The following is a 57671-nucleotide window of genomic DNA, read 5'->3' on the forward strand; positions in this document are numbered from 1 at the left end:
GATCTTGCTGGGGTCGGTGACCCAACTACCGTCGTTGACCGCGCAGTTCTGGGTCACCTGGATGGCGAGGTAGACGTACTCCTCGGCGATGTTGCAGCCGTTGGCCGGGTCGGTGAGGGTGTCGCCACCGTCGCCGCCGAAGTCGGAGCCCATCACCGTGTCGTTGCTGCGCAGGATGGACTGGCCGTTGTCCTGCAGACCGCCGGTGACGGAGACGCCGCCGTAGGTCAGGTCCTTGCCGACGCCCACCGAGTAGTACTGGAGGGTGTCGATGGTGCCGTCGTTGAGGGAGGTCCAGTCGGTGGCGTGCCCGGAGGAGTCCTGGGCGCCGTCGAGCGGGCGCTTGTAGACGCCGCCGTCGTTGCCGACGTAGACGAAGGTCTTGCCGTGGTAGCTGCCGATCGCGACGCCGTGCTGGTCGGAGTGGGTGGTCGGGCTGCAGTCGCCCGTCTGCTTGGTGGGGTCGATGCTCCAGCAGGGGAAGCCGAAGTTCCAGTACGGGCCGACCGTGGACCAGTTGGTGCCGCCGTCCTTGGTCTCGTAGACCTCTTCGAGGCCGGCGTAGACGTGTTCCGCGTTCGCCGGGTCGACGGTCAGGAACTGGTTGTACCAGGCCTGGACGCCCGGCATGTAGCCGCTGGAGGTCAGTGCCGAGCCGTCGGCGGCCAGGCCCTTGTAGTCGGCGATCTTCGTCCAGGGTCCGGTGGGAGAACCGGACTTGGAGACGTAGATGCCCTCCAGGCCGCTGTCCGGGTTGGTGTTCAGCTGCTCCGGGGACTGGTCGATGGCGTAGTAGCGCGAGCCGTCGGCGGAGCGGGCGAAGGTGACGTTGCCGACGTTGTCCGCGTCAGCGGGAAGGTCGCCCAGGCCGCTGGTGATCCGCGTCCAGACGCCGTTCACCTTCGTGTAGAAGCCGTTGTAGTCGTCACCGCTGCGCCAGCCCACCGCGAGGACGACCTTGCTCGGGTCCTTCGGGTCGATCGCGATGTCGTTGGCGATGTTCTTGTACGCGGCCGAGGCGTCGTTCGCGAGTGAACCGCCCGGCAGATAGGCGGGGTTGGGGGCGAACTCCAGCTTCCATGCGCCGCTCAGCGTCTTCGTGGAATGGCTCCAGACGCCCTCGCTGGTCGCCGCCCACACCTTGCCGCCGCCGAAGCGCAGCTCGTGGATGGTGGTGGACTCCAGCTCGTCGCCGCCGACGCGGCTGCGGGAGGAGAACGTGCCGTGGCGGGGGTTCGACAGGACGTAGACGCCGCTGCCGAGGTAGGCGTCCGCGTTGGTCGTCGCCTCGCCGGTGCCCAACCACAGCCGCCCGGCGCCGTCCAGCGCGAGCGCGCCGGTGGACTGGGCGGGCAGCTTGTCGCTGATGGGCTGCCAGTGCCCGCCCCCGGACCGGGAGCGCCACACGCCGCCGCCCGCGCTGCCCGCGTACACGTACCCGTCGTCGTCGGCGGCCATCGCGGCCATCCGGCCGGTCACGTTGCCCGAGCCGCCACTGGAGTTGGAGTCGTAGTCGCGGTAGCGCGGGTCGTCGGAGTTGTACGGCAGGTTCGTGACGTTGCGCCAACTGCCGCCAGTGCTCGGCAAGTTGGTCAGGCTCGTCCAGGCGGCGCCGTACGCGCCAGGGGCGACGATGCCGGGTGAGGTGCGGGCCTCGGCGTACTGGTCCGCGCCCTCGGCTATCTCGTCGGCCTCGTTGCCGTCGTCACCGCCGTCGTCCTCGGCCTTCACCTTGGGACTGACGGCGCCCACCGACTGCCCTCGTTCGGCGGCCAGTTGAGCGAGAGTGCGGGCCCCGAAGGGGGTGCCGCCCGGGCCGGGCGCGGCGCCGGCGGGTATCACCACGAGCGCGGCGGATGCGGTGATGGCACAGATGGTGAACCAACGTCTCTTGCGGGTAGGTGCTGACACCAGGTCCTCCCGAGCGGGCACGGATACAACCGACGGGGACGACCCGATCACCGAAGGCAGGACGCGTCCGACATTTGGACAGTCCTTGACCAGAACCTGTCACTACATATGGCCGGAAGCCGACCGGTCCATCGCCCTTTCATCGGGAACTCCGGGTCAGAGAGCCGCGGTTCGCGCGCGGGCAATGGCCGGCAGTACACCGGCGAGGACCAGCCCGATACCGCCGGAGATCAGCAGCGGGAGGTGGCCGTCGTCGCCCCAGGCGAGCCCGGCCCACACGCCCGCGAGCAGCACGGCCGCCCCGGTGGCGCCCTGGTAGAGCCCCTGCGCGGTGCCCTGCTGGTGGTCGGGGACGAGGGTGGAGATCCAGGCTTTGCCGACGCCGTCCGTGCAGGCTGCGAAACCGCCGTAGAGCGGAAGCACCACGAATACCAGCCAGGGGCTGTGGATCAGGCCGAGGCCCAGGTAGCCGATCGCGAAGAAGGCCAGGCCGGCGGCGAAGACCAGTGAGCGCGGCAACCGGTCGGACAGCGCCCCTGCGGGGTAGGACAGGGCGGCGTAGACGAGGTTGTAGACCGCGTACGCGCCCACCACCCCGGCTGTCGAGAGGCCCAGGTCGTGGGCGCGCAACAGGAGTAGCGCGTCAGGGAAGTTGACGAGGTTGAAGGCGAGGAGCACCCCGAGAACCCGCCAGTAGGGGCGGGGCAGGGATCGCCAGGGTGTACGGGCGACCCGCGTCGAGGAGCGCCCTGCCCCTTCGGCTCGGGGGTCGCGGACGGCGGCGACCAGCGCGACCGACGCGACGGCGGGGATCACGGCGATCCAGAACAGCGGGCGCAACCGGTGGTCGAGCGCCTCGTACAGGACCAGCCCGACGAGCGGGCCGACCACCGCGCCGGCGGTGTCGGCGGCCCGGTGCAGCCCGAACACCTTGCCGCGCTGCCCGCTCGGAACGCCCTCGACGAGCAGGGCGTCACGAGGCGCCCCGCGCATGCCCTTGCCGAGCCGGTCGGTGACCCGGGCGAGGAGTACCAGCGGCCAGCCGGTCGCGAGCGCGATCAGCAGTTTGCCCACCGCGGCCAGCCCGTAGCCCGCGCCGATCAGCGGACGACGGGCGAACCGGTCGGCCAGGCGTCCGGCGGCCACCTTGGTGAGGGAGGCGGCTCCCTCGGCCGCTCCCTCGATCGCGCCGACCACGGCGGGCGGGGCGCCGAGCACCACGGTCAGGAAGATCGGCAGGATCGGATAGAGGAGTTCACTGGCCGCGTCCTGGAGAAAGGAAACCCCGCACAGCACCTTGACGTTGCGGGTCAGCCACGCGGGACGCTTCCGGTCCGGGGGGGCTTCCGTGCCTGGCTCTGTCACAGGTGCAGTATCCCCGTGGTGGTGGTCCCGGTGTGTGCGCACACCGCGGACGAGACGTGGGCGACGGGCGGGATGCCGGTGCCGGGCGTGGCGATCAGTGCGGACACGGCCCCCGAGCAGGGGGTGGGGCATGCGTGCCGGGGCTGCATGGACTGCGGGTTCAGCGGATGCAGGCCGGTGTGCTCAGTGCTCGTGCGGCTCGTCCCGGTGGACCGGGCCGTGCGGGTCCTCGCAGTGCGCCGTGGCGTCGGCGTGCTCGCCCGGGAGCGTCACCTGCAGCACGTTCTCGGGGGCGTGGTCGGCCTGAAGGGTGGTGTGGGTGATGCCGTAGTCGTGCTGGAGGAGTTTCTCCAGATCGCGGCGAACGGCGTGGCAGTCGCCGCCGGCCTCGACCAGGACGTGGGCCGAGAGGGCGGTCTGCCCGGAGGTGATCTGCCAGACGTGCAGGTCATGGACCTCCACGACGGCCTGCTGGGCCACGAGCTTGTCGCCCAGCGCGTCCGGGTCGATGTCCGCGGGCGCCGCCTCCAGGAAGATGCGGCCCGACTCACGGATGAGCCCGTAGCCCGCCTTGAACATGAGGGCGACGACGACCAGCGTGGCGATGGGGTCGGCTCGGGCGAAGCCCGTGGTGACGACGACCAGCGCGGCGATGGCGGTGCCGATGAAGGCGAACAGGTCGTTGAGGATGTGCTGATAGGCGCCCTCGACGTTCAGCGAGGTGCGGTTGGCCTTGGAGATGCACCAGGCCGCCACCACGTTCACCACGATGCCGACGAGCGCGGTGGCCAGCATCAGCCCGCCCTTGACCTCCGGCGGGTCGGCCAGCCGGCGGATCGCCTCGTACGCCAGCCACGCACCGAGCAGCAGCAGGGTCAGCCCGTTGGCCTGGGCGGAGAGGATCTCGGCACGCTTGAGGCCGTAGGTGAAACCGCCGCGGGCCGGGCGTGCGGCCAGTCGCATCGCGATCAGGGCGAGCACGATCGAGGCGGCGTCGGTGAGCATGTGCGCCGCGTCCGAGATCAGGGCCAGTGAACTCGCGATGATGCCGACGACGACCTCGACAGCCATGAACGCGGTGATGAGCGTGAGAGCGATGCCCAGCCAGCGCCCGTCGGCGTCCGCCGTCACGCCGTGGGAGTGCCCGGCGTGGCCTCCCGAGCCGTGCTCGTGTCCCGCGTCGTGATCATGATCGTGGTCGCTCATGGTGTGCGCCTTCCCCCTCGCGACGGATGTCCCGACCGAAGTGAAGCCCATCCCGGTGCGAATCGGCAAAGGCTGCACCGGTGACCGTTGTCATGTCCGTTAGGTGGGCCTGACATGGGGAAACGCGACTCGGACACGGGTCGGCGAAACCAGGGACGATCAAGACCACGCTCCCACGGCCCCACCCGAGCGGGTTCCCGTCAGCAGAGCGCGGACCTGACATCGGCTCAGCAGATGTGAACCCGGAGGCCGAGCGAGCCGCCGACGAAGACACTGCTGCCGAACTGGGCGGGATGCCCGTCACAGCTCAGTCCCCAACCCCTACCAGCCCGCTCTCGTAGGCGAAGATCACCGCGTGGATACGGTCCCGGAGGCCGAGTTTGGTCAGGATCCGGCCGAGGTGGGTCTTGACGGTCGTCTCCCCGACGAAAAGGCGGCCCGCGATCTCGCCGTTGGCCAGTCCCCGGGCCACCAGCGCGAGGACGTCCCGTTCCCGCTCGGTGAGAACCGCAAGGCGGTTGCGCTGGGCGGGTGCGGACGCGGGGGCATGCAGGACGAAGCGCTCGACCAGGCGTCGGGTCAACGACGGGGCAACCATGACCTCGCCCCTCAGCACCGCGCGGACGGTCACCAGGATCTCCTCGGCGGGGGCGTCCTTGACGAGGAAGCCGTTCGCGCCGGCACGCAGGGCCGCGTAGGCGTACTCATCGAGGTCGAAGGTGGTGACGACGAGTATGCGGGGCCCGTCGGGCTGCGCGCAGAGGTGTTCGGTCGCTGCGAGTCCGTCCAGACCGGGCATGCGTACGTCCATCAGGACGAGGTCCGGCTTCAGGGCGGCCACCCCCGCGATCGCCGCGGCGCCGTCGGCGGCCTCGCCCACCACGGTGAGATCGGGCTGGCTGTCGACGACCATCCGCAGCCCCATCCGGATCAGCTCCTGATCGTCACAGATCAGCACCCGGGACGATGACACGGCGCGCTTCGAGGGCGGGGTCGGGTCGCTCATGGGGTCGTCCTGGTGGGCTCGGGCCTGCCAGGGCGCAGGGTTGCGGCGACCCGGTAGCCGCCGTCGGGCGTGGGTCCGGCGTCAACGTGCCCGCCGTACAGGGCGGTACGCTCACGCATGCCGGTGAGTCCGCGACCGGACGGGAGCAGCGGGGCAGGACGCCCGGGCGCCGGTCCGGCTTCCGTCCCGGCCGAGTTCTCCACCCTGACGCTGATCAGCCGCCCGGGCCCCTGCCTTCCGGTGTCGACCCATACATGGACCGTGGCGTCCGGCGGGGCGTGCTTGACGACGTTGGTGAGTGCCTCCTGCACGATGCGGTACGTCTGCACCATGAGATCCGCCGGAAGGCCGACGCGCTCTCCGCGAAGGTCCAGCAGGGCGCGCCTGCCGCTCGTGTTGAGGCGTTCGACCAGCCGCCGCACATCGGACGCGAGGTGTTCGGTGGCCGCACCGGAGCCGGAGTCGCCGATCGAGGCGTCCGCGTCGGGGGTACGCAGCACCCCCAGCAAACGGCGAAGTTCGCTCAGTGCCTCACGGCCGGTCGCGCTGATGACGCCGAGCGTGCGATCGACGACGGCGGGGTCGACCTGCCGCATCAGCCTGCCGCCCTCGGCGTTCAGCACCATCACGCTCACGCTGTGCGCGAGGACGTCGTGGATCTCCCGGGCGATGCGTGCCCGCTCCTCGGCGACGGCGACCCGGGCCAGAGCGACGCGTTCCGACTCGGCGAGCACGGCCCGCCGCTCGAACTCGGCCATGTAGGCGCGCTGGGCACGGACGTACTCACCGAACACCCAGGCCCCGGCCAGCAGGAGCCCCACCGCGAGCGGCGTGAGCCAGACCCCCCGGGCACCCGGGCCCTCGTAGTCCCGCTGCCACGCGGGAATCCACAGCAGCACACAGCCCGCGGCACACACCACCGTCGCCGCGGCAGCCATACGCAGGCCACGCACCGTGAGGGTGGCCAGGACCGCAGCCAGCGCGACGGCGCCGCGTCCCGGTTCCTGTCCCCACACCTGCCCGAGGAACTGCGCCCAGAAAGCCGCCGTCACCAGGGCCGCGACGAGCACCGGCCGACGGCGGCGCCACAACAGGGGCAGCACCAGGGCTACGTACACACCCGCCTGCACCCAGACGGGCCGCCACCCCGACTGCGGGCGGATCACCGGCGGCACGGCAACCAGCACGACCAGCAGCAGGTCCGACAGCCACGGATATCCGCGCCGCAGGCGGGACAAGGTCTCGATCAGCTGTTGCACCGCCTCACGCTACGGCCGGAGTCCGCTCGCCTGCATCGTCCTGGCGGGCGTCACGGGGTCCTCCCCCGGTCGTACACGTACTGGCCGGGGATGCGACGTGCGGCTACCCGGTGCGCTTCCAGCATGGCCGCCATGTCGATCACCACCGAGTTCCTCAGACGCCCCCTCATGACCGGTGCCGTAACGGCCAGTTCACGACGGCTGGCGTACGCCATGACCGAAGGCATCGGCCTGGAGGAGGCCCGGCTCGTGATCGAACTCGGCCCGGGAACCGGGGTGTTCACCGACGCGATCCTCGCCCGGCTCGCACCCGACGCACGACTCGTCGCGATCGAGCTCAACCCCGTGCTCGCGGCACGGTTGTCGGCCACCCGGCGCGACACCCGCCTGACCGTAATACAGGGTCCGGCCGCCGAGCTGACCACAACGATCGGCGGACCCGCCGACGCGGTGGTCTCCGGACTGCCCTGGACCGTCATGCCGCGGGAACAGCACGGGCACATCCTGGACGCCGTGACCGAAGTCCTCACACCCGGCGGCCGGTTCACCACCTTCGCCTATCTCCACGCGGCCTGGACACCGCCCGCCCGTCACCTCACCGCCGAACTCGCCCGCCGCTTCGACCGGTTGGAACGCTCGACCGTGGTGTGGGCGAACCTCCCGCCCGCTTTCGTCCACCGGGCCACCCAGAAGGAATGACCGCAAGGGCGAGTGCCGCGACAGCGAAGACCCAGGCCCTGACCAGACCCGTACGCTCCAGGCACCCGGAAGCAGAACACGGAGTAGAGAGTCAGCCGGGACACGGCCGAAGCGGATGGCAGGACTCCTACCCGGCCGATCACTGCCGGTCGGCGCGCCGGGGTTGTCGGTCTTCGTTCGGGTCAAGGGCTCCTCGGCGGTCCTCAACGATGAAGCAGGCCCGTTGGTGGAGCTCGTCGAACGTGATGACTTCAATGTGTCCTGGACAGATCGTCTGTACTGCTCGAAGGAGGTGATCTTCCCTGCTTTCGCCGCGCCGCCGTCGCTGAACTCGCTCAGGCTTCCGATCACCAGCACCTGTCGCGGGCGATGGCGGCGACCGCTGCCGCGTCGGGCCCGGTGCGCTGGGTCGCGGCGGCCCCGTCTGTCGCGAAGAGAGCGCCCATGACCATCCCGCCGCACGTCGTCAGCGCCACCGCGGCACGCCACGGGGATCTCTTTCTGAACATCGACCACTCCTATGTGTTCGGTCCGGGTTCGTCGCCGCCGGGAGGCGGAACGAGAAGAGCCCTGGCCGATCACGGACTGATGCGCCGGTGCGGCCGTGTCCCGTCCCCGCGAGCGCCAGCGGCTGTCGCGAGAGCGACCCGGCCGGCGCGATCCCGCTGCCCGGGGTCGCGCCGGTGGTCACTCCGTATGCCCCGGGAAGTGGCCGTCGGCGGCCCGCGACTCACCGTCCGGGCGCCTCGAAGCTCACCCCCTGCCGCTCCTTCAGCCAGGCCACGCTCTCCGCCACCAGGTCGAAGATGTCGGCCCCTTCGGCGATCCCGTCCGCCTCGATGATGTGCACCCGGATCGAGTCCCGGCCGGCGTCGAGTGCGTCCGCCAGGGCCACCGCGCCCTGCCCGGCGGCGACTTGGGGTTCGCCGCGGACCGCCGGGCCGTCCTTGACGTGGACGAGTTCGACGCGTTCGCCGAGCCTGGCGACCACGTCGGCGGGGACCTGGCCGGCGGTCTGTGCCCAGTAGAGGTCGACCTCGGCGACGATCGACGGGTCGAGGGCGTCCCACAGCACGTCGTAGCCGTAGTGGCCGTCGTCGAGCGGGGTCCACTCCCAGTAGTGGTTGTGGTAGCCGACCCGCAGGCCGTGGACCGCCGCGGCCTTGGCCAGGGCGTTGAACCGGTCGGCGTACCGGCGCACTCCGTCGGCCGAGACCAGGGCGTCGCGGGTGAATCCGGGGAGTGCCTCGGGGGTGGACGCGATGGCGATGGGCACGCCGGCCTCGGCCATCTCCTCGAAGAACCAGCCGGGGTCCTCCGCGTCGGGCAGCCGGGCGTGGGTGGAGGAGACGGTGAGGCCGGCGGCGTCGATGTCGGCCTTCAGGGAGCGTGCCTCGGCCAGGCGCGCGGCACGGGTGAGTTCGTTGCGGCCGAGGCGGAAGGGTTCCACCGCGGTCACCCCTAGGTCGGCGATCCTGGCCAGCGTGGCGGGACGATCCTCAAGGACGTTCATCAACGTGTAGAGCTGCAAGCCGATGGCCGGCATGCCAAGGTCCAATCTGTCGGGGCGAGTTGGTCACTTCACCGTCACTTCACCGCGCCTGCGGTGAACCCGGTGATGAGGAAGCGCTGGAGGAGGAGGAAGCCGGCGACCACGGGGACGGACACGACCAGGGAGGCGGCCATGACCTGGTTCCAGTAGACGTTCGCCTCGGTGGAGTAGGCCTGCAGGCCCACGGCCAGGGTGCGGGTCTGTTCGGTGGTGAGGACCGAGGCGAAGAGCACTTCACCCCAGGCGGTCATGAAGGCGTAGATGCACACGGCGACGATTCCGGGTGTCGCGGCGGGCACGATGATCTGCAGCAGGGTGCGCAGCGGGCCGGCGCCGTCCACCTTCGCCGCCTCGTCGAGGTCGCGCGGCACCGTGTCGAAGTAGCCGACCAGCATCCACACCGCGAACGGCAGGGAGAAGGTCAGGTAGGTGACGATGAGCCCGGTGCGGGTGCCCACCAGGTCGGTGCCGAGGTTCTGGTCGGCGTAGACGAACAGCAGGTACAGCGGCAGCAGGAAGAGGATGCCGGGGAACATCTGGGTGGCGAGCACCGCCCCCTTGAAGCTCGCGCTGCCGGGGAACGTCCAGCGGCTCAACGCGTACGAGGCGAAGATCGCCACCAGCACCGACAGCACCGTGGCGGACACGGCCACGACGAGCGAGGTGACGAAGTACTGGGCGAGCGGCACGGTGTGCCAGATGTCGATGAAGGACTGGAACGTCGGCGACGACGGGAACCAGGTGAACTCGCCCTGCACGTCGGGGAGCGTCTTCAGCGACGAGGCCAGCATGACGTACAGCGGGGCCGCGACGAACACCGACAGCAGGGTCAACGTGACGTACCGGAAGGCCCGGTAGCCCGGGGTGTCATGATTCATGGCCCGTCCTCCGGGTGAGAGCGAGATAGCAGGCGCTGACCAGGGTCAGGAACAGCAGGAGCAGCACGCTCATGGCCGAGCCGAGGCCGAAGTTCCAGGTGGCGAACGAGCTTTGGTAGATGTGCACGGAGATCAGGTCCCCGGCCGGCGGCGCCGAGCCGCCGAACAGGATGTACGGGGTGCTGAAGTCGTTGAAGGTGTGCAGGAACATCACCAGGACCAGCACCTTGTTGACCGAGGACAGCAGCGGCAGGGTGATCATCTGCAACTGCCGCCAAGGGCCCGCTCCGTCGATGCTCGACGCCTCGTAGACCTCGCCCGGTATCGCCTGCATACCGGCCATGAGGATCAGGAAGGCGAAGGGCCACATCCGCCAGATCGCGACGACGCACTCGGCCCAGAAGGCGTTGTGGCCGATCAGCCAGAACGGGTTGGAGTCGATCAGCCCGAGCTGCCCGAGCAGGTGGTTGAGCATGCCGTTGTCGCGCTGGAAGATGAAACGCCAGGTGATGACCGCCGTGTACGCGGGCAGTGCGTACGGCACGAGGAACAGCGTCCGCAGCAACCCCCGGCCGCGGAAGGCGCGTTGCAGCGCGAGCGCCGCCGCCATACCGACCAGCCAGGCCCCGGTCAGGACCACGGCCGTGAAGCCGAGGGTGACGAAGAAGGACTGGGCCAGTGCCTTGCCGGTGGGGCCGTCGAAGTCCAGGACGATCCTGAAGTTCCCGAGGCCGGTGAAGGGCGCGTCCCACCAGTGGCTGATCTGGTACTGCGTCACGCGCAGGCCGCTCATCGCCACGCCGAGCACGATGGGCACGAAGTGGATGAGCAGTTCGAGGGCCAGGGCGGGGAGCAGGAAGGCGTACGGGATCCAGCGGCGACCGCGCCCCCGGAAGCGGCTGCCTCGTACGGACCGCTTCGGTGTGTCCGGGGCCTCGGGGCTCTCTCGTGTCCCGGAGGGAGTGATGACTGCCATGGTCCTGCTCCTAGCTGCCCGCTTCGAGCTTCTGGTCAGCTGCGGTCATCTCGCTCTTGATCTTGGCCTTGCCGGGCTGCTTTCCGGTCGCGGTCTGCGCGGCGAAGGAGCTCATCGCCTGGCCGACCAGGGTCTCGAACTGGGATTCCTCGGCGATCTGCGGGAGCGGTACGGCCCGGGAGTTGAGAGTTTCGCGGGCCACGGCCAGCGTCGGGGTGTCGAACGCCGGGTCCTTCGCATCGGTGACCGAGGGCAGCGTCCCGTAGGTCTTGTTGAGGATCACCTGTTCCTTGGCGCTGGTCAGGAACTTCACGAACTGGGTCGAGCCGTCGAGGTTCCCGGTGTTCTTGAAGACCGCGACGTTGATGCCGCCGACGAACGAGCCGATGTCCTTGCCACCCGCGACCACCGGGTCCTGGGCCGGTACCGGGACGACGCCGTAGTCGGCCGTCGTCAGCTTGTACTGGCCCAGGGTCTTGCCGGTCGACGACTGGGCGAGGATCATCCCGGCCTTGCCGGACGCGAAGTTCTGCAGGAGGGCGACCTTGTCGGTCATCTCGGCGTCGGACGGGTTGACGATGCCGTCCTTGCCGATCCAGGACAGCCATTGGTCGATCCCGTCGACCATGCCCGTGTCGTCGAACTTCGGTTTGTGGCCGCTGAAGACCTTGGCTCCGTGCTGGGTGCCGAGAATGAACGCGAAGTGCGCGGCGAACGAGGACGAGGCGCCCTGGAGGCCAAGACCCCACTGGTCTGTCTTGCCGTCGTTGTTGGTGTCCTTGGTGAGCTTGTGTCCGTCGGCGACGAACTCGCTCCAGGTCTTCGGCGGCGAGGTGATGTTCGCAGCCTTGAACAGCTTCTTGTTGTAGAAGAGTTCGTACGAACTGGTGTAGAGCGGCAGGCTCGCCGGGTCCTGGCCGACGGCGCCGGTGGACTTCAACGCCGTTGGCAGGAAACGGGATTCGCCCCCGACCTTGGCCAGCATCTCCTTGTTCCAGCCGACGAAGGCCCCGGTCGCCTGGAGTGACGCGGACCAGGTGTTGCCGATGTTCAGTACGTCGGGGCCCTTGCCGCTGGTCGTCGCCGCGAGGATGCGGTTGAGCAGGTCGGCGGAGGGGATGACCTCCAACTTGACCTTCACGCCGGTCTGTTGGGTGAACTTGTCGATCTCCGGCTGGAGGACCTTCTTGTCCGCGTCCAGGCTGGTGCTCTGGTTGGTCGCCCAGTAGGTGATGGTCTTGTCACCGGAGGCGGAACCGGAGCCGCCGCCGCACGCTGTGACACCGGCGCCTGCCAGCATCGCCGCAGCCGCGAGCGCGACTGCACGGGTTCTGCGCTGCATGGGGTTTTCCTCTCAAGGACGTGCGAGATCGATGGGGATGGTGCACGGGATCGGTGCCGGCGTGCGGGGCCGGAGGGGTTCAGGCGGAGGGGTTCAGGCGGAGACGGACTGCGGGAGGGCCGCGGGCGCGGGCCGCTCGGCGCGGCTGGTGATGGCCCGGGCTCCGGCGGCGAACGTCGACTCCTCGACGGCTTCCAGCACTTCGAGCACGTGCAGCGCGAACTCGCCCGGGACACGCAGTGGTTGACCGTGCAGGGACTCGACGAGGTCGTTCACGCCGTGGCCGCGGAAGGGACCGGCTTCCGGGGCGCGGGTGGGAGCGATGACCGGCGGGAGTTCGGACCAGTCCGTGTCCGTACGGCGCTTGATGAGGACGGGAGCGTCATGGCGGTTCGGGTCGGGGATGTTCAGGGTGCCCCCGGTGCCGTAGACCTCGATGTGGGGCAGGGTCATGTCCCAGATGTCGAAGCTGTAGAGGGTGGAGACGATCGCGCCGGAGGTCGTGCGGAGGATGGCGGCGACGGTCGTGGGGACGGTGACCTCGACCTCGTCGACGACGCGGTCCGGGGTGGTCACGGTGATCCGGGGGCTCGGGATCGTGCTCGTGCCGACGACTTCGGCGACGGGTCCGAGCAGGTTGACCAGGGCGGCCACGTGGTAGGGGCCCCAGTCGAGGGTCGGGCCGCCGCCGGGCTGGAAGAAGAAGCCGGGGTTGGGGTGCTTGGCCTCGACCTTGGACGAGCGGACGAAGGACGTGGCGGCGAAGGGCGTGCCGATCAGGCCGCCGTCGACGGCGGCGCGTGCCGTCTGGCCCGCCGTGCCGAGGAACGTGTCGGGGGCTCCGGCCAGGACGCGTCCGGCCGCCTCGGCCTGTGCCAGGTTCTCGCGGGCCAGGGTGACCGTCGCGGCGAGGGGCTTCTCGCTGTAGACGTGCTTGCCTGCGGCGAGCGCGTCCCGGGTCACCTCCCAATGGGCCACGGGAGGCGTGATGTTGACGACGACGTCGACGTCCGGGTCCGCGTAGAGCTCGGCGGGCGTGCCGTACGCGGGGATGCCGTGGAGCTCGGCCTTGGCGCGGGCCCTGCCGACGTCGATGTCGGCGATCCTGATGATCGGCAGGTCGCCGTACCAGTTGAGGCCCCGGGCGTAGGCGTCGAAGACCATGCCTGCGCCGACAACGCCGATGCGTGCACGAGGGGTTGATCCATTCACCGTGTCTCCCAGGTCGCGGTCGAGCGGAGCGAGTCCGCCGGTGGATGAGACCGGACGTGCGAGACACGATGGAAGCTAGTGGCGACGGTGAGAGGCGGTAAAGGCCGCCGGTCCGCTGGACGGACCGCCCGGCTCAGGAGGTGTCGCGCGGCCCCAGGAAGCGCCCGATCCCGGCCGGTGAGAGCAGGTGCTCGATGCCCAGCACCATCGCCCCGACCATCGCCGCGTCCCGCCCCAACTCGCTGCGGGTGATGGACAGTTCGCGGGTGGCGAGCGGCAGGGCCTGCCGGTACACCACGCCCCGTACCGCGGAGAGCAGGTCGTCGCTGGCCTCGACGATCTCGCCGCCGACCACGACGTGCCGCGGGTTCAGCATGTGGATGCACAGGGCGATCACCTCGCCCAGCGTGACCCCGGCGGCGCGCACCGCGTGCAGCGCGTCCGGCAGCCCGTCGCGCAGCCGTGCCAGGAAGTCCCGCATCGCGGCACCGTCCTCCGCCACGTCGAGGGGCGGTTCACCGGTCGCCACCAGGCGCCGCGCGAGCGCCGCGGTGGACGCCACCGCCTCGACACAGCCCGCCTTTCCGCACCGGCACACCACCTCCTCGGCGCCCGGGACACGAATGTGCCCGATGTCTCCGGCCGCGCCGTCGGCGCCCCGGTGCAGCGTCCCGTCGGCGAGCACGAAGCCTGCGCCGATGCCGGCGCCGACGGTCACGAACAGCACGGGCAACTGCTCGGGCGGCACCGTCCGCGCCTCGCCGAGCGCCATGAGGTTGACGTCGTTGTCCACCAGGACGGGGCAGCCGAGCGCACCCCCGAGCCGCTCGGCCACCGGGAAGCCGTCCCAGCCCGGCATGATCGGCGGGCGGACGGCCATGCCGCGTGCCACGTCCACCGGACCTGGCAGTCCGACGACCAGGACACGGGGCCGGTCCGCCGGGACCTTCGCCTGTTCGAGCAGGTCGGCGAACTGGTCCACCAGAAGGTTCACGGTGCGCTCCGGGCCCTCGGCGAGCGGCCAGGGGACGGTCGTGTCGGCGAGCACCCGCTGGGTCAGGTCGGTCACCAGGCAGCGCGTCGAGAAGGTGGTGAGGTCGGCGATGAGCACGACGCCCGCGTCCCCCGCGAGGCTGAGCCGCAGTGCCGGCCGGCCTCTTCCCCCGCCGCCGGCGTCCTCCCCGTGCAACAGGCCCGCGTCCACCAGATCCTGTACGTGCGTGTGGATCGAGGACCGCGAAAGCCCGGTGAGCCGGGACAGGTCCAGACGGTGGGACGCCTCACCGGCCGCGATCAGCCGGGCTATCTGGCTGCGCACCGCGTCGGGATGACGGCGCGAGCCGCTGCCCGGTGCGCCCAGTCGTGCTGCCACGTTCACTCCCCCTGGAAAGGCCGACGACACCAACGGACGATTAATATTCCAGAAACGACAATATTCAAAGGGCTTTCCTGACAGAAGTATGCCTCTTACTGTTGGCCCTGGATGAGACCGGAACAGCGAGCTCCCGTACGGCACATGCCGAAAGGATCTTGCATGGCCGCCCCGACTGGGCACACCACACGCGTCGCCGAAACCCCCGTACGACGTCCGCGTATCCCGCGCCCACGGATTGCCGTCCTCGGCGCGGGCATGATCGCGGGAGTCCATGTCCGCAGCGCCCGCGCGGCCGGTGCCGACGTGGTCGGCGTCCTGGCCTCCTCACCCGAGCGGAGCCGGGCGGTCGCACACGACTGGCAGCTCGACGTCGGCTACCCGGACGTCGACGCGGTCCTGAGCGACGACCGCGTCGACGTGGTCCACATCTGCACGCCCAACCACCTCCACGTCACCCAGGCGCGCGACGCGCTGCTCGCGGGCAAGCACGTCATCTGCGAGAAGCCGATCGCCACCTCGGCGGCCGACGCCCGGCTGCTCGCCGACACCGCCGCGGCCTCGGGCCTGATCGCCACCGTGCCGTTCGTCTACCGCTATCACCCCATGGTCCGCGAGCTGCGGACCCGGGTCGCGGCCGGCGACTTCGGTCCCTGGCAGCTGCTGCACGGCTCGTATCTCCAGGACTGGTTGCTCCCGCCGGAGAGCACCAGCTGGCGGGTGGACCCGGTGGCCGGCGGCCCGTCGAGGGCCTTCGCCGACATCGGCTCGCACTGGTTCGACCTGGTGGAGTGGGTGGCCGGGGTCCGGATCTCCGAGGTACTGGCCGAGACCGCCACGACGGTGGCCGAACGGCTCGACGCCGGGGGTCCCACGTTCTCCGGTGCGCCGCTCGCCGGTTCGGCGCGGGTCCCGGTCACCACGGAGGACGCGGTCGGCGTACTCGGGCGGACGACGGACGGGGTCCTGGTGTCCGCGACCGTCTCCCAGGTCTCGGCCGGCCGGAAGAACCGGCTGTGGTTCGAACTCGACGGCGCGGACGCCAGCGCCGTCTTCGACCAGGAACTGCCCGAGTCCCTGTGGCTCGGCTACGGCAACCGCACCGAGACCCTGGTCCGCGATCCGACCTCCAACACCCGAGAGGCGGCCCGCCTCTCGCTCGTACCGGCCGGACACGCCCAGGGCTATCTGGAGTGCTTCGAGAACTTCGTCAAGGACACCTATGCGGCTCTGCGCGGCGAGGCTCCGGAGGGCCTGCCCACCGTGCTCGACGGTGTACGGTCCGCGAACCTGGTGGACGCGGTCCTGGCTTCGGCGGACCGGCGCGTGTGGACCACGGTGCCTGGGTGACCGGAGCACGCGGACCATGGTTTCCGGCCGACCGACGCTCGCGCCTCCCCTCCGTCTCTCCCCCCGGCCGACCGACGCTTGTGCCTCCCCTCCCCCGGCCGACCGGCGCCGGTGACTCCTTTCCCCGGCCGCCCTCCCTTCCCTCTCAACCCCTCTCACCGAAGGACCCGCGCCATGAAGCTCGGATTCCTGACCGCCTGCCTCTCCTCCCTGTCTCTTGACGAGATCGCCCACTGGGCCACGGCCGAGGGCTACCAGACCCTCGAAGTCGCGGTGTGGCCGAACACCGGTGGCCGCGACTTCGAGGCCTCCCATCTCCCGGTGGCGACCTTCTCGCAGGCCGACGAGGACGCGACCCGCGAACTGCTGCGCCGCACCGGCCTGGAGATCAGCTCGCTGGCCTACTACGAGAACAACCTGCACCCCGACCCCGCGACCCGTGAGGCGATCAGAACCCATCTCCGGCACGTGATCGACGTGGCGGCACGGCTGGGTGTGGAGTCGGTCGGCACGTTCATCGGACGCGATCCGGGGCTCTCCGTCGTGGAGAACCTGCGCGAGGGCGAGAAGATCCTCCCCGAGCTGGTCGGCTACGCGGCGGACCGCGGCGTCAAGATCGTGATCGAGAACTGTGTGATGGAGGGCTGGCACCCCGACGGATATCCGGGCAACCTCGCCTACTCCCCCGAACTGTGGGAGTGGATGTTCGGGCTCGGCTTCTACCTCAACTGGGACCCCTCGCACCTCACTTGGATCGGCGTCGACCCCCTCACGACGATCGAGCCGTACATCGACCGGATCATCCACACCCAGGCCAAGGACGTCGAGCTCTTCCCCGCCAAGCGCGACCGGTTCGGCTTCTTCGGGACTGTGCACAAGGGCGACGACCCCTGGGAGATGGGCTGGTGGCGCTACCGGGTGCCCGGTCTGGGCGAGGTGGACTGGCGCCGTGTGGTCGACCGCTTCCACGAACTCGGCTACACCGGCACCGTCTCCGTGGAACACGAAGACCCCGTCTGGTCTGGAACCGAGGACAAGGTGAAGCAGGGCCTGCGCATCGCCCATCGGACACTGCGACCGCTCGTCGGTGAGCAGGCGACCGGCCATCGTGAAGGCCACGAAGAGCGCTGAAGCGGCGGGTGGCTCACGGGTGACCGTGAACCACCCGCCGCCGGACGGAGAGCCGTCCCTCAGCTGCCGTTCCGGCACCTGGTGATCGAGCTGCACCCCCGGGAGTAGCTGTTCGCGGTGGGCGAGTTCAGGGTCGTGTCGTAGTTCCAGTCGGCGCCGCGGTCGGTGGCCGGGTCGTAGGTGATGCGGGTCTGGGCGTGGTGCGGGTTGGCCACGAACTGGTCGTACTGGAACGTGATCGTGGACGGCACGAGCAGGCCGCGGTTGTAGCGGGCGGTCATCGTGTAGATGCGGGCGCCGGTGATCGCCCAGTTCGGGATGTGCCGGACGTACGCCCACTCGTTCTGCGTGCGGTAGTGGTTGTAGAGGTCCGTGTTGCTGCGGATCTGGTCGGGGACGTACAGCGCGTTGCGCGCGTATGCCGGGTCGATCGTGTAGACGAACGTGCGGGCGGTGATCGTGCCGCGCAGGCAGCGTTCCATGAGGAACGGGCCGATCCCCGGAAGGATCGCGTAGGCGACGAGCCGGCCCGTGGAGCACTGGTTGTTCAGGGCGATGGAGGCCAGGTTGTTCACGCCCTGGCTGCGCGCGAAGTCGTCGGCGACGCCCTGCGTGCCCGAGGTCGAGATGTACTCGCTGTTCAGGGAGCGGTCACCCTGGACGTGGGACACGATGTCGGAGTTGGTGCCCCGGGACCAGAAGCCGGTGTTGAAGATGCCCTGGTTGTCGTCGGCGATCGGGGGCCGGGAGTCCCCGCGGTACAGGGTGGCCGGCATGGCCGCCTCCGCCACGATGTCCCGGTTGTGCAGGGTGGGACAGCTCGACCCGGAGGAGGACGCCCCCGAGGACGGGCCGCCCGGGCACGGGTAGGTCTGTGCCTGCGCGGTGGCCAGGGGGCCGAAGAGGGTGGCGATCAACGCCAGCACGGCGGCGGTCACGGTGGACGCGATCACGTGCTTGGCGCGACGGGGTCCGCGGGTCGGCGCGGCGGCGGTATGCGGATGCGTTCCCCTTGTGGGGGGCTCCGTGACATCTGGGTTGCGCATGGCTCTGATCTCCAGGTTCCGGGTGCTCGCTCAGCACTTGCGCACCCCAGACTGCGCACCCGGGAGTTGATTCGACATCCCCTTCTGTCAGGAAAATCAACTCTTATGGTCCAATTTCGCACCCCCCGACACCTTGGTCGGGGGTACCTGGACCCGCGTCACATCAGCGGCAGGCGGTTCGCGCTGAGGGCCAGGACCACCAGGGCCGCGTCCTCGGGGCGCCTGGGGTCGCGGCCGGTGAGTTCGGCGAAGCGGTTGAGCCGTTGCTGGATGGTGTTGCGGTGGCAGTACAGGGCGGCGGCCGTGTCGGCGACGGAGCCGCTGCCCGACAGGTGCGTCTGGACGGTCTCCAGGAGCCGGTCCACCTCCGCCGGAGGAGCTCCCGCGTGCAGGCCGCCGAACACATCGGCCGCCAGATCCCGGCCGAGGTCCCCGGCCCGATGGACCAGCACGTCGAGCCAGCTGTCCTCCAGGCGATGCGGTTCGGTGGCGTCGGGCGGGAGCACACGGGCTGTGGCGATCGCCAGCGTCACCGCACGGGGCACCTCGGTCAGCCCGGTCACCTCCGAGGAGACACCGCACGGCGTCCCCTGAAGCTGTGCCAGCACCGCGTCCCGGGTCAGCCGGGGGCTCAACTGGACGACCAGGACCATGTCCGAGGCGACCGCCTGCTGTTGCAGCGGGGCACCGAGACCGCGCAGTGCGTTGGCGACTCCGCGCAGGGAGGCTTCACCGCCGCCGGGAGTGACCGCGCACAGGAAGTGTCCGGACACCTGGAACCCGAGCGCCCGCGCCGCGTCCTGCACCACGGTGGGGTTGCGGCCGTCGCTGTCCAGGAGCCGACTGAACCACAGCCGCCGCTCGTCCTCCGTCCGCCGCCCCATCTCCAGCACGGTGCGCTGATAGGCGGTCATGATGCCGGTGACGTGGTGCTCGACCGCCTCCCACACGTAGTAGGCGGAGTTGACCAACTGTGCCCTGCCCTCGTCACCCGCGCGCCGGACCAGCGCGGCCCACACGACCCGGAAGTCCACGCGGGCGGCCTGCAACAGCGCGTCCAGCGGAACGCCCTGCCGCGCCCGCTGTTCGCCGACCCGCTCGGAGACACCGGCGATGTGTTCCGGCACCGGAAGCCGCGCCACGGTGCGCAGCAGCACCTCGAACGCCTGCCAGGCACTGTCGCGGAAGTCCTGCGGAGAGACCAGCTCCGAGTAGGAGGCGCGCAGCGGCCCCACGTACTCGGCCCATTCGTCGACCAGGCTGTCGATCTCCTCCAGGCACTGGCGTGCCAGCGCGACGACATGTGGGTCCGGCGGGGGCAGCGCCGAGGGCGAGGGCGGAGTGTGCATGTGCTCCATCCTGGCCTGCTCCTCCCCGCCCGGCAGCAACGCGCTCATCCCCGCACGCGGATGACCTTCCGGTTGACGAACTCGCTCATCCCGTACGCACCCAGTTCCCGCCCCACACCGGAGAGTTTGACCCCGCCGAAGGGGAGGTCCTCCTGGGTGCCGGAAGGGCCGTTGATCGAGACCATGCCGACGTCGAGCGCGTCGGCGACCGCCTTCGCCGCGTCGAGGTCGCGGCCGAACACGACACTGCCCAGGCCGTACGGCGTGTCGTTGGCGAGGCGGATCGCCGTCTCCGTGTCGGGGACCCGGTGGACGACCGCGACCGGGCCGAAGATCTCCTCCCGGTACGCGCGCATGCCGGGGGTGACGCCGGTGAGGACGGTCGGTTCGACGAAGGCACCCTCGCGGGCGGGCCGCTTGCCTCCGGTCACCGCCGTCGCGCCCTTCGCCACCGCGTCGTCCACCTGCGCGATCACGGTCCGGGCGGCCTCCTCGGAAGACAAGGGCCCGAAGGGGACGCCGTCCTCGGTGGGATCCCCGACGGTCAGGTCCCGCACCGCGTCGGTGAAGGCGTCCAGGAAACGGTCATAGACGGAGTCGACGACGATGAACCGCTTCGACGCGGTGCATGCCTGTCCGGCGTTGCCCATCCGGCCCTCGACGGCCGCGCCGACCGCGACCTCCAGATCGGCGTCGGGCAGGACGACGAAGGGGTCGGAGCCGCCGAGTTCGAGGACGTACTTCTTGAGGTGACGGCCCGCGACCTCGCCCACCGCGCGTCCGGCGCGCTCCGAGCCCGTGAGCGAGACGCCCTGGACCCGCGGGTCCGCGATGACACGGGCGACCTGCTCGTTGGTGGCGTACACGTTGACGTACGCACCGGCTGGCAGTCCGGCCGCCCGCATCATGTCCTCGATCGCCTGCGCCGACTCGGGGCAGTTCGGGGCGTGCTTGAGGATGATCGTGTTGCCGAGGACGAGGTTGGGCGCCGCGAAGCGGGCCACCTGGTAGTACGGGTAGTTCCACGGCATGACGCCGAGGAGCACGCCGAGCGGTTCGGACCGTACGACCACGTCGTCGCCGCCGCGGATGTCGAGCCGCTGATCGGCCGCGAAGTCCGGGCCGTGCTCCGCGTAGTACGCGAAGATCGCGGCCGACAGGTCCACCTCACCCCGTGCCTCGCGGGTGGTCTTGCCCATCTCGCGCGTGATGATCGCGGCCAGTTCCTCGCGCCGCTTCTCGAACTCCCGGGACACGGCGAGGACGAGTTCGGCGCGCTCCTTGACCGGGCGTCGCCGCCAGTCGGCGAACTCCGCTGCCGCCGCCTCGACCACGCGGTCGACCGTGGCGTCGTCGGCCGTCGAATACCGCCGCACGAGCCTGTTCGTGGCCGGGTCGACGATCTTGTATTCCGTCATGTGTCTTCCGTCTTCCTTCCTTCGCGAAGCCGAGGTGGATCAGCCGAGGTGGAGAAGCGTCCGCAGGTCCTCGCCCGCCCGGATCCGCGCGAGGAGTCCCGGCTCGGCCGCGTCCGACAACTCCGCCTGCCGTACTACGGCGGCCAGCGCGGCCGGCGGCAGGGCGATCACGCCGTTGGCGTCGCCGAGGACGATGTCGCCCGGTGCGACACGGACACCGCCGATGTGCACGGGAACCTGGTGCCGCCCTCCTTCGCCGTCCAGCCGCTTGGTGGTCAGGCAGCTGGTGCCGCGGGCGTGAACCGGCAGGCCGGAGTGCCGATCCGTGAGCGCGTCCACGTCGGTCACCACGCCGTCGACGAGGATGCCCGCGGCGCCTCGCGCTCGCGCCGCCGCGACCGTGACGGCGCCGATCGGCGCGTGGGTGCGGTCGCCGCGCATGTCGACGACCAGCACCTCACCGGGGCGCAGTGCGACGAGCGCGCGGTTCACGGCCGTGGCGTCCGGAACGTCGAGGGCGAGTGTGGCGGCCGTACCGGCCATCCGGCGCGGCTGCCCGAGCCGTCGTACGGCCGGGTCGACGAAGCCGTCTTCGAGCAGGTGGCCGAGGGTGGGGAGGTCGACATGCGTGAGGCGCTCCAGCAACTCCGCTTGCCCGAGGGCTACTTGCCCTGTCGCCGTGACGCTCACCGCTCCCCCTCCGTCCGGACCACCGCGACGCAGTCGATCTCCAGGGTCACGCCCCACAGCCCCACGCACACCGTCGTCCGCGCCGCCCGGCGCTCGGCGAAGTACGTCTCGTAGACCTTGTTGTAGGGCGCGAGTTGGTCCGGTGAGCTGAGGTAGGTGTTGACCTTGACGACGTGGTCGAGGTCCGAGCCTGCCGCGTGGAGGACTGCTTCGAGGTTGCGCAGGGTCGCGTGGACGTCGTCCTCGAAGGTGCCGGTCGACGTTCCCGGAGCATCGGGTATCTGGCCGGTGGTGAAGACGAAGCCGCCTGCGGACGTCGCCTGGACATAGGGGCCTACGGCGGCGGGGACGCCCGGCGGCGATTCGATCCGCCTGATCCCGTCGACGCTCGTACGGCTGCTCATGCGACGGCCCCGATCGGGCGGCCGGCGGAGCTGGACGCCAGGCCCGGCTCGTCGATGTCCCCGAACCGGGTCTCGGCGAGCAGGAACAGGGCCAGCAGGGACAGGGTCGCCGCGCCTAGGACGTACCAGGCGATCGAGGAGCTGTTCCCGGTGGCCGTCAGCAGCCACGCGGTGATGGCGGGCGTCGCCGCGGACCCGAGCAGGCCCGACAGCATGTAGGCGACCGAGAGGCCGGAGTACCGCACATGGGTGCCGAAGAGTTCGGCGAGGAAGGTCGCGATGGGGCCGTAGTTGGCGGAGAAGGCGAGCATCATCAGCGCGTAGGCGACGAAGACCAGCGGTGCCGAACCGGTGTCCAGCAGCCAGAAGAACGGGAAGGCAAGGACGGCCTCCGCCGCGATGCCGGCGTAGATGACGGGCTTGCGGCCGACCCGGTCGGACAGCCGGCCGAAGTACGGGATGGCCACGAAGGCGACGGCGCAGGACACCATGACCGCCCACAGCATCAGGTTCTTGGAGTGTCCGAGGTCGTTGGTGCCGTAGCTCACGCCGGAGGCCACCATCAGGGTGAAGGTCGATCCCGTGGACAGGGTGGCGACACCGCCGAGCAGCACCTGGCGCCAGTACCGGCGCATCAGGGCGACGAACGGGATCTTCGCCTTGGCTCCCTCGTCGCGGACGGCCTTGAAGGACGGCGTCTCCTCGATGTGGAGCCGGATGTACACGCCGATGCCGACAAGGAGCGCCGAGGCGAGGAAGGGGATACGCCAGCCCCACGAGTACAGCGCGTCGTCGCTCGTGGTGGAGGCCACCAGCAGGAACGCCCCGTTGGCGAGCAGCGTCCCGATCGGCACGCCGATCTGGACCATGGAGCCGAAGAACCCGCGTCGATCGGCCGGCGCGTGCTCGACGGTCATCAGTACGGCGCCGCCCCACTCGCCGCCGAGCGCGAGGCCCTGGATCACCCGGAGGCCGAGCAGCAGGAGGGGTGCGGCCACGCCGAGGGTGCCGTAGCCGGGGACGAGGCCGATGGCGAAGGTGGCCACGCCCATCGCCGTCAGGGAGATCAACAGCATGGACTTGCGGCCGAGCCGGTCCCCGAAGTGACCGAAGAGCACGGCCCCCACCATGCGCGCCAGATAGGCGGAGGCGAAGGTCAGGAACGACAGGATCGTGCCGACGGCCCCGTCGAACTCGGGGAAGAACACCTTGCCGAACACGAGCGCGGAGGCGGTGCCGAACAGGAACAGGTCGTACCACTCGACCGTGGTGCCGACCATGCTGGCGAGGGAGATCCTGCGCATCTTCGTCGCGTCGAGCCGGCTGTCGGGGGTCGGCGGGGAGGCGGGAGCGGTCACGGGGACTCCGGTCTGAGCAGAGGAAGCGGCTGGGGACTGTGCGGGCGCCATCGGGTCGGCCCACCGTGCATCGACCCCTTCACCGGCCACAAGGAGCAGAAGCACACCGCCACGGGCCGTCGACTGTGCAGATGACCAATGCGCCACGTCGCACCACGAAGACTGGATGAAAACTTCGTGTTACGGAGCCTGGCCCCGCATCCACCTCTGTTCATCTGCACATCGCTGCGGCCGTATCCGGGGGCCTTTGCCCCGTGTTTCCGGCCGCCCCGAAAGCAACACTGACCGGGCAACCGCGGCCTCAAGAGAAGGAACACACACCCGATGGCGAACGTCGCACCCGAGTCTCCCGAGCCCTCCGAGCGCCCCCTCTCCGCCGGCCATCTGCTCGTCGCGCAGCTGGAGCGCGAAGGCGTACGGCGGGTGTACGGCGTTCCCGGCGAATCCTTCCTCGACGTCCTCGACGGCCTGCACGACTCGCCGATCTCGACGGTCGTCACCCGGCACGAGGGCGGCGCGGGCTTCATGGCACTGGCCGAGGGCAGGCTCACGGGGCTGCCCGGGGTCGCGATGGTCACCCGGGGTCCGGGCGCCGCGAACGCCTTCATCGCCGTCCACACCGCGTACCAGGACGCGACCCCGATGCTGCTCTTCGTCGGTCTGGTCCCGGTGCCCGACCGGGGCCGGGAGTCCTTCCAGGAGTTCGACCTCACCGGGTGGTTCGGCAGCACGGCGAAGAAGGTCGTCATGCTGGACGACCCGACCGCCGCCGCCCGTGTCGTCGCCGAGTGCGTCCACGTGGCGCGGAGCGGTCGGCCGGGTCCCGTGGTGATCGGCCTCCCCGAGGACGTCCTCACCCTGCCCGCGGGTACCTCCCGCCCGGTCCAGCCGCTGGCGGTGCCCCGGCCCCGCGCCGCCGAGGCCGAACTCAAGGAACTGGTACGGCGGTTTGAGCACGCGCGCCGCCCGCTGATCGTCGTAGGAGGCGAGGGCTGGACCGCGGACAGCGGCCAGGAACTCATGCGCTGGGCGACCCGCCACTCGATCCCCGTCCTCGCCGACTTCCGCGCCTACGACGCCGTCCCCCACGACCTCCAAGGCACCGGTGCCTACGCCGGTTCACTCGGCTACGGCCGCGGCGACCACGCCGCCCGGCTGCTGGACGAGGCGGACCTCACCGTCTTCCTCGGCGCCCCTCGCGGCGACGTGCTCAGCGACGGATACACGCGGGGTCTCGACTCGGAGACGGTGCTCGTCCTGCCCGGCGACGCACAGGGCCACAGCGGGCGCATCGACCAGTTCGTCTCGGCCCACGCACCGTCCTTCGTCCTCGACCTGGTCACCACGCCCGCGTCACCGGATGCCGACGTCGCATGGTTCAAGGCGGCCGGGGAGGCACACGCGCACTTCTCCACTCCCTCACCCGAGACGACGGCCTCGGACGACGACGCCTACGTCGACCTCACCGCGGTCATGAGCGTGCTGCGCGAGGAACTCACCCCCGACACCGTCATCACCTACGGCGCCGGAAACCACGCCCTCTGGCCGGCCCGCCACCTTCCGCACCGCACCCCGTCCTCGCTCGTCGCCCCCCGCAACGGCGCGATGGGCATGGGCATACCGGCCGCCGTCGCCGCCTCGCTGGTCTTCCCGGGACGCGAGGTCGTGTCGGTCGCGGGCGACGGCTGCTTCCTGATGAACGGCCAGGAACTGGCCACCGCCGTGGGCCACGGCGCCGTCTTCGTCGCCCTGGTCGTCGACAACGGCTGCTACGCGACGATCCGCGAACACCAGGAGGGCGCCTACCCCGGCCGCCCGTCCGGCACCCGGCTCACCAACCCGGACTTCGCCGCATGGGCCCGCTCGTACGGCGCGTACGGCGAGACCGTGACCTCGCACCGCGACTTCCGCAAGGCGTTCCGCCGCGCCCGCGCGAGCGGACTCCCGGCCGTACTGCACCTGATCCAGGACCCGACGGTCCGCGCACCGGCGACCGCCGCCTGAGCCCCCGACTCCCCCCTCCCGCAACCCCCGACAGGACGTGATCATGAGCACCCCCGACGCCACCCTCTTGAAGGACTTCGCGACCCTCTCCGCCTTCGGCGCCACCCCCGCCGGCGGAGTCGACCGCCAGGCAGCCACCGCCGCCGACGGAGAACAGCGCGCCTGGCTCCACCAGTGGCTCACCGCCCGTGGCGCCGAGGTCCGCTACGACGGCGTCGGCAACCAGTTCGGTCTCTTCACCGTCACGCCCGGAGCCCCGTACGTCCTCACCGGCTCCCACCTGGACAGCCAGCCGCTCGGCGGCCGCTACGACGGGGCGTACGGCGTCCTGGCCTCGGCGCACGCCGCACACCGGGCCGTGCGCCAGTACGGCGACTCCGACGCCGCATCGAAGTACAACGTGGCGGTGGTCAACTGGTTCAACGAGGAAGGCTCCCGCTTCAAGCCGAGCATGATGGGCAGCGCGGTCTTCACCGGGAAGCTGCCGGCCCGCACCGCCCTCGCGACGACCGACCCCGCGGGCACCACCGTCGAGACCGCCCTCCGCCAGATCGGCACGATCGGCGACTACCCCGGACCGGACGTGGCCGCGTACGCCGAGATCCACATCGAGCAGGGTCGCGACCTGGAGAACAAGGGGCTCACCATCGGCCTGGTGGACGCCACTTGGGCGGCACGCAAGTACCAGGTGGTGGTGCGCGGCGAGCAGTCGCACACCGGATCCACGATCATGGCGGACCGACGCGACGCCCTTTTCGGTGCCTCGCTCCTCGTCGTGGCGGTGCGTGAACTGGCCGAGCAGAGCACGGACCTGCCGTTGCACACCTCGGTCAGCGAGATGACCGTCGAGCCCAACTCCCCTGTCGTGGTGGCCCGCGAGGTGCGCATGCACGTCGACCTGCGCTCGCCCGACGAAGCCCTGCTCGACGCGGCGGCCAAGAAGCTGGCCGAGTCGATCCCGGGCATCGAGGAGCGCGCGTCGGTCTCCATCGAGCAGGTACAGACGCATGGTTGGGGCGTGGCGCCGTTCCCGGCGGCCGGTGTCGAACTCGCCGCCCGGGTCGCCGACGAGCTGAGGCTCAGCCACCAGACCATGATGACCATCGCCGGCCACGACTCGGTCAACATGAAGGACATCGCGCCCTCGATCATGCTGTTCGTGCCCAGCATCGAGGGAATCTCCCACAACGAGGGCGAGTTGACGAACGACCACGACATCAGCGCGGGCACCGATCTGCTGACCGAGGTGGTCAGCCGACTCATGTCCGGCGCCCTGGACGACACACGATGAATCAAGGGAGGGCGGTCAAGCGGCCTGGTCCGGTGGTGGAAGAGGGATGAGCTGCTCGGTCCAGATGGTCTTGCCGGTGCGGTTGTAGCGCGTTCCCCATCGTTCGGTGAGCTGGGCGACGAGGAACAGACCGCGGCCGCCCTCGTCGAGGACGCGGGCGCGGCGGAGGTGTGGGGCGGTGCTGCTGCTGTCCGAGACCTCGCAGATGAGGTTGTCGTCATGGATGAGCCGCAGTCGGATGGGCGGCCGGCCGTAGCGCATGGCGTTGGTGACGAGTTCGCTCACGACCAGTTCGGTGGTGAACGCCTCCTCCTCCAGGCTCCACCGGGCGAGTTGGTCGTGGACCCTCTTGCGTGTCTCGGCGACGGTGGCCGGATCGCTGGGCAGGTCCCAGGAGGCGACATGGTCCCGGTCGAGGATTCGGGTACGGGCGAGCAGCAAGGTGATGTCGTCGTCGCGGGGTTCGGAGCTCAGCGTCTCCAGGATGTCGTCGGCCAGTGTGTCGAGTGACGCGGCCGGCCGCTCAAGGGCATGACGAAGGTCGCGGAGTCCCGCGTCGGTGTCGTGCGTGCGGGTCTCCAGGAGCCCGTCGGTGAAGAGGGCGAGCAAACTCCCTTCGGCAAGGGCGAGTTCGGTCACCTCGAAGGGCAGACTCCCCAGGCCGAGCGGGGGGCCGACGGGTATGTCCACGACACTGCCGGCACCGTCCGGGGAGAGCAGTACCGGAGCCGGGTGGCCGGCCGTGGCCATGGAACAGGTGCCGGCGACCGGGTCGTAGACGGCGTACAAGCACGTGGCGCCGACGTCGCCGGGGATGTCGCCGGTGGCGTCGGGGTCCTGGCCGTCCGCCGTGTGGGTCACGATGTCGTCGAGATGGGTGAGGAGTTCGTCGGGCGGCAGGTCGAGGTCGGCGAGGGTACGCACCGCTGTGCGGAGTCGGCCCATGGTCGCCGCCGCGTTGATGCCGTGACCGACGACGTCACCGACGACGAGGCCCACCCGCGCCCCGGGCAGCGGAATCACGTCGAACCAGTCGCCGGCCGCCTGATCGCCTCTCCCCGCCGGCAGATAGCGGGCGGCCGTCTCGACGGCCGGGTGCACAATCGGTCCGTGCGGCAGCAGGTTCCGCTGGAGGGCGAGCGCTATCGCGCGTTCGCGGGTGAACCGGCGGGCGTTGTCCAGGCAGACCGCGACCCGTGCGACCAGGTCTTCGGTGACAGCCAGATCGTCGAGGGCGAAAGGCTCGCGCGAGGTGGCGGACCTGATGAACAGCACCACCCCGAGGACCGTGCTTTGGGCACGGATCGGCACCGCGATCAAGGAGTGCGTCCCGAGTGCCTCCGTGAGCGCCGCCGGAAGGTGTTCCTCTGCGAGCCAAGGGCCGATCTCATGGGGTGCGACTTCGCGCAGCACCGCGCTGCCGTCGGCGAGGCACTGGGCGACGGGTGAGGACGGGGCATGACGGCATGTCTTTCCGGCACTCGGCTCGGTCCCGGACGGCAGCGGAAACGCCGACCGGTGGGCGGCGCGGCGCAGCACGGTGGGACCGAGCGGGTCGGCGGGCGCGGGCAACTCGCCGCCGAAGACCGGTTCCAGCAGGTCGACGCTGACGTGGTCGGCGAAGCGCGGGACAGCAACCTCCGTGAGTTCCCTGGCAGTTGTCACGATGTCCAGGCTGGAGCCGATACAGGTCCGGGCCTCGCTCACCAGGGCGAGCCGCTCCCGGGAGGCGTACTGCTGGGAGTAGTCGGATGCCGCCCAGCCCACCGCGTGTATCCGGCCCGCCCCGTCGTCGAGTGGAAAGATGTCGACGGCCCAGGCGTGCGCCTTGGGTTCGCCCGGGAGCCTGACGAACGGCTCGGTGAACTCCGGCTTCCCTGTCCGGGCCACTCGGAGGATCCGCCGCTCCACCTCCTCCGCCACGCTGTCGTCGACGAGTTCGGTCGGTCGTCGCCCGCGGGCTTCGTCCTCCGACACGCCGGTCGCCCGCAGCATCATCGCGTTTCCGCGCAGCAGCCGTGCGTCGCGGTCGTACACGACGAGGGGGGCGGGGTGCTGTTCGAACATCCACCGCATGAGCGCGTCGTCCGAGGGAGCTCCCGAAGCCTCGCCGGAGTGGACCGTCACCAGGTACGCCGCCTCCCGATCGGTGTCGAGCAGGGGGCTCAGCCGCAGTTGTGCGTCCAGATGCCGTCCGTCGCGGTGCAGCGTCGTTCCGTCGGCGGTGACCAGGTCGGCCACCGAACTGCCGATGATCTGTGCGGCGGTGTAGCCCAGGAGGGATTCCGCCCCCCTGCTCCAGTACGTCACCCGGCCGGCTCGGTCCGTCACCGCGACAGCGGCGGAGGTGTCGACACGGGCGCCGACGAGCGAGGCGATCTCCTGGCCGGATCCGTCCATGGCGTTTCTGACCTTTCTCCCGCATAGGCGGGCAATATCCACCATGGGCTTGGGGCCATCGGATGGCAAGGCGGCCCCGACCACAAGCAACTGCGGCCGGGGCGGAATCAGCCCCGGACGCGGGTGAGCGGGTGGCGCCTGGCGCGTCGGTCCGGCGTTCCGGGCGACGCGGGTGCCGGAACTCGCACGAACAGGAGCACGGCGCCGATGCGGGCGCAGGTGACGATGCCGTCGAGCCAGTAGTCGGCGGCGGTGGCGACGACGAGCAGCAGGGTGAGCAAGGGGTGCAGCAACCAGAGCCATCTCAGTCGGCTGCGGGTGGTGACGATCAGTCCGACGGCGACCGCCACGGCACAACCGACGTACAGGGACGGCATCGCCCCGTAGTCGTCCGGCAGGGTCCCGGTGGCCGGCCCCGTCCCGGCCGGCATCCGGGGCGGCGCCATCGGCAGCAACAGATGCAGGACGAGGGCCACGCCGGCCAGCCCGGTGAGGGCCCGCCGGATCCAGACGTAGCGAGCGGGGTGCCGCCGGTACATCCAGACCAGGAGGACGACGGTCGCCGGCACGTGCACTGCCGCATAGCAGGTGGTGACCGCGTGCACGAGCGGGTCACTGTGCGACAGGCCGCGCTGGAGCGTCTCCTCGTCGGGCAGGCGCAGGATCCGTTCCAGGTGCCGGACGTCGTGCGCGTTGCGGTGGGCCGCGCCCGGGCTTCCCTCGACGGCCCACCCGTCCAGCTCGTAGGCGAGGAACAGGCCCGCCGCCAGGAGCAGTTCGCGGATCGGCGACGGACGGGAGACGGCTACGGGAGCCTTCGCTTGCCCGCCTGCCCGTGGGGACGAAGCCATCGCGAAGAAGCCCTCCATGACGAAGCGGTCGGGGACCGCGCCCCCGTTGCCCGGGCTGCCATCGGCCGCACCTGCGCCGCCTCCGGTTCCGACGCGGCACAGGTGATCATATGGCATCCGAATGCAATACGCCTACGCGATGCCAATTGAGCGAGATTGACAAATGGCAGTCGAGTGCCACATTGTTTCGAGGTCACCTTCCCCAGCCGTCGCGCATCCGTGGAGGACCCCACCCATGAGTCAGAGCGTCACCTCGAAGCCAGAAGGAGCGAAGGCCGCACCGCCCCGGCCGGGCCCGGGATGGCTGCGCGGCCATCCGTGGCTCTCACTCGTGGTCGTCGCGATCGGCGTCATGCTGGTGGCCCTGGACGGCACGATCGTCGGCATCGCCAGCCCGGCCATCCAGAAGGATCTGGACGCGTCGCTCGCGGACATCCAGTGGGTCACCAACGCCTACCTGCTGTCGATCGCCGTCACCTTGATCGTCATCGGCAAGCTCGGCGACCGCTTCGGTCACACGAAGATCTTCATGGCCGGAGCCCTCGGCTTCATCGCCACCTCTGCCGGCATCGGCCTGTCAGGCGACATCAAGGTCATCATCGGTCTGCGGGTCCTGCAGGGCGTCTTCGGCGCCATGCTCCAGCCCACGGCCCTCGGCATCATCCGCGCCACCTTCCCGGAGGAGAAGCTCAACACCGCCATCGGGATCTGGGGCGCGGTCGTGGCCGCCTCCACCGCGGCAGGCCCGATCGTGGGCGGACTCCTGGTCGAGCACGTCAGCTGGCAGGCGTGTTTCTACGTCAACGTCCCCGTCGGCATCGTCGCGCTCGTCATGGGCGGGCTGTTCCTCAAGGAGACGCACCTCGACCGTGAGGCCAAGTCCTTCGACGTCCCCGGCATCGTGCTGCTCTCCGCCACCCTCGCCCTGCTGGTGTACGGCGTGATCAAGGCTTCGGACTACGGCTGGGGCGACGCGAAGACGCTCGCCCTCTTCGGCGGCGCGGCTGTCGCGTGCGTGTTGTTCGTGCTGCGCGAGTCCCGCGCGAAGGAGCCTCTGCTGCCGTTGCGTCTGTTCCGCTCCGTGCCGCTGGTGGCGGGCACCCTGTGCGTGCTGATCCTGGCCTTCGCCCTGTTCGGGGTCATGTTCTACCTGACGTTCTATTTGCAGAACGTGCATGGACTCAGCGCGGTAGACGCCGCCACCCGGATGCTGCCGCTGACCGGCCTGATGGTCGTCGCCTCCCCCATCTCCAGCAAGCTCATCGACCGCTTCGGCCCGCTCCCGCCCATAGCCGCCGGTATGGCGCTGACCACCGTGGCGATGTTCGGACTGTCCACGCTGGACCTCGGCTCGGGCACCAATGCCACCGTGGTCTGGCTCGCGATCCTGGGCCTCGGTCTGGCGCCGATCATGGTCGGCGCGACCGATGTGATCGTGGGCAACGCCCCGGTCGAGCTGGCCGGTGTGGCGGGTGGTCTGCAGTCCACCGCCATGCAGGTCGGCGGCGCTCTGGGCACCTCCATCCTGGGCGCGGTGATGTCCGCCAAGATCGACAACGTCTTCGCCTCCCGGTGGACCGACGCCCACCTCCCCACCCTCAGCGACGCCCAGCTCGACCAGGCGAAGGAAGCGGTCTCCGTAGGCGTGGCCCCGGTGCCGTCGGGCACGCCGAAGTCCGCAGCCCAGCTGATCACCCAGGTCTCGCACAGCACCTTCATGGACGGCCTGCACAACGCCCTCATCGTCACCGGCTCGATCGGCGTCGTGGGCATCCTGATCGCCCTGCTGATCAGGCGCGGCAGGAAGGTCGAAGGGGCGGCCGTCCACATATGACCGCGGGTCCGCACGTCGCGGGCCTGCTCCGAACGCGGGAAGCGCGTCCGTTCCACAGCGAGCGGACGGAGGACGGACAGCATGACTTCCCGCGCGGCCGGGGCCCTCGTGGGGACGGTGGGCCCCGGCCCCTGTGGCAGACTCCCAGGAAAAATGAGGCAGGAGGTACTAAGAGGTGGCGGTCGACCCGAGTTCGGTGTCCAGCCTGCGGGAGCGCAAGAAGCTCCGCACCCGGTACGCGATCATCGACACCGCCGTCGGCCTGTTCCTCGAACGGGGCTACGACGAGACGACCGTCGCCGAGATCGCCGAGGCCGCCGAGGTCGCCCCGCGTACCTTCTTCCGCTACTTCGCCACCAAGGACGAGGTCGCCCTCGACCTGGTCACCGAGGCCGACGAGAAGGCCCTCCTCGCCCTGGAGGCCCGCCCGGCCGGCGAACCTCCGGTCACCGCACTGCGCAACGCCACGCGCACGACCGTGGAACAGCTGAGGGAGAGCAACGACGGCACCGACGAGCTGTGGCTGCGGACCCAACGGCTTCTGGAGAAGTCACCGCCCCTCCTCGCCGCGTACCTGCAGCGCGCCAAGTCGATCGAGAACCGTATGGCCCGTTGCCTCGCCACCCGCGAGGGCGTGGATCCCGACACCGACATGCGTCCCACCCTCGCTGTCAGCGTCGTCGGTGCCGCCCTGCGCGCCGCCGAACGGCAGTGGTCCACCCTGCCCGGCGCCACCCTGGACGACCTCCTCCACCTCCGTGACCTCGCGCTGGACATCCTGCAGGAGCCTCTCGACCGCCACTGGACCTAGGGCATCTCGGGATCCCGGCAGGGCCGGGTCAGGTCGCCTCGCTCTCCGCACGGTCCAGTTGCTTCAGTTGCTGGGTGCGGAACCGGCGGGCCCGGATGCGCAGCGCCCATGAGGACAGCGCCACCGCGAGGATCAGTGCTGCGCCGTTGACCAGCGGCGATGCCCACAGCGGTGCGCCCAGCAGCACCAGGCCCGAGGAGACGAAGGCAAGGAAGAGCACGGCCACGAACAGACCGGGCACGTTCTGCCTGCCGGGTGTGAAGGCCGTGGAGCCCAGGAACACCGCGGCGAAGATCGGCAGAAGGAGGCTGTTCGCCGCCCCGGAGGCGGTCGCCGAGCCGAGTTGGCCGGTGAGTACGACGCCCGCGACGCCGGCCAGGGTGCCCCCGAAGGTGAAGGCGGCGATCCGGAACAGGCCCGGCCGGATGCCGGTGAGGGCCGCGGCTCGCGGGTTGGCGCCGACCGCTCGGAGCTTGCGGCCGACGGGCAGGTAGCGGAGCACCAGCGCCGTGCCGAGCATGCAGACGATGCCGTAGTAGACCGAGAGCGGCAGTCCGAGGGTTTCCGTGCGGGCCATCGACGTGACGGCGTGCGGGACGGTCAGGATGTCGGCGCTGTTGCTGTAGGCCAGGCCGACGCCGCTCAGCAGGGTCGCCATGCCGAGCGTGGCGACGAACGATGTCACCTGGAGTCGCTCGACGATCAGGCCGTTGACCAGGCCGACGACGGTGCTGGCCAGGATCGCGACCACCACTGCGAGCGGGGTCGACAGGCCGTCGTTCGTGGTGAGGCCAGCCACCAGGATGTTCGCCATCGAGATGTTGGCCGCGGCCGAGAGGTCGATGGAGTCGGTCAGCAGCGGGATCATCACGGCCAGACCGCCGATGATCACGGGTGTCTGCTGGTCGAGGGTGGACTTCACGTTGTCCCAGGTCGCGAACTCCTCCGGCCGGGCCAGGCTGAAGACGACGAGTGTCAGCACGAGCAGCAGGAGCAGGCCGTACCTGCCGAGGCGGTGCGACAGGACGCCGACGCTCCCGGAGCTGGGCTGGTGACGTGGCGGAGCGGCGCTCGGCGCGCTCGCTCGGATCGGGGCGGTCATAGCGTTCCTCCGTATGCCATCTCGGTCAGCAGGTCGGCGTGGAGTCGGGACGCGTCGAGTTCACCGACGACCTGCCCTCGCCGCATGATCAGCGCGCGGTCGCACAGGTCGACCATTTCCTGGAAGTCGGTGGTGATGACCAGGGCCGCGGTGCCCTTGGTCTCGCACTCCGAGCGGATCTCCTCGTGGATGTCCGCCTTGGCGCCGACGTCGACGCCCGCCGACGGTTCGTTCAGGATGATCAGACGGCGGTCGAAGCCCAGCCACTTGGCCAGCAGGATCTTCTGCTGGTTTCCGCCGCTGAAGGTGGAGACGTCGCGGTCGGCCAGGGGCGGCGACACCCGGAACGTTTCGAGCAGCCGGCGGCAGGTCGATTCATCGACTTTCCCGCGCATCGGGCGCCACCACGGTCCGGGCGGGCTCATCAGCATGTTCTCCGCCGCGGTGAGGGAGGCGGCGAGGCCCTCCGCCCTTCGGTCGGCCGGGACGAATCCGATCCCGGCCGCCAGCGCGGCACGCACACCGCTCGGTCGGTAGGCGCGCCCGTCGAGACTGAGGGTGCCCCCTTCAAGGGGCATATCTCCGACCAAGGTCCGGCCCACCGCGAACTGACCCGCGTCGGCCAGTCCGCACAGACCGAGCACCTCGCCTTCGTGGAGGGCGAGCGAGACCGGTCCGAAGCCCCGGCCGCGCAGACCCTCGGCGGTCAGCCTGGCGGATCGGACCGAGCGGGCCCCTCTCTTTCGTACCGCCTTCGGCGAGGCGTCGCCTCTGCCGGTGATCAGGCGGATCAGCTCCGTCTCGGACAGCTCCTCCGCCGTACGCACCGCGACGGTTCGCCCGTCCCGGAGGACCGTCACCCGGTCGCAGACACGGAGGACGTCCTCGCTGCGGTGGGTGATGAGGACGCAGGCCACTCCGTCGGCGCGCAGCCCGGCCAGGAGGTCGAACAGTTTCCTGGCCTGGCGGGCTTCGAGGTAGGCCGTCGGTTCGTCGAGCACGATGAGCCGGGCACCGTGGGCCAACGCCCGGCACACCGCGACCAACGTCTGGTCCGCGAGCGGCAGTTCGCCCACGGGCCGGGTCACGTCACATTCGAACCCGAGGCGATCGACCACAGCCTGCGCCGCCGCCACTGTGGCCGACTCGTCGATCAGGCCCGCGCGCCGGACGTACCCACTCGACAGAGCGATCGTGTCCGCGACCGAGAACTCCGGGAAGAGTCCGAGATCCTGATGGATGAAGGCGAGACCCGCTCCCCGGCGTTCGCCGGGGCCTCCCGAGGCGAGCTCTCCGAAGAAGCGCAGCTCTCCGTCGTCGGGTCGTTCGACGCCGGCCAGCAGCCGTACCAGCGTCGACTTGCCCGCGCCGTTCTCCCCCAGCAGGCCGTGGATCTCACCGGCACGGACCTGGAAGTCCACTCCGGCGAGAGCCGTCGTCGGGCCGTAGACCTTGCGCAGGCCCACCGCGTCGACCGCCGACTCCACTACCGAACTGCCCCTGGGCAAAACGCCGTTGAGTGGGTTCTCACTGGTCATCTCAGTTCCTGACCCCGAGGACCGTGTCCTTGAGCGAGACGTTCCAGGCCTTCTCGTACGGAGACAGCCAGTCGTTCGCCTTCAGCTCGGCCGCCGTGATCGACGCGTAGTCCGGAGCCGAGGAGTCCTGCTTCGTCCAGTACGTGATCGGCAGCCGCAGCGCGTCCTGCGCCAAGGGCTTCTCCCCCTGCGCGAGCCGGCTGACCTGGTCGATCGCGGCAAGGGCCAGCATCGCCTCGGGATGGTGCACAACCACGGGCACCTTGCCGTCCTTGAGGAGCTGGATGCTGCCCGGCCCGGCGGTGTTGACGATGAGCTTGGCGTCCCGGTCGCGGGAGGCGCTGATGCCGTTCAGCGCACCCGGCAGTGGTGCGGACCCGTTCGGCCACAGCACGTAGTCGATATCGGGGTCCGCGGCCAGGGCAGCGGCGACGCTGCTCTGCGTCTTCGTCGGGTCGATGAACACGTCGGGGTTGAACTGGACGCTCTTCGTCGAACAACCCGAGCACGCCTTGAGGTACTGCTCGGCCGCCGGGACATTGGCGTCGCTGAACCCCGGTGCGCTGACCACCAGGGTCTTCGCCTTGCCGTTGCTCTGCGCGACCGCCCAGGCCGCGAGGAGCGCCTTCTGGACTCCCTCGGCGGCGGGAACGTACGCGTCGAAGCCGCCACCGCCCGACGTGTCCTGGTGGATGCCGACGGTACGGATGCCCTGGGCGCGGGCCTTGGTCAGCGCGGGGGCGATCCAGGTGGCCGGGACGACGGGGGCGACGATGGCGGTGGGCTTGTAGAGGATCGCCTGCTGCATCGCTGCCAGCGCGCCCTGCTGAGTGGGGGTCGCGGCCTGGAAGACCTTCACGTCCCAGCCGAGCTTCGGGCCGATCTTCTCGATCAGATGCGTCTGGTACACCGGGCTGCCCACCGGGAACGCGTAGACCACCGCCACCTTGATCTTCTTGCCGGCGGGCAGTGCGCTGGGGGTGGGCATGTCCTGTGCTTTCCACGCCACGAGCTTGTCGGCGGCGACCGTCCCGAACGAGGGACCCGTCACCGCGCCCTTCGCCGCCTGGTCGAGCAGCGCTCGCGACTGCGACACGTAGTCGCCGCCCCCGGTGGTCGCGCCGGCGGCCGCGGTGTCGGCCTTGCCGGACGAACATGCGGCCAGTGTTGCCAGCGCCAGTGCGCCGAGCAGTGACCTTGTCAGAGTGATACCGCGAGACGCCCGTCGATTGCGGGCCAGTGGTTGTACGGCGACCTTCATGTACCTCTCCTGCCTCGTCGCAGGTGGAATGAGCCTGACTGAGATGTCGTCTCCATGGAGGTCACGTGACGTCGGTGGGGGACCACGTGACGCCGATGACGATAGGGGCAACCCACCCAAAGAACAACACTTCTGCGTCGCCATAACATTATTTGTTTCGTATTGGGCGCCGCCACGGCAGCTACCGTTACAGGTAGCGCAGAGGTACCAGAAATGATCAATAACAAGTTCACGTCAGTCGTTCATAAACAACGGACTGATTGTTCGAGAAATGGCCGGGCCGCCGGGTTCCACACCCTCCGCACAGTCATCGCGGCGCGGAGGAACCCAGCGGCCCGTCCTACCTGTCACCCCACCCTCGGCTCAGCCGTGCGGGCCGCCCGCGACGTACAGGATCTGCCCGGACACGTAACCGGCGGCCTCGCCGACGAAGAAGGACGCCGCGTGGGCGATGTCCGCCGGTGTGCCGCCGCGGTTCACCGGGATCGTGCTGACCACGGCCTTCTTGAAGTCCTCGAACTCGATGCCCAGCCGCGCCGCGGTGGCCACCGTCATCTCCGTCTCGATGAAACCGGGGGCGATGGCGTTGGCGGTGACGCCGAACTTGCCCAGCTCGATCGCGAGGGTCTTGGTGAACCCCTGAAGACCGGCCTTGGCGGCGGAGTAGTTCACCTGACCTCGACTGCCCAGGGCCGAGACGCTGGAGATGTTGACGATCCGGCCCCACCGCGCCTCGGTCATGTACCGCTGGGCCGCGCGGGTCATCAGGAAGGAGCCGCGCAGATGGACGTTCATCACCGCGTCCCAGTCCAGTGCGCTCATCTTGAACAGCAGGTTGTCCCGGGTGACACCGGCGTTGTTCACCAGCACGGTCGGCGCGCCCAACTGTTCGGCCACCCGCTCCACACCCGACTGCACCGCCTGCTCGTCGGCGACATCGACCCCCACCGCGAGGGCCCGGCCGCCCGACTGCTCGATCTCGGTCACCACGGGCTTGCAGGCGGCCTCGTCGAGGTCCAGTACGGCGACCGCGAAACCGTCCTGCGCCAGGCGCCGGGCCACGGCGGCGCCGATTCCGCGGGCCGCGCCGGTGACGACGGCGACGCGTTCGTTGGGGGTGCTCATATCGGCTCTCCTGCCGGGTCGGGAATCAGGTGGACGCCGGGCTCCGAGTCCCGGCCCCGGCGCTTCGGTCGGAGTCGGGTTCAGTCCCCGATGCGCGCGACCAGACGCGCGTCCAGTCCGCCCTTCGACAGCCGGGCGAGGCCCGTGCCGATCTCCTCGAAGGCGATCGTCTCGGTGACCGGGCTCAACTCCCCGGTGGCCATCAGCTCGTACACACCCCGCTGCGCTTCCGGGGAGGCACCCAGCGCGCCGACCAGGGTGACCTGCTTCATGATCAGCGACTTGGTGCTGATCGTGGTCTCCAGCGCCGCCATACCCGGGAGGACGACCCTCCCCCCACGCTTGACCGTGTCCACGGCGGCCGCTGTCGTCGTGCCGGCGCCGGCGAAGTCCACGATCACGTCAAGCTGCTCGTCCGCCAGTTCCCGGATGTCGGTGACGATCCGCTTGGCGCCGGATTCCCTGGCCAGCGGCCAGACGTTCTGGTTGCGGGTGGCGACGTAGACCTCGTAGCCGAGGAGGACCGCGATCCGGGTGGCGAGCTGCCCCAGACCGCCGAAGCCGATGATGCCCACCTTGTCGCCAGGCTTGGCCTGGCCGACGCCGACCAGGGCGTGGTAGGAGCAGGCCCCGGCGTCCGCGCCCACGGCCGCGTGCTCCCAGCGGACGCCCGTGGGAATGCGGATCAGGTCCTGGGCGCGGGCGAGCATCCTGGGGGCGTAGCCGCCGTCCCGTTCGTGGCCGGGCATGGACGCGTAGGTGAGGAAGACGCTGACCGAGTCACCGGTCTTCCAGTCGGTGACGCCCTCGCCCACCTCGCCGATCACACCGGCGATCTCGTGGCCGAGAGTGATCGGGTTCTTGCTGCCGTGGCGGGGCCAGTTCTCGTCCTCCAGCATGCCGATGTCGGAGTGACACAGACCGGCCGCCTTGACGTCGATCACTACTTCGCCGGGGACGGCGACGGGTTCCGCCACCTCGTTCAGGACGAGGGGCTCATGGACCGCGGTGAACTGCCATGCCTTCATGCGCGCAGCGCTCCTTGTACGAGTACGGATCACGAGTACGAACAGGGGTGAACGAGTGCAGACGAACAGCGAGTTGCTCGGTCAGCGGGGCAGGCCCATCCCTCGTGCGACGAGGTTGCGCTGGATGTCGCCGGTGCCGCCGGCGATCACGCCCATGATCGAGGCGCGGAGACCTTCCTCGAAGTACCCGTCGCCGACCGCGCCTTCGACCCCGTGGTGGTGGAGGGCGTCCGGGCCGAGCAGTGCGACGGCGGTGGCGTTCAGGTTCTCGGCGAGCTCGGTCGCGGAGATCTTGGCCATCGGCGCCTCCTTCCGGGCGCCGTCGCCGGAGGCCATGGCCTCGACCGCGGCGTTGACCAGGGCGCGCGCCGCCTGGAGCCGGACGGCCAGGCGGCCGATCTCCGGCCGGAGGTCCGCCCTGCGCTTCGGCGGCACCAGCTCCGGGTGCTCGAACACCAGCCGCACGAGCCGGTCGAACGCCCGGTGAGCCTTCATGACACTGGCCCCGATCAGGACCCGCTCGGCCGCGAGCGCGAGGCTCAGGGCCGCCCACCCTTTGTTCTCCTCGCCGATGAGCCGGTCCTCGGGGACGAAGACGTCGTCCCAGAAGGTCGTCGCCGACACGTCGCCGCCGAGCGAGTGGTGCTGCTGGACGGTGATGCCCGTGGAGTCCAGGTCGACCAGGAACAGGCTGATCCCGGCGTGCGGCGGGGTGGCCTCCGGCGCGGTCCGGGCGGCGAGCACGATCAAACGCGAGTCGGGCACGCAAGTACCCCACAGCTTCTGGCCGTTGACCCGCCAGCCGCCCGGCACCCGCTCCGCGCGAGTGCGCAGCGACGCGAGGTCGGAGCCCGCGCCGGGCTCGGAGTAGCCGAGCGCGACGGACAGGTCTCCGCGCCGGATCTCCGCCAGCAGCAGGTCCCGCAGGCCGGGCGGTCCGGCCTTGATCAGCATCGGCGCAATGGAGTTGATGCCCATCCAGATGTTGCCGACCGGTGGGTCGCTGTAGGCGATCGCCTCGGAGAAGGCCGCCGCCTCGGCCGTACCGAAGCCACCGCCGCCCAGCTCCTGGGGCCAGCCGACCCCGATCCAGCCATGGTCTCGTAGGACGGTACGTGCCGCGTCGTCCCACGAACTCAGGCCGGCCGGGGGCCCGTTCGTCCAGGGCGCGAACGCGTCGAGGACCTCCCGGCGTATCCGCTCCGCCTCCGGACCCAGGTCGAAGTCCGGCAACCGCGCGCCCTCGTCGACGAGTTGGTCCCCCACACCCGTGGTGCCGGCGTCCGCCGACAGTACGGCCAGATCGGCGTGGGCCCGGCGGAACAGCCAGGGTGCCTCGTGTTCCTCGAAGTAGCCGACGGCCGCCAGGGTGTGGTGCCCGCCGAACTGGAGTTCGGCAAGGGTTCCGGTGACGAACTCCAGGTGGATCTCCGCCGCCGTACGCCACTGCTCGTCGCCCTTGCCGAGCAGGACCATGGCGTGGTCCAGGAGCCGCCGGGCCGCGGTCAGCGCGGTCTCGACGTCCACGAGCCGGTGGGACACCGCCTGGAAGGAGCCGATCGGCTTGCCGAACTGCTCGCGCTGACAGGCGTGTTGGACCGCGAGCTCGTGGGTGCGCCGTACGGCCGCGACCGCGCGGGCGGCCAGGCCGGTGCGCCGCAGCAGAAGCAGGTCGGGGTGGTCCTCCAGCTTGGCGGTCCACTCCGGCGGCCCGGACAGCCGCACCTCGGACCAGGCCGGAACTGCCAGCCCAGGCAGGGGAGTTACGACGGCACCTGCCAGGGCGTGCCAGGCCAGCAGGCCGGCCTCCTGGTCGACGGCCAGGACGTGCGTGGCGGCGGTCCCGGCCTCCAGGTGCCGTACGACGGTCTCGCCGTCCTCCCGGCTCCGCGCCACATGGGCCAGCACCGGGCGGACGGAGCCCTCGGCGATCTCGCGGACGGCGGAGCCGTGGCCCCGGTCCTCCAGTACGCCGGCCGCCAGCGCGGTGTCGACGACGGGCAACGGGCAGGCGACGCGGCCCAGTTCCTCCTGCACCGCGATCGCGGCTGGGGTGAGTTCGCGGCCGGCGAGGTCCGTCCAGCCCTGTCTGGCGGCCACCGTCCACAGCGCGGTGACGTCACCGGCCTCGGCGGCCGTGGCCGTCGGCCAGTGGCGGGAGCACTCCCCGCGCACGGACTCGCGCAGGGCGTCCAGGTCCGCGGCGTCCATGCCGCCCCAGGAAGCGCCGGAAGTGTGCGCCGGAGTCTTCCCGTCCGGTCGTTGTCGGTTCATGGTTCTCCTCGTTCCGGCACGGTCGGGCCGACCGGATGGTTCCGGTGCCGTCAGGCCTGCCGGATGTCGAGCCGTCCGGCCTCGCGGTCGGACCTCAGCTGGGTCTTGAGCACCTTGCCGCTCGGGTTGCGCGGCAGCAGCGGCACCACCGCGATATGGCGCGGGTGCTTGTAACGAGCGAGGCGCTCCGCGCACCACTGCACGAGTTCCGCGGGCGTGGGCGGATCGTCCTCTACGCCTGCGACAACCACGGCGAGCGGCGTCTCGCCCCACTTCTCGTCGGGTACCGCGATCAGCGCGACCTCGCGGACCTTCGGGTGGGCGGCGAGGACGTTCTCCACCTCGGCGCAGTAGATGTTCTCGCCGCCGGAGATGATCATGTCCTTCTTGCGGTCGACGATGTAGAAGTAGCCGTCCTCGTCCTGCCGCCCCAGGTCGCCGGAGTGCAGCCAGCCGCCCCGGAACGCCTCCGCCGTCTCGGCCGGTTTGTTCCAGTAGCCCGCCATGACCGCAGGACCCCGGTAGACGATCTCGCCGATCTCACCGCGCGGCACGTCGTTCAACTCCTCGTCGACGACGCGGACTTCGACGTTGGCCAGCGGGGTGCCGACCGAGCCGATCCGGCTCAGGGCCTCGTCGCCGCGGAGCATGGTGACGATGGCGCTGGACTCGGTCTGCCCGAACGCCGTCTCCACCGAAGCCGTGGGAAACGCGCCGATGAGCTTGCGCAGGAACGTCGTCGTGGCCGGAGCCGCGCCCCAGGCGACGCGGCGCAGCGCCGACAGATCGCGTTCGGCGATGCCGGGTACGGCGCAGATCAGTTCCCACTGGGCGGGGACGAAGAAGCAGGACGACACGCGTTCCCGCTCCAGCAGGTCGACCACGCCCGACGGATCGAACCCGCCCGACGGGAGGACGACAATGCGTCCGCCGCGCATGAGGGTGGGCAGCATCCCGGACAGCCCGGCGATGTGGAACAGCGGGGTCGCGGCCAGCCACACCTTGTCGTCCGGCGGGAGGCCGAGGTGCGTCATGACGCTGAACGCGTGCATCAGCAGGTTGTGGTGGGTGAGCACGGCGCCCTTCGGGCGACCGGTCGTGCCCGAGGTGTACATGATGAAGGCGGGGGCCCGCTCGTCGACCGGCACACCCTCGTAGTGCGGCGACGCCGAGCGCAGCGCCTCTTCGTAGTCCTCGCCGGAACCGTCGTGCTCGGCCCCGAACACCAGGCAGGGTCCGGTGTGCCCGGCTTCCTTGCGTGCCTGGTCCATCGTCTGCGCCAGCGCGTCCTGTACGACGACGGCTGCGCCACCGCTGTCCTGAAGGACGTAGGCGATCTCGTGGGCGACCAGCCGGAAGTTGACCGGGACGCAGATCGCCCCGAGCCGGCCGGTGGCGAAGTAGGCCTCCAGGACCTCAAGGGTGTTGAACCCGAGCACGACCACACGGTCGCCGGGGCCCACCCCGCGGTCGCGCAGGGCGTTCGCGAGACGGTCGACGCGCTCGTCGATCTCGCCGTACGTGCGCTGGGCGTCCCCGCAGCAGAAGGCGATTTCGTCGCCGACCGTGCGGGCGTGCCGGGCCAGTTGGTCGGCCAGGGTCATGCCGCGGCCCGGCAACGGTGGTGTCGAGTCGGTCGTGCGTTCGGACATCGTCGTGCTCTCCCTGTCGGACATCGTCGTCCCTTCCGGAGCGTGGGCGCCGGAGCCGGTCACAGCGCGGTCATGCCGCCGTCGATGAGAAGGTCCACACCCGTGAGATAGCCCGCCTCGTCGGAGGCCGCGAACACGGCCAGGGACGCCACGTCCTCGGGGGTGCCCATCCGGGTCGCGATCAGCGAACGGTCGATCAACTCCTGCTCCGCACCGGGGTGTTTGGAGAGGTAGTTGCGGTCGACGACGGGGGTCTTGATGGCGCCAGGGCTGATCGTGAGGGCGCGGATCCCGTGCGGGGCGCCGTCGGACGCGACCTGGCGGGTGAAGGCCAGCACCCCGCCCTTGGCCGCGCAGTGGGCGGCGAATCCCTGGCCGGGGGTGGCGACGTACGCCGACGTCGACGCGGTGTTGATGACGACTCCGCCGCGTTCGGCGAGGTGGGGCCAGGCGAACTTCGTGACGTAGAAGACGAGGTCGAGTTCGTTGCGCATGGCGTACCGCCAGTCCTCCACCGAGAGGTCCGGCAGCGGCGCGAAGCGGGGTGAGGAGGCGTTGTTGAAGACCACGTCGATCCGTCCGTGGACGGCGGCCGACTCCTCGACCCAGGTGCGCGCAGCCTCCGGGTCGCCGAGGTCCACCGGCGCCATGCCGGTCATCTTGGCGCCGGTCTCCGCCACCAGCTCGACCGTCTCGCGGTTGCCGGCCTCGGAGAGGTCGCAGCCGATGACCAGCGCGCCCTCCTGGGCGAACCGGACGGCGGCAGCGCGGCCCATGCCGCTCGCGGTGCCGGTGATGAGGGCGACCTTGCCCTCAAGGCGTCCGGTCATCGGCCGGCCTCCTGACTCGGGTCGGCCACGGCGGCCGGGAGGAGCTCCGGGTCCTCGGCGAAGAGCAGGTGTCCGCGGCCCGGGAAGGTGCGCAGTTCGGCCTGCGGAATCGCCTTCTGCCATGCGGCGGCGTGCGGCAAGGGACTCACCTTGTCCTCCTCTCCCCACAGGAGCAGTGTCGGCGCGATGATGCGGGCGAGGGTGTCCGCCAGCTCGGGGTCATGGGGGCCGGGCATGATCCGGGTGCGCGACACGTGCTCGCGCTCGCGGGTCGCCCGGAATTCGGGGTCCGGCCCGCTGGGGAAGCGTCCCTCGAAGATCCGCGGGTCGGTGGTCATCAGGGTGAGGCGTTCGGCGGGGCTCATCGAGGCCAGGTCCGGCACCGGGCACTCCGGGACGTTCATGCCCCAGGGCGCCCCCAGGACCAGTCGGCTCACCCGCTCCGGGTAGCGGGCCGCGAAGTGGGCCGCCCGCCATCCGCCCAGCGAGTGGCCCACCAGGACCGTCCGCTCGATGCCGAGTGCGTCGAGCACGTCCAGCGTGTGCCGGGCCACGTCCTCCCGGCTGCTGATGGGAGGTTCGAGCTCGGTGGATCCGTAGCCCGGCAGGAGCGGTGCCACGACGCGGAAGCGGCCGGACAGGGCCGTCAGGAAGTCGAGGCCCTCCACGATGCCGCCGCCGTGCAGATGGACGAGCGGTTCGCCGGTGCCGTCCACGCGTACCTCCGTGGATCGCCCCCGTACGTCGATGGTGGTGCCGACGAGGGTCATTCGTCCACCGCCTCGCGGACCGCCGGGATGACGTGCTCGGCGAAGGCGTCCAGCGTGCGGGTGCCCTCCTCGGCCGTCATGTCGCCGAACGGGATCATGAGGACGAAGTAGTTGGCGTGCCCGCGCCGCGCCTGCTCGACGTAGTAGTCACGCACCTGCTCGACGGTGCCGGCCACCGCCATACCCGACTCCAAGGGGTCCTGGTCGAGCACGGCCTGGGCGACCGGGTTGTCCATGGCGGGCAGTTCGGTCTGCAGGTGCGGCGGAACGTTGCCGCGGGCCCGCGTGATCGACTCCTGGTAGTAGGACCACGCACGGCGGAGAGTCGCCTTGGCCTCCGCCTCGGTCTCCGCGATGACGACCGACTGGGTCTGGCCGATCAGCGGGTCCTTGACGTGCGGGTTCTGGTGACCGGGCACTTCCCGGCTGACGGCGCGCAGCTCGTCGTAGCGCGCCCGCGCGGCGGCCGTGACGGGGCCGGTGGTCACGAAGTTGTGCCCGCCGCGGCCGGCGACCTCGATGTTGCCGGCCGTCCACAGCGGCGGGTACGGGTGCTGGACGGGCTCGAAGGGGAGCTTCATCTCCATGAAGTCGTAGAAGGTCGAGTCCTCGCTGGAGATGATGCCGGTCTCCCACGCCTCCAGCAGCATCGCGGAGATCTCCTTGGCGCGTGCCCCTGCCTCCTCCGGATCGTGGCCGAACTGGAGGTGCTCGAACTTGGTGATGCCCTTGCCGAGCCCGAGTTCGAGCCGGCCGTGGGAGAGCACGTCCAGCATCGCCAGGTCCTCGTAGACGCGGACCGGGTGGTGCAGCGGGAGGCAGACGACCGTGGGGATCAGCTTCAGCCGTGTCGTCTCACGGGCCAGTGCGGCCAGGAACACGGACGCGGACGGGGAGGCCGAGAGGCGGTGGCCGTGGTGCTCGGCGAGGTGGAATCCGTAGAAGCCGGCCTCCTCGGCCCGCTTGAGGAAGGCGATGCGGGATTCGTAGAGGGCCTCGACGCCCTGGTCGCCGCTCATTTCGATGTGATCGAAGATCCCGAACTGAATGGGCACGGGTTGCTCCTTGTGTTCGAGGCGGGTGCTCAGCCCTGGCCGTTGCGGAAGGACTTCGGCCAGATCCCCTGCTTGCCGGGGGACAGGATCCCGTTCGGGTCGACGGCGTCCTTGATCCTCTCCACGAACCGGAGATAGGCGTTGTCGCCGAAGCTGTACTGCGCCTGCGCGAGATCCATGTTGGCCAGGTGGGCCCGGTACTCGCCGAAGCCCTCGCGTCCGGCGTCCTCGACCACGCGTCGGCACACCTCGTAGCCGCGCTCGGTGTCGGACGAGTTGAGCACGTCGAAGATCACCCCGAACACGTGGATGTAGCTGCGGGAGTTGATCAGGATGGGGTTGGCGAAGTAGTCGAGGCCCATCTCCCGCTCGATGAAGTTCTTCAGGAGGGTGTGCAGCCGGAAGGCCTCGTTGCCCTCCAGCGGCGAGACCAGGCCCGTGCCGGTGTGGGCACCCGCGTCGGTGCCGTACCAGCGCAGGAAGCTGAGCCACTCCAGACTCGGTGCGCCGCCGAGCACCCGGTCCGGGAAGCTCTCCAGACCGGCGATGTCCTCCGGCGCGTGCTTGGTGAAGAGCACCCGCCCGCCCTCGATCTGCCCGATCGCGGCCGTGATCTTCTCGATCTTGTGGTCGGTGACCGCGTTGTCGTCCCACAGCGCGCCGTGCACGATCCACCGTCCGATCCCCAGGTCGCCCGCGATCTGGTCGACGACGTGGTCCGGGGTCGGCCCGTCACCCTCGTACCAGCGCGACCGCTCTCCGGTGATCGACGCGAGGGTGAGCGTGTTGTACATGACGGGGACGCCCTCGATCGTCCGGTCCATGCGCAACCGGCGCATGGTGTCCATCAGCGGAACGAGATCCGCCTCGCGCGGGACGTGCATCCAGAACGGCGCGTACACCTCGGGCTTCGGCATCAGCCAGACGCCCATCTTCACCACGACACCGAAGTTGGACTGCATGAACAGCGGGTCCAGGGTCGGGCCGAGGCCGCGCCGGTAGAGGTGCCAGGCCTTGCTGCCGGGCAGGGCGCCCATGCCGGTGCGCAGCACCTCGCCGTTGGCGAGGACCACTTCCATTCCGCAGGGGGCCTGGAAGTCGGCGCCGTAGGGGAGGTAGGTCGTGCCGTGCTCCAGGGAGTTGCCGATGACACTCCCCCAGCCCAGGTCCGTGGTCGACACCATCAGCTTGTGTCCGCCGGCCTCGATGGCCTCGTACAGCTGGGACCAGGTCACGCCGGGTTCTACGACGGCGTAGCCCATCTCCTCGTTGATCTCCAGGACCCGGTTCATGCGGCGCAGGTTCACGACCACGGAGCCCTGCACCCGGGGCGAGCTGCCGCCGAGGCCGTTGTTGCGTCCGGTGGACGTGGTCCAGATCGGGACGCGCTGCTCGTTGGCGATGCGCAGGATGGCCTGGATCTCCTCGACCGACCCGGGCTGGACGACTCCCGAGGCCTCGAACTGGGGCCAGTCCCGGTGCCAGAACGGGTCACGGAACTCCAGGGCGTCCTCACCGGTGAGTACATGTGCGTCACCGACTACGGCTCGGAATGCGTCAAGGGCCTTTTCGAGCTCTCCGCTCGACAGACCTGCGGGGACTACGGTGGTGTTCAACTTGCCTCCGTCCCGCGCGGCACCGGCTCTGTCGCGGAGGTGCGACATCGGCCAGGCGGCTCTGCGCGTACACGTCGTTGTGATGGAAAAGGCCCCTGAACAGGACCGTAACCTCTTAGAATGACAATGTCACGACTGTCGTCGCAGATTTGTTTAGCTTTTCTGCGGTTCCGGACCCGGTGTACGGACCACGTGGGCGCGCAGCCGCGTGCCGGTGTCGTCGACCCAGCCCTTGGACGCGGCGAACGCCACCATCGCGTCGAAATCCCGCGCCCGGTCCGGGTCGCCCTCGCGGGCGCAGGCGGCGCGCAGCTCCCGGACCGACACCCACGCGTGCGTGGGTGACTGCAACCGCGCCAGCGGTGCGGCGATCCGGTCGAACTCCTCGTCGGGGGCCTCGCCGACCACCTCGACGCTCAACCGTTTGAGGTCGTCGGCATCCCGCACCTCGCAGTGCCGGCGGCCGACCTCCACATGGACAATCATGCGACTCTCCTTGCCGTGCGGGCGACCGGAGTTTTCCCGTCGCCTCCGCGCACTTTCCAGCTCAGCCGACGCCGGTCAGCGTCACGCCGCCGTCGACGACGATCTGCTGTCCGGTCAGCCAGCCGGCGTCCTCGGACAGCAGGAACGCGACGACGCTGCCGATGTCCTCGGGAACACCCAGCCGCTTGAGCGGGTAGGCGGCGGCCACCTCCTCCTCGCGCCCCTCGTACAGGGGAGCCGCGAACCGGGTCTTCACCACGGCGGGGGCGACTTCGTTGACGCGGACGGACGGACCGAGCTCCACCGCGAGCTGCTGGGTGAGATAGGTGAGCAGCGCCTTGCTGGAGCCGTAGACACCCATCCCGGGTGCGGGGCGGAGTGACGTACCGGAGCCCACGTTCACGACGGCGCCGCCGTGCTCGCCCATCCAGGCCTGGTGCGCCTGCTGCACCCAGGACAGGGCGGCGACACAGTTGACCTCGATGATCTTCCGTACGGCGGCCAAGTCCACCTCGACGAGCGGCCCGAAGATCGGGTTGATGCCCGCATTGTTGACCAGGAAGTCCAGGCTGCCGAAGGTCTCGACCGCGCGCTTCGCGGTCTCCGCCTGATGGTCGGGGTCGTCGGCCTTGCCTGCGACCCCGAGGGCGTGTTCGGAGCCGCCGAGCGAGGCGACGGCCTCGTCGAGCGCCTCCTGCTTCCTGGCGGTGACGACGACCTTGGCGCCCTCGTCCACCAGGCGCTGGGCGATACCCAGCCCGATCCCGCGGCTCGCTCCGGTGACGACGGCCGTCCGGCCCGTGAAGCGTCCTGTCATGTCTTCCTCCTCCTCTTGTCTCTTCTCGACTCTTCTCGCAGGTCCCCGTAGCTCTTCTCGCGGTCCGCGGGGTCCTAGCTCAGCCGCTCGACGATCATCGCCATGCCCTGCCCGCCGCCGACGCACATCGTCTCCAGGCCGACCTGCTTGTCGTGGTGCTGAAGGGAGTTGATCAGCGTGCTGGTGATCCGGGCGCCGGTCATGCCGAAGGGGTGCCCGATCGCGATGGCGCCGCCGTTGACGTTGAGCCGGTCCTCGTCGATGCCCAGCTCCCGGGCGGACGGGATGACCTGTGCCGCGAAGGCCTCGTTGATCTCGACCAGGTCGATGTCGCCGATGCCCATGCCCGCGTTGGCGAGTGCCTGGCGGGTGGCCTCCACGGGGCCGAGGCCCATGATCTCGGGCGAGAGGCCGGTCAGTCCGGTGCTGACGATGCGGGCGAGCGGGGTGATGCCGAGCTGCCGCGCCTTCGTGTCGGACATGATCACGACGGCGGCCGCTCCATCGTTGAGGGGGCAGCAGTTGCCCGCGGTCACGGTGCCGTCCGGCCGGAAGACGGGCTTCAGTTCGCTCACCGCTTCCACGGTGACCCCGGGTCGGGGGCCGTCGTCCCGGCTCACCACCGTGCCGTCGGGGAGGGTGACCGGGGTGATGTCCTTGGCCCAGAAGCCGTCCGCGATCGCCTTCTCGGTGCGGTTCTGGCTGCGTACCGCGAACGCGTCCTGCTCCTCGCGTCCGATTCCGTGCAGCGCCGCGACGTTCTCGGCGGTGTGCCCCATCGCGATGTACACGTCCGGGAGCGCCCCCTCCTCGCGCGGGTCCGTCCAGGTCCGGCCCTCCGAGGCGATCTCGTCCGTCCGCGTCCTCGCGTCGGCGAAGGCCGGGTTGAGGGCGTCGGGACGCAGGTCGGAGTACTCGGGGCCGCCGTAGCGGCTCACGGTTTCGACTCCGGCGGAGATGAAGACGTCGCCCTCGCCCGCCCTGATCGCGTGCAGTGCCATCCGGGTGGTCTGGAGGCTGGAGGAACAGAAGCGGTTGACGGTGGTGCCGGGCACCTGGTCGAGACCGGCGAGCACGGCCACGATCCGGGCCATGTTGAACCCCGAGACTCCGGACTGCTGACCGCAGCCCAGCATGAGGTCGTTGATGTCGCCCGGGCCGAGCTGCGGGACCTGGGCCAGCGCCGCGCGCACCATCCGCACGGTCAGGTCGTCGGGGCGTATGTCCCTGAGCGACCCCTTGAAGGCCCGGCCGATGGGAGAACGGGCGGTGGCGACGATGACGGCTTCGGTCACGGAGACTCCTAGAGAGGCGAAACGCTGCGGCTGGAGACCCGGCACACGGGGCCGCTCCAGATCCGAGGCGCGGCCGGCAACCGCGACCGCGCTGTGCATCCGGTGAGCACCCTACTCTTCACGAAACACTTTTGGAACGCCACGCGCGATTTCGTTAAACATAGAGTCGCCAACCTCCACGCTTCCCCAAGCCCGGCAACGCAACAACCCCCATCACGGCACCCCGGACCGAACGGATCCTCGAAAGCACCGACGGCGATCTGTTACACGTTCCAGGTACTCCCCTAAGATGGGACCCATGGTGGACACCGAGAACTCACCCAAGCCGACCTCCCTGGCCATGGACCTGCTGGGCGACTTCGATCGCACGGGCGGCCGGGAGATCCGACTGAAGGCCCTCGTCGCGCTGGGCGAGGAGCTCGACATCTCCGGCCCGGTGATGCGGGTCACCCTGGCCCGCCTGCGCGAGCGCGGCTGGTTCGACGTAAGACGCGAGGGCCGGGAGTCGATCTACCGCTTCACGCCGACCGCCCTCCAGGCACTCGACGAAGGACGCCGGAAGATCTTCCGCGATCCGACCGCACCCTGGAACGGCGAGTGGTCGATGGTCATCTACACGGTGCCGGAGAACGACCGCCAGACACGCGACGACTTGCGCAAGAAGCTGGCCTGGCTCGGCTTCGGCTCGCTCGCCGCCGCCACCTGGGTCTGCCCCCACCCCCGCCTGGACGCGGTGGCCAACACCGCGGCCCTTCTGCCCACCGCCCGACTGACCCTGCTCACCACCCGCACCACGGGCCTGCCGGCCGACCGCGCCATGGCCGCCCAGTGCTGGGAACTGGACGAGATCGCCGCCGACTACGCCGAGTTCGTACGACGCCTGCGCACCGGCCACGGGGACTTCCGGGCCCGCACACTCGACGCCGGCGCGGCACTCGCCGAGCGCGTCCGGCTCGTCAACGCATACCGGCACGTCGTGCAGCGGGACCCGCAGCTCCCGACGGAGCTTCAGCCGCCCGGCTGGACCGGCGACGAGGCGCACCGGCTCTTCATGCAGGCCCACGAGGCACTCGCCGCCACGTCGACCGATCTCTACGCGAAGGCCGCCGCCTCATAATAAATAACACTCCTATGGTGGCAGCCGCATTGTTGTTATACATTGCTCCTCGAAGCCTAGTGGTCGAGGAGCTACGACATGCCCCACTACGAGTGCATTTCTGTTGAGACCGAAGACCGCGTCACCACGGTCACCCTCAACAGGCCGCACAAGCGCAACGCGATGAGTCCGCAGCTCAATGACGAGATGCTGGACGCCCTGACCCGCCTGTCCACGGACGGCGGGACGGACGTCCTGGTCCTCACGGGCGCGGGGGAATCCTTCAGTGCCGGAATGGACCTGAAGGAGTACTTCCGGGAGACCGATCACGACCCGGTCCTCGCCGACAAGGCACGCTGGACCATGCGGGAGTGGTCCTACAACCGGCTGCGCTTCTTTCCCCGGGTGACCATCGCCGCCGTCAACGGCTGGTGCTTCGGCGGCGCCTTCATGCCCCTCATCTCGTGCGACCTCGCGATCGCCGCGGACGAGGCACGGTTCGGGCTGTCCGAGGTGAACTGGGGCATCCTGCCCGGCGGCCTGGTCACCCGGGACATCGCGATGGCCCTGGGCTACCGGGACGCGCTGTTCTACGCGCTCACCGGCGACACCTTCGACGGGCGGCGCGCTCAGGAGATCGGGCTCGTCAACAGCTCGGTGCCCAGGGAGGAGTTGGGCGAGGCGGTCCGCGAACTCACGGCCAAGCTCCGCAAGCTCAACCCCGAGGTGCTCCGCTCCACGAAGGAGACGTTCCGGCACGCGGCGACGATGAACTACGAGCAGGCCACCGACTACATGGCGGCCAAGTCGGCCCAGCTGCTGACGCGCGACCAGGAGGACGGCCGGCAGAAGGGCCTGTCGCAGTTCCTGGACACGAAGGAGATCAAGCCGGGTCTGGCGCCGTACCAGCGGACGGACTCCGAGGCCTGAGGCGAGAAAGCCGGCGGGGTACCCGCACACCCGCCGGCCCGCCCACCCGCAGAAGAGAAACGCGAAGGGGAAAGCAACCGTCGGGCTGTTGCATTTCCCACCGCTCACGTGGACGGCGTGTGCCCGAACGTCGACTCGTAGTCGCGCCGGTACTCGCTCGGCAGGAACTCGTCCTCCAACTGCCGCACGCGCTCGGTACCGGTGAGGGACGGCAGCGGGGCCGGCCCCCAAGGGCTCTCGGCAACCTTCTGCGACCAGTCGTCGAGGGCCGGGGTTCCCTGCTCCCGGAAGGCGTGCAGCAGATCCCACGCTGCCTGGAGACCGGACTTCGAGGCCAGCACCGGGAAAAGCACGATCCGCAGGCCCAGGCGCTCGTACTCGTCGAGGGTGGGCCCCGGGCCCTCGCCTCCCCATACGGTCATCACCGGTGCCGGAATGCGCTCGCACGCCTCCGCGATCTGCTCGGGAGTCTGGAGGGAGTTGAGCCAGACGAAGTCGGCTCCCCCGTCCTCCACGTAGCGGATACAGCGCCGGACAGCCTCCTCGAAACCGCCGTCCTCGGCGCCGATGGCGTCGCACCGCGCGCAGATCGTGAACAGCGGGTCCAGTTCGTCTCGGGCGCGGACAGCGGCACGGTATTTGCCCACTGCCTCGTCCACCGAGACAAGACGGCGTCCCGCGTCGGTGCCGGACTTCTTCGGTGCCTCCTGGTCCTCGATCTGCACCGCGGCGGCGCCCGACCGGACGAGTTGCTGCACCGCGAAGTAGACGTTCACCGCGTTGCCGTAGCCGGTGTCCCCGTCCACGAGGACGGGGATGTCGGCGTGCCCGGCGACGCGTCCGGCGTGGACGGCCATGTCGTTCAGGCCGAGGACTCCGACGTCGGGTGCGCCGTAGAGGAACGCCGCCGCCTGGGAGCCGGCGAGGAAGAACGCGTCGTAGCCCGCGCGTTCGGTCATGGCCGCGTCCATCGGGCTGAATCCGCCGGGTACGACGGTCAGGCCGTCGCGGGCCAGGACGGAGCGGAACAATTCGCGCTTCTGTATCGCCGATCGCACCGTCGGCTCCTTTCGTCCGGGCGGAGCCCAGGTTCAGATCGGGTAGGTGGGAGCCGTCGGGCTCGCCGTCACCCACTGCCAGTGAGTGAACTCGTCGAGGTTCCAGTGGCCGCCGTGCCGGCCGCCGTTGCCCGAGCCGCCCAGGCCGCCCATGGGGATGTGCGCGGCGTCGTTGATCGTCTGCCCGTTGACGTGGACCATTCCGGCCCTGATCCGGCCCGCCACGGCGAGGCCGCGGGCGAAGTCCCTGGTGTGCACGGCGGCGGAGAGGCCGTACTCGCTGGAATTGGCGAGTGCCACCGCGTGGTCGTCGTCCGTGAACGGGGTGACCGCGATGACGGGACCGAAGATCTCCTCGGTGAACGCGGGGGACGTGGGATCCACGTCGGCCAGGACGGTGGGGGTGAAGAAGGTGCCGGTCCGGATGCCGCCCGAGACCAGCCGTGCGCCGGCCGACACCGCCTCGTTCACGATCTTCTCGACGCGGGCGGCCTGGTCCTCGGTGATGAGCGGGCCGATGTTCACGGATGGATCCGCCGGATCTCCGACGCGCAGGGACTCGGCCTTGGCGGTGATCTTCTCGACGTAGGCGGCGGCGAGGCTCTCGTGGACGAGGTGCCGGCCGGTGGCCATGCAGATCTGGCCCTGGTGGAGGAAGGATCCCCAGGCGGCGTTGTTGACTGCGGCGTCGAGGTCGGCGTCGTCGAGCACCAACACCGGGTTGTTCCCGCCGAGTTCGAGCACGGCGCGCTTGATGAGCGCCCCGGCGGCGGCACCGACGCGGCGTCCGGCGGCCGACGATCCGGTGAAGGAGATCACCGGGACGCGGGGGTCCGTGACCAGCGCCTCGCCGGTCTGCGGGCCGCCCGGAACGACGTGCAGCACACCTGCCGGCAGCCCCGCCCGTTCGAAGATCCTGGCGATCACCGCGCCGCCCGAGAGCGCCGCCTTCGGGTCGGGCTTGAGCACCACGGCGTTGCCCAGTGCCAGAGCGGGTGCGACGGAGCGCATCGCGAGCAGGAGCGGGGCGTTCCAGGGGGAGATCACGCCCACGACGCCGACCGGGATGCGACGCGCCATGCTGAGCGTTCCCGGTGTGTCGTGCGGGAGCAGCTCCCCCGTCGGGTGGTCTGTCAGCGCTGCGGCCGTGGTGAGTTCGTCGAGCGACTTCGTGACCTCCTGCTCGGCCTTCCCTCTGGTGCTGCCCGTCTCCGCGATCAGCGTCGAGACCACCTCGGCGCGGGCCTCGGCGAGGGCCGCAGCCGCCGCCAGGAGCACCTGCTTGCGGTGCGTGGCGGGGCTGAGGCCCCACTGCCGCTGCGCACCCGCGGCCACGGCACACGCGCGGTCGATGTCCGCGGGGTCACCGAGGCCGATCGTGCCGACCAGCGACCCTTCCGCCGGGTTGTGCACCTCCCGCTCACCACCGGACGGGATGCGCCACCCGTCGGAAAAGATCAATCCCTGGAGCGAGTTCAGGTTCAGGGCGGACATGTGGGCTCCCCTCTCGGCGTACGGTCCCACGCTAAGATCCACCGCGCCCCGCCGCCTTGGGCCCACTGCGCCAATCTGTTCCCGCTGTTTCCTACACGGTGTCGGATGCGATCATGGTGCGGGGCCCGTTCACGGGCGCGGGTCAACGGGCCGTCCCGGGCCGGGCCCAGGGCAAGGAGGCCGCTCATGGACATCGACGCGACGGTGGAACACCTCGCCGAGCTGCTCGAACGCCCGTTGGTGCTGTACGACGTCGATCTCAACGTGGCCGCCTACAGCGCCCATGACGCGGACGTCGACGAAGCCCGTCGGCTGACGATCCTGTCCCGGCGCGGCAGCACCACGGTCCGGGACATGCTGCGTGCCTCCGGTGCCGCCCACGCATCGGCCCCGGTGCGGCTGCCGGCGGCGGACGGGGTGCCCGAGCGGGTCGCGGTGGCGGTGCGCCACGACGGCCAGCTGTTCGGCTACCTGGTGTGGGTCGAGCCCGGCGCCGCGAGCGAAGTGCCGGGCGCGGTAGGCGAGTTGGTCGACCGGTTCGGACCGGACCTCGGCCGACTGCTCGCGGTGCGGGCACTGGACAACCAGGAGAGCCGGCTGCGGGTGCGCATGCTTGTCTCGGACCTGGTGTCCGACGACGCGGCACGACGCGTCGAGGCCGCCCGTGTCCTGGTGGCCGACGGCGTCCTGCCCTCGGCGGCGGAGTACACGGGGCTCGTGATCGTCGCTCCCGGTGTCGGCGGCTCGTCGGCCGCGCAGCGGCGCACCGCGCTGGAGTCCGCGCTGGCCGGACTCGCCCGGTCGATGCGCGAGGCAGTCGCCGGTGCCGTGATCGGGGCCCGGGCCGTGGCCGTCCTCGCCCACGGTCCGGGCCGGTCCCCGACGCAGGGTCGGCCCCCCGCCCGTGACGGGGTGCTGCTCGGCATGGGTGCCCCGGTGCACGAACTGTCCGACACGGTGTCGTCGGTGCGGCAGGCCCGACTCGCCGTACGGGGAGGGGAGCTGGACCCCGGCCGTTACGGTCCGGTCGTCTCGTGGGACGACCTGGGCCTGGACCGGCTCCTGCTGCAACTGCCGTTGGAGCGGCTGACGGTGGAGGATCTCCCGGCCTCTGTCGCCCAGCTGGTCGACCCGGCGTCCGGCCCCGACCTCGCCAACACCCTGGACGTCTACCTGGACTGCGGAGCGGACGGCCAGGAGACCGCGCGGCGCCTGATGATCCACCGCAGCACGCTCTACTACCGGCTCGACCGCGCCCGCAAGGTCACGGGCGCCGACCTGCACGACGGCGCCGTCCGCAGGGAGCTGCACACAGGACTGCGTGTCGCACGGCTGGCGGGAATCCTGCCGCTGTCACCAGCCGACTGAGAGACACGACCGGAACAGAGGCGCTCCCGCGCTCTCCGACACGGTGTCGGAATTCCTGCGCCCCAAGTGGTCCACCGCATCCGATGTGCCCGCCCCGGTGCCTGGCATTGACTCCGAGAGACACAGATCTCGCAGGGTCCAGGTCCGTAGGAGCACATATGACCACCTCAGTACCGGCCGACACTCCCGATGCCCTCGCCGGGGCGGGCGGCGCCATCGCCGATATCGGCGGCGCCACCGGCATCCTGACCGGAGACCAGTACCGCAAGAGCCTCGACGACGGCCGCGAGGTGTGGCTGTCGGGCGAGCTCGTGGACAACGTGGCCACGCATCCGGCCTTCCGCGGCGTCGTCGACGAGTTCGCGCGACTGCTGGACCTGCGCCACTCCCCCGAGCACGTCGAGCTGTTCACGTTCGTGTCGTCGGAGACGGGCAACCGCGTCAGCCAGGCGTACTCGATGCCGTCCACCCCGGAGGAGCTGCGCGCCAAGTTCGCGGCCAGCGAGTGGTGGATGCGCGAGAGCCTCGGCCAGCTCGGCCGCTCCCCCGACTTCATGTCGAACGTCGTCGTCGGCCTGCGCGACTACGCGCCCGAACTCGACGCCGCCCGAGAGGGGTTCGGGCAGCACGCCGTCGACTACCATCGCTACGCCAGTGAGCACGACCTCGTGCTCACCCACGCCCTGGGCGACCCCCAGATCGACCGCAGCGCGGACCCGCTCGTGGACGACACCTTGTCGCTGCACATCGTGGACGAGACCGCGGACGGCGTCATCGTGCGCGGAGCCAAGCAGCTCGCCACCCTGGCCCCCTTCTCACACGAGGTCCTCGTCTACCTCAACGGCGTCACCGCCGCCCGCGGAGCCGAGAAGTTCGTGCTCTGGTTCGCACTGCCGATGAACGCCCCCGGCCTGAGGATCCTCTGCCGAGAACCGTTCAGCCTGGACACCGAGGGCCACACGCACCCGCTCGGACGTCGCTTCGACGAACAGGACGCGATGCTGTTCTTCGACGACGTGCTCATCCCCTGGGACCGGCTGTTCCTGCGCGGCGACAGCATGACCGCGATCAAGGGGCTCGTCCGCATCAACGCGTGGAGCCTGCAGAGCACCCACATCCGGTTCCTGCAGCGGCTGCGGGTGTTCGTGTCCGTCGCGAAGATGGTGGCCCACTCGATCGGCGTGGACACCTTCCGCGGCATCCAGGAACAGCTCGGCGAGCTGATCTCGTATGCCGAGACCCTGGAGCTGGGCATCATCGGCGCCGAGGCGTCGGCCGAGCGCACGCCCGGCGGTCTGCTGGCCCCGCGCGTCAGCTACGGCCTCGGTTTCTGGTCGGCCGGCGTCTCGGCGCGGGTGGCCGAGATCCTCCGCCAGATCGGCTCCTCGGGCCTGATCATGCAGCCCAGCGAGGCCGACCTCGCCTCCGAGCTGCGCCCGACCCTTGAGACGTACATGCGCGGCCACGACATCGGCGTGGACGAGAAGTCCCGGCTGTTCCGCATCGCCTGGGACCTGGTGGGCTCCGGATTCGGCTCGCGGCAGGAGCTGTACGAGTACCTGCACCGCGGCGAGCCGGGCGCCGGCCGCACCCGGCTGTGGCGCTCGTACGACAGCTCGGCCGTCGACGCGCAGATCCGCGACCTGATCTCCCGCCCCTGAAACCCCTTGTAAGGAGCCCCCGTTGATCATCGACGTCCACGGGCATGTCACCGCGCCCGACTCGCTCTACGTGTGGAAGTCCGGCCTGCTGTCGCACCGCGGCGCGCACGGCGTACGGCCACCGTCCGTCAGCGACGACCAGCTCCGCGAGGCCTGGCAGGCCCCGAACCCGAGCTTCGGCCACGTCTCCCACCTCGACCACCTCGACGAGGTCGGGATCGACATCCAGCTGATCTCGCCGCGGCCGTACCAGATGATGCACAGCGAGCAGCCCGCCCGCATCGTCACGACGTTCACCGAGGCGGTCAACGACGCGATCCACCAGTCCGTCCAACTGTTCCCGGACCGGCTGCGCGGTATCGCCGGCCTGCCGCAGACCCCGGAGACGGACGTCGCCGAGTGGACGAAGGAGCTGCGCCGGACCGTCACGGACCTCGGTTTCGTCGGGGCGCTGCTCAATCCCGACCCGTACGAGGGAACCCGTACACCGCCCGCGCTGG

Annotated in this window: 48 protein-coding genes (2 of these 48 only partly in view); 12 read left to right on the forward strand and 36 right to left on the reverse strand. The window is 70.1% G+C overall.

Translation table 11 applies throughout. The annotated features are described in order from the left end of the window. The 5 genes from AB0I69_RS36535 to AB0I69_RS36555 all read right to left on the reverse strand — a co-directional run. A protein-coding gene (locus AB0I69_RS36535) for a glycosyl hydrolase (protein ID WP_363100026.1) crosses the window boundary here: on the reverse strand, positions 1 to 1911 show its 5' portion. The gene continues 747 nt to the left of window position 1, outside the view; 1911 of the gene's 2658 nt are visible here — the first part of the coding sequence; the start codon lies at positions 1909 to 1911; its stop codon lies beyond the left edge, outside the window. A 156-nt stretch (positions 1912 to 2067) separates the two neighbouring features. Beyond that, positions 2068 to 3276, reverse strand: a complete 1209-nt coding sequence (locus AB0I69_RS36540; protein ID WP_363100027.1) for an MFS transporter — start codon at positions 3274 to 3276, stop codon at positions 2068 to 2070. Between the two features lie 183 nt (positions 3277 to 3459). Then, positions 3460 to 4482, reverse strand: coding sequence for a cation diffusion facilitator family transporter (locus AB0I69_RS36545; RefSeq protein ID WP_363100028.1), 1023 nt, complete (start codon positions 4480 to 4482; stop codon positions 3460 to 3462). A gap of 307 nt (positions 4483 to 4789) precedes the next feature. After that, positions 4790 to 5488, reverse strand: coding sequence for a response regulator transcription factor (locus AB0I69_RS36550; RefSeq protein WP_363100029.1), 699 nt, complete (start codon positions 5486 to 5488; stop codon positions 4790 to 4792). Continuing rightward, a complete protein-coding gene (locus AB0I69_RS36555; protein WP_363100030.1) occupies positions 5485 to 6747 on the reverse strand; it encodes a histidine kinase in 1263 nt (420 codons plus the stop codon). The genes AB0I69_RS36550 and AB0I69_RS36555 overlap by 4 nt, the downstream gene beginning before the upstream one ends. A 132-nt stretch (positions 6748 to 6879) precedes the next feature. Here AB0I69_RS36555 and AB0I69_RS36560 point away from each other — a divergent pair, with 132 nt between their 5' ends. Then, the gene (locus AB0I69_RS36560) at positions 6880 to 7446 is read left to right on the forward strand and encodes a methyltransferase domain-containing protein (RefSeq protein WP_363100031.1); all 567 of its coding nucleotides are present in this window, start codon (positions 6880 to 6882) and stop codon (positions 7444 to 7446) included. A gap of 347 nt (positions 7447 to 7793) precedes the next feature. On the opposite strand, the gene AB0I69_RS36565 is transcribed toward AB0I69_RS36560, so the two are convergent. From AB0I69_RS36565 to AB0I69_RS36595, 7 genes are all read right to left on the reverse strand, one after another. After that, complete coding sequence (locus AB0I69_RS36565; protein WP_363100032.1) at positions 7794 to 7955, reverse strand: hypothetical protein; 162 nt, start codon at positions 7953 to 7955, stop codon at positions 7794 to 7796. Between the two features lie 221 nt (positions 7956 to 8176). Then, positions 8177 to 8992, reverse strand: coding sequence for a TIM barrel protein (locus tag AB0I69_RS36570; protein WP_363100033.1), 816 nt, complete (start codon positions 8990 to 8992; stop codon positions 8177 to 8179). 41 nt (positions 8993 to 9033) lie between these two features. Next, the gene (locus AB0I69_RS36575; protein WP_363100034.1) at positions 9034 to 9876 is read right to left on the reverse strand and encodes a carbohydrate ABC transporter permease; all 843 of its coding nucleotides are present in this window, start codon (positions 9874 to 9876) and stop codon (positions 9034 to 9036) included. Beyond that, positions 9866 to 10852 (reverse strand): sugar ABC transporter permease, encoded by a 987-nt coding sequence (locus AB0I69_RS36580; protein ID WP_363100035.1) that lies wholly within the window; start codon positions 10850 to 10852, stop codon positions 9866 to 9868. The genes AB0I69_RS36575 and AB0I69_RS36580 overlap by 11 nt, the downstream gene beginning before the upstream one ends. A 10-nt stretch (positions 10853 to 10862) precedes the next feature. After that, positions 10863 to 12194 carry a sugar ABC transporter substrate-binding protein gene (locus AB0I69_RS36585; RefSeq protein WP_363100036.1) on the reverse strand — a complete coding sequence of 444 codons (1332 nt, stop codon included), beginning with the start codon at positions 12192 to 12194 and terminating at the stop codon, positions 10863 to 10865. Between the two features lie 93 nt (positions 12195 to 12287). Next, positions 12288 to 13406, reverse strand: a complete 1119-nt coding sequence (locus AB0I69_RS36590) for a Gfo/Idh/MocA family oxidoreductase (protein WP_363100037.1) — start codon at positions 13404 to 13406, stop codon at positions 12288 to 12290. A 133-nt stretch (positions 13407 to 13539) separates the two neighbouring features. Beyond that, a complete protein-coding gene (locus AB0I69_RS36595; protein ID WP_363100038.1) occupies positions 13540 to 14778 on the reverse strand; it encodes an ROK family transcriptional regulator in 1239 nt (412 codons plus the stop codon). A 162-nt stretch (positions 14779 to 14940) separates the two neighbouring features. On the opposite strand from AB0I69_RS36595, the gene AB0I69_RS36600 reads away from it, so the two are divergent. Beyond that, complete coding sequence (locus tag AB0I69_RS36600; RefSeq protein WP_363100039.1) at positions 14941 to 16128, forward strand: Gfo/Idh/MocA family oxidoreductase; 1188 nt, start codon at positions 14941 to 14943, stop codon at positions 16126 to 16128. A 174-nt stretch (positions 16129 to 16302) separates the two neighbouring features. Beyond that, positions 16303 to 17259 carry a sugar phosphate isomerase/epimerase gene (locus tag AB0I69_RS36605; protein WP_363100040.1) on the forward strand — a complete coding sequence of 319 codons (957 nt, stop codon included), beginning with the start codon at positions 16303 to 16305 and terminating at the stop codon, positions 17257 to 17259. A 59-nt stretch (positions 17260 to 17318) separates the two neighbouring features. On the opposite strand, the gene AB0I69_RS36610 is transcribed toward AB0I69_RS36605, so the two are convergent. The 6 genes from AB0I69_RS36610 to AB0I69_RS36635 form a co-directional block, all read right to left on the reverse strand. After that, positions 17319 to 18305 (reverse strand): hypothetical protein, encoded by a 987-nt coding sequence (locus AB0I69_RS36610; protein WP_363100157.1) that lies wholly within the window; start codon positions 18303 to 18305, stop codon positions 17319 to 17321. A 158-nt stretch (positions 18306 to 18463) separates the two neighbouring features. After that, the gene (locus tag AB0I69_RS36615; RefSeq protein ID WP_363100041.1) at positions 18464 to 19702 is read right to left on the reverse strand and encodes a helix-turn-helix domain-containing protein; all 1239 of its coding nucleotides are present in this window, start codon (positions 19700 to 19702) and stop codon (positions 18464 to 18466) included. Beyond that, positions 19699 to 21072 (reverse strand): NAD-dependent succinate-semialdehyde dehydrogenase, encoded by a 1374-nt coding sequence (locus AB0I69_RS36620; RefSeq protein WP_363100042.1) that lies wholly within the window; start codon positions 21070 to 21072, stop codon positions 19699 to 19701. The genes AB0I69_RS36615 and AB0I69_RS36620 overlap by 4 nt, the downstream gene beginning before the upstream one ends. 39 nt (positions 21073 to 21111) lie before the next feature. Continuing rightward, positions 21112 to 21762 carry an RraA family protein gene (locus AB0I69_RS36625; RefSeq protein ID WP_363100043.1) on the reverse strand — a complete coding sequence of 217 codons (651 nt, stop codon included), beginning with the start codon at positions 21760 to 21762 and terminating at the stop codon, positions 21112 to 21114. Continuing rightward, the gene (locus AB0I69_RS36630) at positions 21759 to 22166 is read right to left on the reverse strand and encodes a Rid family hydrolase (RefSeq protein WP_363100044.1); all 408 of its coding nucleotides are present in this window, start codon (positions 22164 to 22166) and stop codon (positions 21759 to 21761) included. The genes AB0I69_RS36625 and AB0I69_RS36630 overlap by 4 nt, the downstream gene beginning before the upstream one ends. Then, positions 22163 to 23524 carry an MFS transporter gene (locus AB0I69_RS36635; protein ID WP_363100045.1) on the reverse strand — a complete coding sequence of 454 codons (1362 nt, stop codon included), beginning with the start codon at positions 23522 to 23524 and terminating at the stop codon, positions 22163 to 22165. Before AB0I69_RS36635 ends, AB0I69_RS36630 begins: the two co-directional genes overlap by 4 nt. Positions 23525 to 23848: 324 nt before the next feature. Here AB0I69_RS36635 and AB0I69_RS36640 point away from each other — a divergent pair, with 324 nt between their 5' ends. Both AB0I69_RS36640 and AB0I69_RS36645 read left to right on the forward strand, forming a co-directional pair. Continuing rightward, positions 23849 to 25528 (forward strand): thiamine pyrophosphate-dependent enzyme, encoded by a 1680-nt coding sequence (locus AB0I69_RS36640; protein WP_363100046.1) that lies wholly within the window; start codon positions 23849 to 23851, stop codon positions 25526 to 25528. A gap of 43 nt (positions 25529 to 25571) precedes the next feature. Then, the gene (locus tag AB0I69_RS36645; RefSeq protein WP_363100047.1) at positions 25572 to 26819 is read left to right on the forward strand and encodes a M20 family metallo-hydrolase; all 1248 of its coding nucleotides are present in this window, start codon (positions 25572 to 25574) and stop codon (positions 26817 to 26819) included. A 15-nt stretch (positions 26820 to 26834) separates the two neighbouring features. Here the strand turns inward: AB0I69_RS36645 and AB0I69_RS36650 are convergent, their stop codons facing one another. Next, the gene (locus tag AB0I69_RS36650; RefSeq protein WP_363100048.1) at positions 26835 to 29219 is read right to left on the reverse strand and encodes a SpoIIE family protein phosphatase; all 2385 of its coding nucleotides are present in this window, start codon (positions 29217 to 29219) and stop codon (positions 26835 to 26837) included. 107 nt (positions 29220 to 29326) lie between these two features. After that, positions 29327 to 30070, reverse strand: coding sequence for a phosphatase PAP2 family protein (locus tag AB0I69_RS36655; protein WP_363100049.1), 744 nt, complete (start codon positions 30068 to 30070; stop codon positions 29327 to 29329). Between the two features lie 235 nt (positions 30071 to 30305). Between AB0I69_RS36655 and AB0I69_RS36660 the strand changes: the two genes are divergently transcribed. Together AB0I69_RS36660 and AB0I69_RS36665 are read left to right on the forward strand one after the other, a co-directional pair. Next, complete coding sequence (locus AB0I69_RS36660) at positions 30306 to 31904, forward strand: MFS transporter (RefSeq protein WP_363100050.1); 1599 nt, start codon at positions 30306 to 30308, stop codon at positions 31902 to 31904. A gap of 175 nt (positions 31905 to 32079) precedes the next feature. After that, positions 32080 to 32715: a TetR family transcriptional regulator gene (locus AB0I69_RS36665; RefSeq protein ID WP_363100051.1), complete on the forward strand. Its 636-nt coding sequence runs from the start codon at positions 32080 to 32082 to the stop codon at positions 32713 to 32715. 28 nt (positions 32716 to 32743) lie between these two features. Here the strand turns inward: AB0I69_RS36665 and AB0I69_RS36670 are convergent, their stop codons facing one another. From AB0I69_RS36670 to AB0I69_RS36735, 14 genes are all read right to left on the reverse strand, one after another. Then, the gene (locus AB0I69_RS36670) at positions 32744 to 33817 is read right to left on the reverse strand and encodes an ABC transporter permease (RefSeq protein ID WP_363100052.1); all 1074 of its coding nucleotides are present in this window, start codon (positions 33815 to 33817) and stop codon (positions 32744 to 32746) included. Further along, complete coding sequence (locus AB0I69_RS36675) at positions 33814 to 35355, reverse strand: sugar ABC transporter ATP-binding protein (RefSeq protein ID WP_363100053.1); 1542 nt, start codon at positions 35353 to 35355, stop codon at positions 33814 to 33816. The genes AB0I69_RS36670 and AB0I69_RS36675 overlap by 4 nt, the downstream gene beginning before the upstream one ends. Before the next feature lies 1 nt (position 35356). Then, positions 35357 to 36616, reverse strand: a complete 1260-nt coding sequence (locus tag AB0I69_RS36680) for a sugar ABC transporter substrate-binding protein (protein WP_363100054.1) — start codon at positions 36614 to 36616, stop codon at positions 35357 to 35359. A gap of 363 nt (positions 36617 to 36979) precedes the next feature. After that, the gene (gene fabG, locus AB0I69_RS36685) at positions 36980 to 37741 is read right to left on the reverse strand and encodes a 3-oxoacyl-ACP reductase FabG (protein ID WP_363100055.1); all 762 of its coding nucleotides are present in this window, start codon (positions 37739 to 37741) and stop codon (positions 36980 to 36982) included. 80 nt (positions 37742 to 37821) lie between these two features. Then, positions 37822 to 38769, reverse strand: coding sequence for a zinc-binding dehydrogenase (locus AB0I69_RS36690; RefSeq protein ID WP_363100056.1), 948 nt, complete (start codon positions 38767 to 38769; stop codon positions 37822 to 37824). An 81-nt stretch (positions 38770 to 38850) separates the two neighbouring features. Beyond that, positions 38851 to 41043: an acyl-CoA dehydrogenase family protein gene (locus AB0I69_RS36695; RefSeq protein ID WP_363100057.1), complete on the reverse strand. Its 2193-nt coding sequence runs from the start codon at positions 41041 to 41043 to the stop codon at positions 38851 to 38853. A 50-nt stretch (positions 41044 to 41093) separates the two neighbouring features. Next, complete coding sequence (locus tag AB0I69_RS36700) at positions 41094 to 42695, reverse strand: long-chain-fatty-acid--CoA ligase (RefSeq protein WP_363100058.1); 1602 nt, start codon at positions 42693 to 42695, stop codon at positions 41094 to 41096. A gap of 59 nt (positions 42696 to 42754) precedes the next feature. Continuing rightward, positions 42755 to 43525 (reverse strand): SDR family NAD(P)-dependent oxidoreductase, encoded by a 771-nt coding sequence (locus AB0I69_RS36705; protein WP_363100059.1) that lies wholly within the window; start codon positions 43523 to 43525, stop codon positions 42755 to 42757. Next, positions 43522 to 44295: an alpha/beta hydrolase gene (locus AB0I69_RS36710; protein WP_363100060.1), complete on the reverse strand. Its 774-nt coding sequence runs from the start codon at positions 44293 to 44295 to the stop codon at positions 43522 to 43524. Before AB0I69_RS36710 ends, AB0I69_RS36705 begins: the two co-directional genes overlap by 4 nt. Next, entirely contained in the window at positions 44292 to 45350 is a 1059-nt protein-coding gene (locus AB0I69_RS36715) for an LLM class flavin-dependent oxidoreductase (RefSeq protein ID WP_363100061.1), read from the reverse strand. Before AB0I69_RS36715 ends, AB0I69_RS36710 begins: the two co-directional genes overlap by 4 nt. Positions 45351 to 45379: 29 nt before the next feature. After that, the gene (locus AB0I69_RS36720) at positions 45380 to 46966 is read right to left on the reverse strand and encodes an FAD-binding oxidoreductase (RefSeq protein WP_363100062.1); all 1587 of its coding nucleotides are present in this window, start codon (positions 46964 to 46966) and stop codon (positions 45380 to 45382) included. A gap of 153 nt (positions 46967 to 47119) precedes the next feature. Continuing rightward, positions 47120 to 47452, reverse strand: a complete 333-nt coding sequence (locus AB0I69_RS36725; protein WP_363100063.1) for a hypothetical protein — start codon at positions 47450 to 47452, stop codon at positions 47120 to 47122. Between the two features lie 61 nt (positions 47453 to 47513). Next, on the reverse strand, positions 47514 to 48269 hold the full coding sequence (locus AB0I69_RS36730) for an SDR family oxidoreductase (RefSeq protein ID WP_363100064.1): 756 nt from the start codon (positions 48267 to 48269) through the stop codon (positions 47514 to 47516). 74 nt (positions 48270 to 48343) lie between these two features. After that, positions 48344 to 49564, reverse strand: a complete 1221-nt coding sequence (locus tag AB0I69_RS36735) for an acetyl-CoA C-acetyltransferase (RefSeq protein ID WP_363100065.1) — start codon at positions 49562 to 49564, stop codon at positions 48344 to 48346. 298 nt (positions 49565 to 49862) lie between these two features. On the opposite strand from AB0I69_RS36735, the gene AB0I69_RS36740 reads away from it, so the two are divergent. Together AB0I69_RS36740 and AB0I69_RS36745 are read left to right on the forward strand one after the other, a co-directional pair. Continuing rightward, the gene (locus tag AB0I69_RS36740; RefSeq protein WP_363100066.1) at positions 49863 to 50681 is read left to right on the forward strand and encodes a PaaX family transcriptional regulator C-terminal domain-containing protein; all 819 of its coding nucleotides are present in this window, start codon (positions 49863 to 49865) and stop codon (positions 50679 to 50681) included. A gap of 78 nt (positions 50682 to 50759) precedes the next feature. Then, on the forward strand, positions 50760 to 51590 hold the full coding sequence (locus tag AB0I69_RS36745) for a p-hydroxycinnamoyl CoA hydratase/lyase (RefSeq protein ID WP_363100067.1): 831 nt from the start codon (positions 50760 to 50762) through the stop codon (positions 51588 to 51590). Between the two features lie 104 nt (positions 51591 to 51694). On the opposite strand, the gene AB0I69_RS36750 is transcribed toward AB0I69_RS36745, so the two are convergent. Together AB0I69_RS36750 and AB0I69_RS36755 are read right to left on the reverse strand one after the other, a co-directional pair. Beyond that, complete coding sequence (locus AB0I69_RS36750) at positions 51695 to 52648, reverse strand: isocitrate lyase/PEP mutase family protein (protein ID WP_363100068.1); 954 nt, start codon at positions 52646 to 52648, stop codon at positions 51695 to 51697. A 33-nt stretch (positions 52649 to 52681) separates the two neighbouring features. After that, complete coding sequence (locus tag AB0I69_RS36755; protein WP_363100069.1) at positions 52682 to 54142, reverse strand: aldehyde dehydrogenase family protein; 1461 nt, start codon at positions 54140 to 54142, stop codon at positions 52682 to 52684. Positions 54143 to 54328: 186 nt separating this feature from the next. Between AB0I69_RS36755 and AB0I69_RS36760 the strand changes: the two genes are divergently transcribed. The 3 genes from AB0I69_RS36760 to AB0I69_RS36770 form a co-directional block, all read left to right on the forward strand. Beyond that, positions 54329 to 55510 (forward strand): helix-turn-helix domain-containing protein, encoded by a 1182-nt coding sequence (locus AB0I69_RS36760; RefSeq protein ID WP_363100070.1) that lies wholly within the window; start codon positions 54329 to 54331, stop codon positions 55508 to 55510. A 158-nt stretch (positions 55511 to 55668) separates the two neighbouring features. Beyond that, on the forward strand, positions 55669 to 57171 hold the full coding sequence (locus AB0I69_RS36765) for a 4-hydroxyphenylacetate 3-hydroxylase N-terminal domain-containing protein (RefSeq protein WP_363100071.1): 1503 nt from the start codon (positions 55669 to 55671) through the stop codon (positions 57169 to 57171). Between the two features lie 22 nt (positions 57172 to 57193). After that, positions 57194 to 57671, forward strand: partial view of an amidohydrolase family protein gene (locus tag AB0I69_RS36770; RefSeq protein ID WP_363100072.1) — the start only. Its footprint extends 527 nt past the window's final position; the window shows 478 of its 1005 coding nt (coding positions 1–478); its start codon is at positions 57194 to 57196; its stop codon lies off the right edge, out of view.

It is taken from the genome of Streptomyces sp. NPDC050508 (assembly GCF_040655155.1).
In the GTDB taxonomy this organism is placed as follows: Bacteria; Actinomycetota; Actinomycetes; order Streptomycetales; family Streptomycetaceae; genus Streptomyces.

Coding starts and splice junctions, on each gene's coding strand:
- AB0I69_RS36545 (WP_363100028.1), bottom strand. CDS start 4,482: ATGAGCGACCACGATCATGATCACGACGCGGGACACGAGCACGGCTCG.
- AB0I69_RS36550 (WP_363100029.1), bottom strand. CDS start 5,488: ATGAGCGACCCGACCCCGCCCTCGAAGCGCGCCGTGTCATCGTCCCGG.
- AB0I69_RS36560 (WP_363100031.1), top strand. CDS start 6,880: ATGTCGATCACCACCGAGTTCCTCAGACGCCCCCTCATGACCGGTGCC.
- AB0I69_RS36565 (WP_363100032.1), bottom strand. CDS start 7,955: ATGTTCAGAAAGAGATCCCCGTGGCGTGCCGCGGTGGCGCTGACGACG.
- AB0I69_RS36570 (WP_363100033.1), bottom strand. CDS start 8,992: ATGCCGGCCATCGGCTTGCAGCTCTACACGTTGATGAACGTCCTTGAG.
- AB0I69_RS36575 (WP_363100034.1), bottom strand. CDS start 9,876: ATGAATCATGACACCCCGGGCTACCGGGCCTTCCGGTACGTCACGTTG.
- AB0I69_RS36580 (WP_363100035.1), bottom strand. CDS start 10,852: ATGGCAGTCATCACTCCCTCCGGGACACGAGAGAGCCCCGAGGCCCCG.
- AB0I69_RS36585 (WP_363100036.1), bottom strand. CDS start 12,194: ATGCAGCGCAGAACCCGTGCAGTCGCGCTCGCGGCTGCGGCGATGCTG.
- AB0I69_RS36600 (WP_363100039.1), top strand. CDS start 14,941: ATGGCCGCCCCGACTGGGCACACCACACGCGTCGCCGAAACCCCCGTA.
- AB0I69_RS36605 (WP_363100040.1), top strand. CDS start 16,303: ATGAAGCTCGGATTCCTGACCGCCTGCCTCTCCTCCCTGTCTCTTGAC.
- AB0I69_RS36610 (WP_363100157.1), bottom strand. CDS start 18,305: ATGCGCAACCCAGATGTCACGGAGCCCCCCACAAGGGGAACGCATCCG.
- AB0I69_RS36615 (WP_363100041.1), bottom strand. CDS start 19,702: ATGAGCGCGTTGCTGCCGGGCGGGGAGGAGCAGGCCAGGATGGAGCAC.
- AB0I69_RS36620 (WP_363100042.1), bottom strand. CDS start 21,072: ATGACGGAATACAAGATCGTCGACCCGGCCACGAACAGGCTCGTGCGG.
- AB0I69_RS36630 (WP_363100044.1), bottom strand. CDS start 22,166: ATGAGCAGCCGTACGAGCGTCGACGGGATCAGGCGGATCGAATCGCCG.
- AB0I69_RS36640 (WP_363100046.1), top strand. CDS start 23,849: ATGGCGAACGTCGCACCCGAGTCTCCCGAGCCCTCCGAGCGCCCCCTC.
- AB0I69_RS36645 (WP_363100047.1), top strand. CDS start 25,572: ATGAGCACCCCCGACGCCACCCTCTTGAAGGACTTCGCGACCCTCTCC.
- AB0I69_RS36650 (WP_363100048.1), bottom strand. CDS start 29,219: ATGGACGGATCCGGCCAGGAGATCGCCTCGCTCGTCGGCGCCCGTGTC.
- AB0I69_RS36655 (WP_363100049.1), bottom strand. CDS start 30,070: ATGGCTTCGTCCCCACGGGCAGGCGGGCAAGCGAAGGCTCCCGTAGCC.
- AB0I69_RS36660 (WP_363100050.1), top strand. CDS start 30,306: ATGAGTCAGAGCGTCACCTCGAAGCCAGAAGGAGCGAAGGCCGCACCG.
- AB0I69_RS36670 (WP_363100052.1), bottom strand. CDS start 33,817: ATGACCGCCCCGATCCGAGCGAGCGCGCCGAGCGCCGCTCCGCCACGT.
- AB0I69_RS36675 (WP_363100053.1), bottom strand. CDS start 35,355: ATGACCAGTGAGAACCCACTCAACGGCGTTTTGCCCAGGGGCAGTTCG.
- AB0I69_RS36680 (WP_363100054.1), bottom strand. CDS start 36,616: ATGAAGGTCGCCGTACAACCACTGGCCCGCAATCGACGGGCGTCTCGC.
- fabG (WP_363100055.1), bottom strand. CDS start 37,741: ATGAGCACCCCCAACGAACGCGTCGCCGTCGTCACCGGCGCGGCCCGC.
- AB0I69_RS36690 (WP_363100056.1), bottom strand. CDS start 38,769: ATGAAGGCATGGCAGTTCACCGCGGTCCATGAGCCCCTCGTCCTGAAC.
- AB0I69_RS36695 (WP_363100057.1), bottom strand. CDS start 41,043: ATGAACCGACAACGACCGGACGGGAAGACTCCGGCGCACACTTCCGGC.
- AB0I69_RS36700 (WP_363100058.1), bottom strand. CDS start 42,695: ATGTCCGAACGCACGACCGACTCGACACCACCGTTGCCGGGCCGCGGC.
- AB0I69_RS36705 (WP_363100059.1), bottom strand. CDS start 43,525: ATGACCGGACGCCTTGAGGGCAAGGTCGCCCTCATCACCGGCACCGCG.
- AB0I69_RS36710 (WP_363100060.1), bottom strand. CDS start 44,295: ATGACCCTCGTCGGCACCACCATCGACGTACGGGGGCGATCCACGGAG.
- AB0I69_RS36725 (WP_363100063.1), bottom strand. CDS start 47,452: ATGATTGTCCATGTGGAGGTCGGCCGCCGGCACTGCGAGGTGCGGGAT.
- AB0I69_RS36730 (WP_363100064.1), bottom strand. CDS start 48,269: ATGACAGGACGCTTCACGGGCCGGACGGCCGTCGTCACCGGAGCGAGC.
- AB0I69_RS36740 (WP_363100066.1), top strand. CDS start 49,863: ATGGTGGACACCGAGAACTCACCCAAGCCGACCTCCCTGGCCATGGAC.
- AB0I69_RS36745 (WP_363100067.1), top strand. CDS start 50,760: ATGCCCCACTACGAGTGCATTTCTGTTGAGACCGAAGACCGCGTCACC.
- AB0I69_RS36755 (WP_363100069.1), bottom strand. CDS start 54,142: ATGTCCGCCCTGAACCTGAACTCGCTCCAGGGATTGATCTTTTCCGAC.
- AB0I69_RS36760 (WP_363100070.1), top strand. CDS start 54,329: ATGGACATCGACGCGACGGTGGAACACCTCGCCGAGCTGCTCGAACGC.
- AB0I69_RS36765 (WP_363100071.1), top strand. CDS start 55,669: ATGACCACCTCAGTACCGGCCGACACTCCCGATGCCCTCGCCGGGGCG.